Consider the following 57,671-nt stretch of genomic DNA (forward strand, 5'->3'; position numbering starts at 1 on the left):
CGTTGCACTATCGTTAACTGAATACATAGGTTAACGAGGCGAACCGGGGGAACTGAAACATCTAAGTACCCCGAGGAAAAGAAATCAACCGAGATTCCCCCAGTAGCGGCGAGCGAACGGGGAGCAGCCCGGAGTCTGAATCAGCTTGTGTGTTAGTGGAACGGTCTGGAAAGTCCGACGGTACAGGGTGATAGTCCCGTACACGAAAGCACACTTGCTGTGAACTCGAAGAGTAGGGCGGGACACGTGGTATCCTGTCTGAATATGGGGGGACCATCCTCCAAGGCTAAATACTCCTGACTGACCGATAGTGAACCAGTACCGTGAGGGAAAGGCGAAAAGAACCCCGGCGAGGGGAGTGAAAAAGAACCTGAAACCGTGTACGTACAAGCAGTGGGAGCCTCTTTATGGGGTGACTGCGTACCTTTTGTATAATGGGTCAGCGACTTATATTCTGTAGCAAGGTTAACCGTATAGGGGAGCCGAAGGGAAACCGAGTCTTAACTGGGCGTTAAGTTGCAGGGTATAGACCCGAAACCCGGTGATCTAGCCATGGGCAGGTTGAAGGTTGGGTAACACTAACTGGAGGACCGAACCGACTAATGTTGAAAAATTAGCGGATGACCTGTGGCTGGGGGTGAAAGGCCAATCAAACCGGGAGATAGCTGGTTCTCCCCGAAAGCTATTTAGGTAGCGCCTCGTGAACTCATCTTCGGGGGTAGAGCACTGTTTCGGCTAGGGGGCCATCCCGGCTTACCAACCCGATGCAAACTACGAATACCGAAGAATGTTATCACGGGAGACACACGGCGGGTGCTAACGTCCGTCGTGAAGAGGGAAACAACCCAGACCGCCAGCTAAGGTCCCAAAGTCATGGTTAAGTGGGAAACGATGTGGGAAGGCACAGACAGCCAGGATGTTGGCTTAGAAGCAGCCATCATTTAAAGAAAGCGTAATAGCTCACTGGTCGAGTCGGCCTGCGCGGAAGATGTAACGGGGCTAAACCATGCACCGAAGCTGCGGCAGCGACACTATGTGTTGTTGGGTAGGGGAGCGTTCTGTAAGCCGTTGAAGGTGTGCTGTGAGGCATGCTGGAGGTATCAGAAGTGCGAATGCTGACATAAGTAACGATAAAGCGGGTGAAAAGCCCGCTCGCCGGAAGACCAAGGGTTCCTGTCCAACGTTAATCGGGGCAGGGTGAGTCGACCCCTAAGGCGAGGCCGAAAGGCGTAGTCGATGGGAAACAGGTTAATATTCCTGTACTTGGTGTTACTGCGAAGGGGGGACGGAGAAGGCTATGTCAGCCGGGCGACGGTTGTCCCGGTTTAAGCATGTAGGCGGAGGTTCCAGGTAAATCCGGTACCTTTTAACGCTGAGGTGTGATGACGAGGCACTACGGTGCTGAAGTGATAAATGCCCTGCTTCCAGGAAAAGCCTCTAAGCATCAGGTAACACGAAATCGTACCCCAAACCGACACAGGTGGTCAGGTAGAGAATACCAAGGCGCTTGAGAGAACTCGGGTGAAGGAACTAGGCAAAATGGTGCCGTAACTTCGGGAGAAGGCACGCTGATGTGTAGGTGAAGCCCCTGCGGGCGGAGCTGAAATCAGTCGAAGATACCAGCTGGCTGCAACTGTTTATTAAAAACACAGCACTGTGCAAACACGAAAGTGGACGTATACGGTGTGACGCCTGCCCGGTGCCGGAAGGTTAATTGATGGGGTTAGCGGCAACGCGAAGCTCTTGATCGAAGCCCCGGTAAACGGCGGCCGTAACTATAACGGTCCTAAGGTAGCGAAATTCCTTGTCGGGTAAGTTCCGACCTGCACGAATGGCGTAATGATGGCCAGGCTGTCTCCACCCGAGACTCAGTGAAATTGAACTCGCTGTGAAGATGCAGTGTACCCGCGGCAAGACGGAAAGACCCCGTGAACCTTTACTATAGCTTGACACTGAACACTGGTCCTTGATGTGTAGGATAGGTGGGAGGCTTTGAAGCGTGGACGCCAGTCTGCGTGGAGCCAACCTTGAAATACCACCCTTTAATGGCTGGTGTTCTAACGTAGACCCGTAATCCGGGTTGCGGACAGTGTCTGGTGGGTAGTTTGACTGGGGCGGTCTCCTCCCAAAGAGTAACGGAGGAGCACGAAGGTTGGCTAATCCTGGTCGGACATCAGGAGGTTAGTGCAATGGCATAAGCCAGCTTGACTGCGAGCGTGACGGCGCGAGCAGGTGCGAAAGCAGGTCATAGTGATCCGGTGGTTCTGAATGGAAGGGCCATCGCTCAACGGATAAAAGGTACTCCGGGGATAACAGGCTGATACCGCCCAAGAGTTCATATCGACGGCGGTGTTTGGCACCTCGATGTCGGCTCATCACATCCTGGGGCTGAAGTAGGTCCCAAGGGTATGGCTGTTCGCCATTTAAAGTGGTACGCGAGCTGGGTTTAGAACGTCGTGAGACAGTTCGGTCCCTATCTGCCGTGGGCGCTGGAGAATTGAGGGGGGCTGCTCCTAGTACGAGAGGACCGGAGTGGACGCATCACTGGTGTTCGGGTTGTCATGCCAATGGCACTGCCCGGTAGCTAAATGCGGAAGAGATAAGTGCTGAAAGCATCTAAGCACGAAACTTGCCCCGAGATGAGTTCTCCCTGAGACTTTAAGTCTCCTGAAGGAACGTTGAAGACGACGACGTTGATAGGTCGGGTGTGTAAGCGCAGCGATGCGTTGAGCTAACCGATACTAATGAACCGTGAGGCTTAACCTTACAACGCCGAAGGTGTTTTGGCGGTGAGAGAGACAGATTTTCAGCCTGATACAGATTAACAGTATTTGCCTGGCGGCTTTAGCGCGGTGGTCCCACCTGACCCCATGCCGAACTCAGAAGTGAAACGCCGTAGCGCCGATGGTAGTGTGGGGTCTCCCCATGTGAGAGTAGGGAACTGCCAGGCATCAATCAAGAAGAACCCCGTACCGTAAGGTGCGGGGTTTTTTGCTTTGTACGTTCTGAAAAGTCGGGTGGTGGCCCAGCTTTACCCGCCCTACATGCTCTCCCTCCTTGAAACTTTCTCACCTTTCGCTTGCAGACTCGACATTAACCCCGTTTCTGGGTATCGTTAGCTGTCTGGATGTCTAAACGTTTATACGTATGCTGTGAGGATTTAAGGTTATGCCGATTCGGGTGCAGGACGAGCTACCAGCCGTCAATTTCTTGCGTGAAGAGAATGTCTTCGTAATGACAACTTCGCGTGCTTCTGGTCAGGAAATTCGCCCGCTGAAGGTGCTGATCCTTAATCTGATGCCAAAGAAGATCGAAACGGAGAACCAGTTCCTGCGTTTGCTCTCCAACTCTCCGCTTCAGGTTGATATCCAGCTGCTGCGCATTGACGCGCGTGAGTCACGCAACACGCCTGCTGAGCATCTGAATAACTTCTACTGTAATTTTGAAGATATTCGCGATGAGAATTTCGATGGACTGATCGTCACCGGCGCACCGCTGGGTCTGGTGGAATTTAATGACGTTGCCTACTGGCCACAGATCAGGCAGGTGCTGGAGTGGGCAAAAGATCACGTCACGTCCACCTTGTTTGTCTGTTGGGCGGTACAGGCCGCGCTGAATATCCTCTATGGCATTCCCAAGCAAACCCGCAGCGACAAACTTTCTGGCGTATACGAACACCACATTCTTCACCCGCATGCGCTGCTGACGCGTGGTTTCGATGACACTTTCCTGGCCCCGCATTCTCGCTACGCCGATTTTCCGGCACAGCTGATCCGCGATTACACCGACCTGGAAATCCTGGCCGAAACGGAAGACGGCGATGCCTACCTGTTCGCCAGTAAAGACAAACGCATCGCGTTCGTTACCGGCCATCCTGAGTACGATCCGCATACCCTCGCCTCAGAGTATTTTCGTGACGTTGAAGCGGGTCTGAATCCGGATGTCCCGTACAACTATTTCCCGAAAAATGATCCGCAAAACACGCCTCGGGCAACCTGGCGTAGCCACGGAAATTTGCTGTTTACCAACTGGCTCAACTATTACGTCTACCAGATTACACCGTACGATCTGCGCCACATGAATCCGACGCTGGAGTAATCGTCTGCATTAAACGATCCTAAAGCGTTTCAGCTATTCAGATCAGGCACCTTCGGGTGCCTTTTTTATTTCCGAAATCCAACTCAACATCGAAGAAAACTTTAATTCCATATTAATCATACAGTTGTGATTAGATATAAATTAAAATGGAAATTGTTTTTGATTTTGGGAAAATTATAGATAGTCTTAATTCTGCTGAGCGAAAACTACACAACGATCTTTCGCTCGCGTCGGGGGCGTGATTTTGGATCTTTGATGAGGAGCAGAACGATGACTCAACAGGCAACAACGGTCGATGAACTGACCTTTACCCAGCCGAATGGTGAACAAGAACAGCAAGTTTTGACGGCAGAAGCGGTAGAGTTTCTGACTGAACTGGTGACTCGCTTTACGCCACAGCGTAATAAACTGCTGGCGGCGCGCATTCATCAACAGCAGGAGATCGATAACGGCAAGTTGCCAGGGTTTATTTCGGAAACCGCTTCCATTCGTCATGGTGAATGGAAAATTCGCGGAATCCCTGAAGATTTACAGGATCGTCGCGTAGAGATCACCGGTCCGGTAGAGCGCAAAATGGTGATCAACGCCATGAATGCCAACGTCAAAGTATTTATGGCGGACTTCGAAGATTCCCTCGCGCCGGACTGGCAGAAAGTTATCGACGGGCAGATCAACCTGCGCGACGCCGTCAACGGCACCATCAGCTATACCAACGAAGCCGGTAAAATTTACCAGCTCAAACCGAATCCGGCGGTGCTGATCTGCCGCGTACGCGGTCTGCATTTGCCAGAAAAACACGTCACCTGGCGCGGAGAAGCGATTCCGGGCAGCCTGTTCGACTTTGCGCTGTACTTCTTTCACAACTATAAAAACCTGCTGGCGAAAGGTAGCGGCCCCTATTTCTATCTGCCGAAAACCCAGTCCTGGCAGGAAGCGGCGTGGTGGAGTGAAGTCTTCAGCTACGCAGAAGACCGCTTTGGCCTGCCGCGCGGCACCATTAAGGCCACGCTGCTGATTGAAACCCTGCCTGCCGTATTCCAGATGCATGAAATCCTCCATGCGCTGCGTGACCATATTGTGGGCCTGAACTGCGGCCGTTGGGATTACATCTTCAGCTACATCAAAACCCTGAAAAACCATGCCGACCGGGTATTGCCGGATCGTCAGGTTGTCACCATGGATAAACCGTTCCTCAGCGCCTACTCGCGCCTGCTGATTAAGACCTGCCACAAACGCGGCGCCTTTGCGATGGGCGGTATGGCGGCGTTTATCCCGAGCAAAGATGCAGAGCGTAACAATCAGGTGCTCAACAAGGTGAAAGCCGATAAAGAGCTGGAAGCCCGTAATGGCCACGACGGGACGTGGATTGCCCATCCTGGTCTGGCCGATACGGCGATGGAAGTCTTTAACCGCGTACTCGGCGACAACAAAAACCAGCTGTTTGTCACCCGTGAAGACGATGCGCCAATCGCAGAAGAACAGTTGCTGGCGCCGTGTGCGGGCGAACGCACGGAAGAGGGGATGCGCGCCAACATTCGCGTCGCCGTGCAGTACATCGAGGCATGGATCTCAGGCAACGGCTGCGTGCCTATCTACGGCCTGATGGAAGATGCCGCCACGGCGGAAATTTCACGTACCTCCATCTGGCAGTGGATCCATCATCAAAAAACGCTCAGCAACGGCAAACCGGTAACCAAAGCCCTGTTCCGTCAGATGCTGGCCGAAGAGATGCGGGTCATCCAGGACGAACTGGGCGAGCACCGCTTCAGCAGTGGGCGTTTTGACGATGCCGCACGTCTGATGGAGCAAATCACCACCTCTGATGACTTAATCGACTTCCTGACCCTGCCGGGCTACCGCTTCCTGGCGTAATTCACCACATAACAATATGGAGCATCTGCACATGAAAACCCGTACCCAACAGATCGAAGAGTTACAAAAAGAGTGGACCCAACCGCGCTGGGAAGGCATTCGCCGTCCGTACAGCGCAGAGGAAGTGGTGAAGTTACGCGGCTCGGTTAACCCGGAATGTACGCTGGCGCAGAACGGCGCGGCGAAAATGTGGGATCTGCTGCATGGGGGGTCTAAAAAAGGCTATATCAACAGCCTCGGCGCGCTGACCGGCGGTCAGGCATTGCAGCAGGCGAAGGCCGGCATTGAGGCTATCTATCTTTCCGGCTGGCAGGTCGCGGCGGATGCTAACCTTGCCTCCAGCATGTATCCGGATCAATCTCTTTATCCGGCGAACTCGGTGCCGTCAGTGGTGGATCGGATCAACAATACCTTCCGCCGTGCGGATCAGATCCAGTGGGCCGCGGGTATCGAACCCCACGATCCGCGTTTTATCGACTATTTCCTGCCGATCGTCGCCGATGCGGAAGCCGGTTTCGGCGGCGTGCTGAACGCCTTTGAGCTGATGAAATCCATGATTGAGGCCGGTGCAGCGGCCGTTCACTTTGAAGATCAGCTGGCGTCGGTGAAGAAGTGCGGGCATATGGGCGGGAAAGTGCTGGTGCCAACCCAGGAAGCGATCCAGAAGCTGGTTGCCGCGCGTCTGGCTGCTGACGTGCTCGGCGTGCCGACGCTGGTGATTGCCCGTACCGATGCTGACGCGGCGGACCTGATCACCTCTGACTGCGACCCGTATGACAGCGAATTCATTACCGGCGAACGTACCAGCGAAGGGTTCTATCGCACACATGCCGGTATTGAACAGGCGATCAGCCGCGGCCTGGCGTATGCCCCTTACGCCGACCTGGTCTGGTGTGAAACCTCCACGCCGGATCTGGCGCTGGCGAAGCGCTTTGCCGATGCGATTCATGCGAAGTATCCGGGCAAGCTGCTGGCCTATAACTGTTCGCCGTCCTTCAACTGGCAAAAGAATCTGGACGATACGACCATCGCCAGCTTCCAGCAGCAATTGTCAGATATGGGCTACAAGTACCAGTTCATCACCCTGGCGGGTATCCACAGCATGTGGTTCAACATGTTCGACCTGGCGCACGCCTACGCGCAGGGCGAAGGCATGAAGCACTACGTTGAGAAGGTACAGCAGCCAGAATTTGCGGCGGGCAAAGAGGGATATACCTTCGTTTCGCACCAGCAGGAAGTGGGGACCGGCTACTTCGATAATGTGACCACGATTATTCAGGGCGGGACCTCCTCCGTCACGGCATTAACGGGCTCAACGGAAGAAGCACAGTTCTAATCTTTTCCCCCTCTCCCCCCTCGGGGAGAGGGTTGGGGTGAGGGGGAATTTATGTCGCGTGGTCTGGAATTACTGATTGCCCAAACTATTTTGCAGGGCTTCGATGCCCAGTATGGCCGCTTTCTGGAAGTCACCTCCGGCGCGCAACAGCGTTTTGAGCACGCCGACTGGCATGCGGTTCAGCAGGCCATGAAGCAGCGTATCCATCTTTATGATCACCACGTAGGTCTGGTGGTGGAGCAACTGCGCTGTATCACCGACGGTAAAAGCCCGGATGCGGAATTTTTACTGCGCGTGAAAGAGCATTACACCCATCTGTTACCCGACTACCCGCGCTTCGAGATTGCGGAGAGCTTTTTCAACTCCGTCTATTGCCGGTTATTTGACCATCGCTCATTATCTCCTGAGCGGTTATTTATCTTCAGCTCCCAGCCGGAGCGCCGCTTCCGTACCATTCCGCGTCCGCTGGCGAAAGATTTCTTTCCCGATCGCGGCTGGGAAAAGCTCCTGCACCGCGTCTTAACGGATTTGCCGCTGCGCCTGCCGTGGGAGAATAAACCCCGGGATATCGGCTATATCCACGCATATCTCAGTGAAACCTTCGGCGAGGCGGTGCTCAGCCGCAGCCATTTGCAGGTTGCCAACGAGCTTTTCTACCGGAATAAGGCCGCCTGGCTGGTGGGCAAACTGGTTACGCCGACAGCTATCGTGCCGTTTCTGCTACCCATTCACCGTACCGACGACGGGGAACTGTTTGTCGATACCTGCCTGACTACCAGCGCTGAGGCCAGTATCGTATTTGGCTTCGCCCGTTCCTATTTCATGGTCTATGCCCCACTGCCTGCCGCCTTGGTGGAGTGGCTGCGCGAGATCCTGCCGGGCAAAACCACCGCCGAGCTGTATATGGCGATTGGCTGTCAGAAGCATGCCAAAACGGAAAGTTATCGGGAATACCTGCGTTATGTCACCACGGCTGATGAGCAGTTTATCGAAGCGCCGGGGATCCGCGGCATGGTGATGCTGGTTTTCACACTGCCGGGCTTCGACCGCGTGTTTAAGGTGATTAAGGATAAATTTGCCCCGCAGAAAGAGATGACCGCCGCTCACGTCCGCGCCTGCTATCAGCTGGTTAAAGAGCACGATCGCGTCGGGCGAATGGCCGATACCCAGGAGTTTGAAAACTTTGTGCTGGATAAGCAGCAGATCGATCCGGCGCTGATGTCGCTGCTAATGCAGGAAGCGCCGACGAAAATTACCGATCTTGGCGATAAGATTGCGATTAGCCATCTCTACATCGAACGCCGGATGGTGCCGCTAAATATCTGGCTGGAGCAATCCGAAGGCCAGGCTTTACGAGACGCCATTGAAGAGTACGGCAATGCGATTCGCCAGCTCGCCGCCGCCAATATTTTCCCCGGCGACATGCTGTTTAAAAACTTCGGCGTCACCCGTCACGGGCGGGTGGTGTTCTACGATTACGATGAAATTTGCTACATGACCGAGGTGAACTTCCGCGATATCCCGCCGCCGCGCTACCCGGAAGATGAACTGTCCAGCGAGCCGTGGTACAGCGTATCGCCGGGCGATGTGTTTCCGGAGGAGTTTCGCCACTGGCTTTGTGCCGACCCGCGCATCGGGCCGCTATTCGAAGAGATGCATGCCGATCTGTTCCGCGCCAGCTACTGGCGCGGGCTGCAAACGCGGATCAAAAATGGGCACGTGGAAGATGTCTACGCTTACCGCCGCAAGCAGCGGTTTTGCATCCGCTTTTCTCCCTCTCCCTGTGGGAGAGGGCCGGGGTGAGGGCATCAGGCGGCAATGCACGTTTAACGAATCCCACCATACGCCAGCGTCACCTCTTTCGCGGCCTTAATCACCATCGCGCCCAGCTCGGTGACGCGGTCGTCGGTCATACGTGAAATCGGCCCGGAGATGGAGATGGCGGCAAACGGCTCGCGGTGCTCGTCAAAAATACAGGATGCCAGGCAGCGCAGGCCCAGCGCATGCTCCTCATCATCAAACGAATAGCCGCGCTTGCGGGTTAAAGCCAGATCTTCTTTCAGATGCACCGGCGACACCAGCGTGGCGTGAGTATAGGCGTGCAGCCCTTTACGGTGCAGCAGCCCCGTTACCTGCTCTTCGCTCAGCTGCGAGAGAAACGCTTTCCCTGCGCCAGAGGCGTGCATCGGCAGCTTGCCGCCAATCGGTGCGGACATGCGCATCAGCTGCGTACACTGCACCTGGTCGATGATAATCGCCTGGTGATCGCTCTGATCCAGCACGGCCAGGTTTACCGTCTCGCCGGACTCCTCCATCAGCTTGCGCAGAATCGGGTGGACAATCGCCAGCAGGTTGCGGCTTTGCAGGAAGCTGCTGCCGACAATAAACGCATGCGCCCCCACCGCCCAGTGTCCCAGCTCGCCCACCTGACGCACGAAGCCCAGCTGCTGCATGGTGGTCAGCAGACGGTGCGTGGTGGAGTTCGGCAGGCCAGCCTGCTGCGCCAGCTCCGTCAGGGCCACGCTACCATGCGATTCGGCTATCCATTCCAGCAGCTTCAGGCCGCGCGTCAGGGATTGAACCTGTCCGCCTGGTTGTGCAGCGGTGGTTGCAGCAGGTTTTCTGCCGCGTTTAGCGGGAACGGTCGTAACCATGACGAACTCCTTTTTCTGTATCGTGGAAATCATTTTCGTTTTATTTGGTGGTTTTGCAACCGCTTTCCTGACTGATCGGAGGAGTGATAGTGAACATGTCTCATGTTACCGCTGTGTGACTTTTCGACCCTGCGAGATTATGCCAGTATGGAACGCAGCCTTTTGGCCTTGTTGAGCGTTGTCGGGAGCAAGTGTGAGCAGCAAAGTAGAGCAACTGCGTGCGCAGTTAAATGAACGAATTCTGGTGCTGGACGGCGGCATGGGCACCATGATCCAGGGCTATCGTCTGAGTGAAGACGATTTCCGCGGCGAGCGCTTTGCCGACTGGCCTTGTGACCTGAAAGGGAACAATGACCTGCTGGTGTTAAGCAAACCGTCTGTTATCAGGGATATCCACAACGCTTACTTCGAAGCGGGTGCGGATATTGTTGAAACCAACACCTTCAACTCGACAACCATCGCCATGGCGGATTACCAGATGGAATCCCTGTCGGCGGAGATCAACTTTGAAGCGGCGAAGCTGGCGCGCGCCTGCGCCGACGAATGGACGGCCCGTACGCCGGACAAGCCGCGCTACGTAGCCGGGGTGCTGGGCCCAACCAACCGCACCGCGTCGATTTCTCCGGACGTCAACGACCCGGCGTTTCGGAACATCACCTTTGACCAGCTGGTGGCCGCGTATCGTGAGTCCACTAAAGCGCTGGTGGAAGGCGGCTCCGACCTGATCCTGATTGAAACCGTATTCGACACCCTCAACGCCAAAGCGGCAATTTACGCGGTGAAAGAGGAGTTCGAGGCGCTGGGCGTCGACCTGCCGATCATGATTTCCGGCACCATCACCGACGCCTCGGGGCGCACACTTTCCGGCCAGACAACCGAAGCGTTTTATAACTCCCTGCGCCACGCCGAAGCGCTCTCCTTTGGCCTCAACTGTGCGCTGGGGCCGGACGAGCTGCGCCAGTACGTGCAGGAGCTTTCGCGCATCGCAGAGTGCTACGTCACCGCCCACCCGAACGCCGGTCTGCCGAACGCGTTTGGTGAGTACGATCTGGATGCCGACACCATGGCGGCGCAAATCCGCGAATGGGCCGAATCTGGTTTCCTCAACATCGTCGGCGGCTGCTGCGGCACCACGCCGGAGCATATCGCCGCCATGAGCCGCGCCGTCGCCGGGCTTCCACCGCGCAAGCTACCCGAGCTTCCGGTAGCCTGTCGTCTGTCCGGCCTGGAGCCGTTGACCATCGGCGACGACAGCCTGTTTGTGAACGTGGGTGAACGTACTAACGTTACCGGTTCTGCGAAGTTCAAGCGCCTGATCAAAGAAGAGAAGTACAGCGAAGCGCTGGACGTTGCTCGCCAGCAGGTAGAAAGCGGGGCGCAGATCATCGATATCAACATGGATGAGGGGATGCTCGATGCCGAAGCGGCAATGGTGCGTTTCCTCAACCTGATTGCCGGTGAGCCGGATATCGCCCGCGTGCCGATCATGATTGACTCCTCCAAGTGGGAGGTCATCGAAAAAGGGCTGAAGTGCATTCAGGGCAAAGGCATCGTTAACTCCATCTCGATGAAAGAGGGCGTCGATACCTTTATCCACCACGCGAAGCTGGTCCGTCGCTACGGAGCCGCCGTGGTGGTGATGGCCTTCGATGAAGTGGGCCAGGCCGATACCCGCGAACGCAAAATTGAGATTTGCCGCCGCGCGTACAAAATTTTGACCGAAGAGGTGGGTTTCCCGCCGGAAGACATCATCTTCGACCCGAACATCTTCGCCGTCGCGACCGGCATCGAAGAGCACAACAACTACGCTCAGGACTTCATCGGCGCGTGTGAAGACATTAAACGCGAGCTACCGCATGCGCTGATCTCCGGCGGCGTGTCGAACGTGTCGTTCTCGTTCCGCGGCAACGACCCGGTGCGTGAGGCGATCCACGCCGTGTTCCTTTACTACGCCATCCGCAACGGGATGGACATGGGGATCGTCAACGCTGGCCAGCTGGCAATTTACGACGATCTGCCAGCCGAGCTGCGCGACGCCGTAGAAGACGTGATCCTCAATCGTCGTGACGACGCCACCGAACGCATGCTGGATCTGGCGGAAAAATACCGCGGCAGTAAATCTGACGAATCAGCCAACGTTCAACAGGCCGAATGGCGCTCCTGGGATGTGAATAAGCGTCTGGAATACTCGCTGGTAAAAGGCATTACCGAGTTTATCGAGCAGGATACCGAGGAAGCGCGTCAGCAGGCCGCCCGTCCGATTGAAGTGATCGAAGGGCCGCTGATGGACGGCATGAACGTGGTCGGCGATCTGTTCGGCGAGGGCAAAATGTTCCTGCCGCAGGTGGTGAAATCCGCCCGCGTCATGAAGCAGGCGGTGGCGTATCTGGAACCCTTTATCGAAGCCAGCAAAGAGAAGGGCTCCAGTAACGGTAAAATGGTCATCGCCACCGTGAAGGGCGACGTACACGACATCGGCAAAAACATCGTTGGCGTGGTGTTGCAGTGTAATAACTACGAAATTATCGATCTTGGCGTGATGGTCCCGGCGGATAAAATCCTCAGGACCGCGCGCGAAGTGAATGCGGATCTGATTGGTCTTTCCGGGCTGATTACGCCTTCGCTTGACGAAATGGTCAACGTGGCAAAAGAGATGGAGCGCCAGGGCTTTACCATTCCACTGCTGATTGGCGGGGCAACCACCTCGAAAGCCCACACGGCGGTGAAAATCGAGCAGAACTACAGTGGGCCGACGGTGTATGTTCAAAACGCCTCGCGCACTGTGGGCGTGGTCTCCGCGCTGCTGTCCGACACCCAGCGCGATGACTTTGTCGCCCGCACCCGCAAAGAGTATGAAACCGTCCGCATTCAGCATGGACGTAAGAAACCGCGCACGCCGCCGGTTTCGCTTCAGGCGGCGCGCGATAACGATCTGGCGTTCGACTGGTCCAGCTATACGCCGCCGGTCGCACACCGTCTGGGCGTGCAGGACGTGACGGCCAGCATCGAAACGCTGCGTAACTACATCGACTGGACGCCGTTCTTCATGACCTGGTCGCTGGCGGGCAAATATCCGCGCATTCTTGAAGATGAGGTGGTGGGCGAAGAGGCGAAGCGCCTGTTTAAAGATGCTAACGACATGCTCGACAGGCTGAGCGCAGAGAAAGCCCTCAACCCGCGCGGCGTGGTGGGGCTGTTCCCGGCGAACCGCGTGGGCGACGACGTGGAAATCTACCGCGATGAAACCCGCACCCACGTGCTGGCCGTGAGCCACCACCTGCGCCAGCAAACCGAGAAAGTGGGCTTTGCCAACTACTGCCTGGCGGATTTCGTCGCACCGAAACTCTCCGGTAAAGCCGACTATATCGGCGCCTTTGCCGTAACCGGTGGTCTGGAAGAAGACGCGCTGGCGGATGCGTACGACGCGCAGCACGATGATTACAACAAAATCATGGTGAAAGCGATCGCCGACCGTCTGGCGGAAGCCTTCGCTGAATATCTGCATGAACGCGTACGTAAGGTGCACTGGGGCTACGCGGCGAATGAGAATCTCAGCAACGAGGAGCTGATCCGCGAAAATTACCAGGGCATTCGTCCGGCGCCGGGGTATCCGGCCTGCCCGGAACACACAGAAAAGGGCACTATCTGGAAGTTGCTGGACGTCGAAGCGCATACCGGCATGAAGCTCACCGAGTCGTTCGCCATGTGGCCGGGCGCGTCCGTTTCCGGCTGGTACTTCAGCCATCCGGACAGCAAGTACTTCGCCGTGGCACAGCTTCAGCGCGATCAGATTGAGGATTACGCTCTGCGTAAAGGCATGAGCGTGTCAGAGGTGGAACGCTGGCTGGCGCCGAATTTGGGCTACGACGCAGACTAACGTCACTTTTCCTTACAACAAACAGGGCACCGCTATGGTGCCTTGTCTCTTTCTTACGTTTAAACCCTTATACTGAACCTCAGGAAAACGAATAACGATAAGGAGGAATACCTACCGTGTTGACGTTGTTACACCTGCTCTCCGCAGTCGCACTGCTGGTATGGGGCACCCATATCGTTCGTACCGGCGTGATGCGCGTGTTTGGCGCACGTTTACGTACCGTTCTCAGCGGCAGCGTTGAGAAGAAGCCGCTCGCCTTCTGCGCGGGTATTGGCGTCACGGCGCTGGTGCAAAGCAGCAACGCTACTACCATGCTCGTCACCTCGTTCGTGGCGCAGGATCTGGTGGCGCTCGCCCCGGCGCTGGTGATTGTCCTTGGCGCCGACGTCGGTACCGCGCTGATGGCGCGTATCCTGACATTCGATCTCTCCTGGCTGTCGCCACTACTGATTTTTATCGGCGTCATTTTTTTCCTCGGCCGTAAGCAAAGCCGTGCCGGGCAGCTTGGCCGCGTCGGTATTGGCCTCGGGCTGATCCTGCTGGCGCTGGAGCTGATTGTGCAGGCTGTCACGCCGATCACCCAGGCCAACGGTGTGCAGGTCATCTTCGCCTCGTTAACCGGCGATATTATGCTGGATGCGCTGATCGGCGCGGTATTCGCCATCGTCAGCTACTCCAGCCTGGCAGCGGTCCTGCTGACGGCGACCTTAACCGCCGCAGGGGTAATTTCCTTCCCGGTGGCGCTGTGCCTGGTGATCGGTGCCAACCTCGGCTCTGGCCTGCTGGCGATGCTCAACAACAGCGCCGCCAACGCTGCCGCCCGCCGGGTGGCGCTGGGGAGTTTACTGTTTAAGCTGGTGGGTAGCCTGATCATTCTGCCGTTTGTGCACCCGCTGGCGAACCTGATGGATAATCTCTCTCTGCCGAAAGCGGAGCTGGTGATCTACTTCCACGTCTTCTACAACCTGGTGCGCTGTCTGGCGATGGTGCCGTTTGCCGCGCCGATGGCCCGCTTCTGCGAGCGGCTTATTCGTGATGAACCGGAGCTGGACGCGCGCCTTAAACCGAAGCATCTGGACACCTCGGTGCTGGATACTCCTGCGCTGGCAATCGCCAATGCCGCCCGCGAAACGCTGCGCATGGGCGACGCGATGGAAACCATGCTGGAAGGGCTGCAAAAGGTGATGCACGGCGAGCCGCGCGAAGAAAAAGAGCTGCGCAGGCTGGCGGACGATATCAACGTGCTGTATACCGCCATCAAGCTCTATCTGGCGCGGATCCCCCAGGACGAGCTGGCGGAAGAGGAGTCGCGCCGCTGGGCGGAAATCATCGAGATGTCGCTTAACCTGGAGCAGGCTTCGGATATTGTCGAGCGTATGGGCAGTGAAATCGCAGACAAATCCCTGGCCGCACGCCGGGCGTTTTCTGTTGAAGGGCTGAAAGAGCTGGAAGCGCTGCACGAACAGCTGGTCAGCAACCTGAAGCTGGCGATGTCGGTCTTCTTCTCCAGCGACGTGCCGAGTGCGCGCCGCCTGCGCCGCAACAAGCATCGTTTCCGCATCCTTAATCGCCGCTACTCACACGCCCACGTTGAGCGTCTGCACCAGCAGAACGTGCAGAGTATCGAGACCAGCTCACTCCACCTGGGGCTGCTGGGGGATATGAAGCGTCTCAACTCGTTGTTCTGTGCGGTGGCCTATAGCGTGATGGAGCAGCCGGATGAAGACGATGAGCGGGATGAGTATTAATCTCTGAAAGCGCCTCGCAAAACCCTTTTGTGAGGCGTGACACCTTCTAAAGAGCAATTCATTCTTAAGGCCTTACATTTTTAAGGGAATAGAAAATGCTCGTTTATTACGCTACACTTCGCCAATTCATGCGCATTCCAATGGGGGTTATCATGCGCACTACTAATGGCATTAAAAAATCAGTCAATGTTTCGTTAGCACCAGAAATTCTTGAAGAAGCGCGACGTCTTAAGCTCAATCTCTCTGCTGTACTCACGGCCGCTCTACAGGAGCAGTTTCGTGCGCATCAGCGCGCAGAGTGGTTAGCAGAAAATAAAGCGTCTATAGAGGCCATTAACCAGTGGGTTGATGAAAACGGCTCCTTTAGTGACTTTCAGAGGTCATTCTGATGGAGCAATATTTTGCTTATGCGAATGAAGGTAATGGGAAAAAAGCATATCCATGGCTTATTAATATGCAGCACCCTGTTGCTAATGTGATGAAACATGTACTGGTTGCTCCCGCCGTTGAATTAAGCCAGTTGGGCGGCATTCGTCCGCCTGCGAAAGTGTGCCCTGTCGTTGAAATCGCGGGTAAGTCCTGCGTTGTCATGATGCATATGCTGTCAGGCATCTCTTCAAAAGAGTTAGGTGAACGCGTTGCCGATCTTACTAACAGCAGTGCTTCATTGCGGGATGCACTCGATTTTCTGATCAGCGGTTACTAGGACTTTTTTGTCAGGCGCAAGGTAAGGTATATTTCGCCCTTCACAGGAGAAACTATGCTGCCAACTCAATCAACCCGATTAAACAAATACATTAGCGAGAGCGGGATCTGCTCACGTCGCGAGGCTGACCGTTACATTGAACAAGGTAACGTGTTTCTTAACGGCAAGCGCGCCACCATCGGTGACCAGGTGGTGCCTGGCGATGTGGTGAAAGTGAATGGTCAGGTCATCGAACCGCGTGATGCCGAAGACCTGGTGTTTATCGCGTTGAACAAGCCGGTTGGGATTGTCAGCACTACGGAAGATGGCGAGCGGGACAACATTGTTGATTTCGTGAACCACAGCAGCCGTATCTTCCCGATTGGTCGCCTGGATAAGGACTCTCAGGGGTTAATCTTCCTGACTAATCACGGCGATCTGGTGAACAAAATTCTGCGTGCCGGTAACGACCATGAGAAAGAGTACATTGTTACGGTGAACAAGCCGGTCACGGACGAGTTCATCCGGGGAATGGGCGCAGGCGTGCCGATTCTGGGCACCGTGACGAAGAAGTGTAAAGTCAGAAAAGAGGCGCCTTTTGCGTTTCGTATCACGCTGGTGCAGGGCCTGAACCGCCAGATCCGCCGCATGTGCGAGTACTTCGGTTATGAAGTGACGAAGCTGGAACGCACGCGCATCATGAACGTCAGCCTGTCCGGGATCCCGCTGGGCGAGTGGCGTGACTTAACGGATGACGAGCTGATCGAGCTGTTCAAACTTATCGAGAACTCCTCGTCCGAAGCGAAGCCGAAAGCTAAAGCCAAACCGAAAACGCAGGCGATTAAGCGTCCGGTGGTGAAGGCACCGCAGGCGGAAGAGAAAGGGCGGGGCAAGCCGGGCAACGGAAAACGCTTTACCCAGCCGGGGCGCAAAAAGAAAGGGCGCTGATTAGCGCCTTCCACGGGTTGATGTGCTGGCGGACCAGGAAAAAGTCGCCTCTGCATCGGGTTTATAAGCCTGCTCTTTTTTCAGCTTGCGGGCTTTTTTCGCCGCGGCATCACGTTGCGCCATCAGTTTATCGATGTACTCTTTTTTAACCTGATTGGTTTCGGCGTTCGTCAGCGTGCGGCCATGCGCGATACGGGCGCGGTCGAGTAGCGTTTTCAGTTCGCGCTGCTCGGCTTCGGTCATGTCTTTCTGGGTCAAACGTGGTGTAGCCATTGCTGAAGCCTCCTGATGGGGAGGCTTCAGTGTAAAGCAAGCCGGGTCAATTAACCCTGTTTCACCGCATCTTTTTTCGGTTGGTCATCAATCGGCTTACCGGACCAGTATCCAGCTAACAGCGAACCGGACAGGTTGTGCCAGACAGAGAACAGCGCCCCCGGTAGCGCTGCCAGCGGTGAGAAGTAAATTTTACCCAGCGCCGCTGCCAGGCCGGAGTTCTGCATCCCCACTTCGATCGCCAGCGTGCGGCAGGTGGATTCGTCAAAGCCAAACAGCTTTCCGCCCCAGTAACCGCCCAGCAGACCAATAGTGTTATGCAGCACAACCGCGACGATCACCACAAAGCCCACCGAAGCAATGTGCGATGCGGAACCGGCTACCACGGCGCTGATAATGGCCAGAATGCAGACCATCGAAAACGCGGGCAGATACGGCTCAACCGCTTTCACCACCCGCGGGAAGAGATGGTGGATCACCAGCCCCAGCGCAATCGGGATCACCACGATTTGCAGGATGCTGAGCAGCATGCCCATCACGTCCACCTGGATATGCGCGTCGACGTACAGGCGGGTTAACAGAGGCGTGGCAATCACGCCCACCAGCGTGGAAACGGACGAGATGGTGACGGAAAGCGCCACGTCGCCTTTCGCCAGATAGATCATGACGTTAGATGCCGTACCGCTGGCGACGCTCCCCACCAGCACCATCCCGGCGGAAAGGTCGGGCGGCATCTTAAAGGCCATCGCCAGCAGCCATGCCGCGAGCGGCATCACCAGGTAGTGCAGGAAAATCCCTGCGGCAACCGGCGCCGGGCGAGACAGCACGCGTTTGAAATCGTCAATTTTCAGATGCACGCCCATGCCGAACATAATCAGCATCAGCAGCGTGGTGACCCACGGACCAATGCCCGTGAACGTGGCAGGAGTGTAATACGCGAGTACAGAGAGCAGCAGCGCCCATAACGGGAACAGCCGGGTGATAGCGGAGAGCATAGTGAATTCCTTGCAGTATTGTCGTGTTGTTTTGTTATAAAAAAGCCGGGTCTGTGCCCGGCTTATTGATATTGTTTATCGTGCTAACGAATTTTATTCAAACAAATTCTGATGAAGTTTCTGCACGACCTGCTCGGCCTGATCGGCAGGGACCAGGAAGCAGAGGTTGTAGCTGGACGCGCCGTAGCAAATCATGCGGATATTGAACGGGTCGAGCACGCCGAACACCTCTTTGCCCACGCCGCATGCGCGCGACAGCTTATTACCGATGATGGCCACCAGCGCCAGATCTTCTTCCACCTCCACGCGGCACAACTCGGAAAGCTCAATCAGCAGCGACTGCGTCAGCAGGGTGTCGCCGGTAGAGGTGGAGCCGGTGGTGTCGAGCGTCAGCGCGATGCTGACTTCTGACGTGGTGATCAGGTCCACGGAGATATTGTGGCGCGCCAGGATGCCAAACACTTCCGCCAGAAATCCACGGGAGTGCAGCATATTATGGCTGTGCAGGGTAACCAGCGTCTGCTTACGACGCAGGGCCAGCGCGCGGAACAGCGGCGGGTTCTCGGTTTTCTTGCAGACCAGCGTCCCGCCCGCCTTTGGATCTTTACTGGAGCCAACGAAGACCGGAATGTCGCTGCGCACGGCGGGCAGCAGCGTGGCCGGGTGCAGCACTTTCGCGCCGAAAGTCGCCATTTCAGCCGCTTCTTCAAAGGCGATCACGTCAATACGTTTTGCCGCAGAGACCACGCGCGGGTCGGTAGTGTAGATACCCGGCACGTCCGTCCAGATATCCACGCGGGTGGCGTGCAGGGCTTCACCCAGCAGGGCGGCGGTGTAGTCGCTACCGCCACGGCCCAGCGTGGTTGTGCGCCCTTTGGCTTCGCTGCCGATAAAGCCCTGGGTGATCACTATGCCTTCATCCAGGCGCGGGGCAAGCTGCTGGTTAGTCAGCTCAGCCAGGACTTCCACGTCCGGCTCGGCGCGGCCAAAGCGGTCGCTGGTGCGCATCACTTTACGCACGTCGAACCACTGCGCCTGAATATTGCGCTCGCGCATGATCTCAACGAACAGCAGTGTGGACATCAGTTCGCCGTGGCTGACCAGTTCATCGGTCAGTGCGCTGGAGGTGGCCAGCGACGCGGCTTCTGCCAGGGTGGTGATATTTTCCAGCAGGCGTTCCACTTCCTCACGAATGACGTTCGGGTTTTGCAGACGCTCGAGAATGTCGAACTGAATTTTGCGCAGTGCATCCAGCTTCACGAAACGCTCGGTCGCTTCCAGTCCTTCAGACAGGGAAACCAGCAGGTTCGTCACGCCGGCTGAGGCGGAAAGCACCACCAGGCGGGTATTCGGATCGGCCAGCACCACATCGGCGCTGCGGTTCATGGCATCGTAGTCTGCCACACTGGTGCCGCCAAACTTGGCGACCACAAAACTCGTCATAACAACCTCGTGTCAGGGAATGAATAGAGCGACCTTGGCACAAGAATGAAGCGAGAACAGGTGCAGGCGCAAAATACGGCCCTATAAATAAAATGCGGGGGAGGTCCTGTCAATGCTGGGATTATGCGGATTTTTCATGGGGGGGTACCCCTCAGAAACAGGACTTATAACAGGCCCATATTTTATGCTCCTTTTTCCCCCTTTTTGACCAACATTTCGCCACGCCGGAAGGGCGCGACAGCAGCTATACTTTTCGGGTCTTTTCACCTGCGTTTGATGCAGACCAGGGCAATGGCATAAAAACCATCACAATTTTTATTTGCAGGCGCTACAATCGACCGCAGTCACAATTCTCAAATCAGAAGAGTATTGCTATGAAAAACATCAACCCAACGCAGACCGCTGCATGGCAGGCACTACAGAAACATTTTGATGAAATGAAAGACGTCACTATCGCGGATCTGTTCGCGAAAGATGCCGATCGTTTCAGCAAGTTTTCCGCCACCTTCGATGACCTGATGCTGGTGGATTTCTCCAAGAACCGTATCACCGAAGAGACGCTGGCGAAGCTGCAAGATCTGGCGAAAGAGACTGAGCTGGCAGATGCCATCAAATCCATGTTCTCCGGTGAGAAAATCAACCGCACCGAAGACCGTGCCGTCCTGCACGTGGCCCTGCGTAACCGTAGCAATACGCCAATTATCGTAGACGGCAAAGATGTGATGCCGGAAGTGAACGCGGTGCTGGAAAAGATGAAAACCTTCTCTGAAGCGATCATCTCAGGTAGCTGGAAAGGCTACACCGGCAAAGCGATCACCGACGTCGTAAACATCGGTATCGGCGGCTCTGACCTCGGCCCGTTCATGGTGACCGAGGCGCTGCGCCCGTACAAAAACCACCTCAACATGCACTTCGTGTCCAACGTCGATGGGACTCACATCGCTGAAGTGCTGAAAAAGGTGAACCCGGAAACCACGCTGTTCCTGGTGGCGTCTAAAACCTTCACCACTCAGGAAACCATGACCAACGCCCACAGCGCGCGCGACTGGTTCCTGAAAACCGCGGGCGACGAAAAGCACGTGGCGAAACACTTTGCGGCGCTGTCCACCAACGGTAAAGCGGTGGGTGAGTTCGGTATTGATACCGCGAACATGTTTGAGTTCTGGGACTGGGTGGGCGGCCGCTACTCACTGTGGTCTGCGATCGGTCTGTCCATCATCCTGTCCGTGGGCTTCGACAACTTCGTTGAACTGCTCTCCGGCGCGCACGCGATGGACAAACACTTCTCCACCACCGCGCCTGAGAAAAACCTGCCGGTACTGCTGGCGCTGATCGGGATCTGGTACAACAACTTCTTCGGCGCTGAAACCGAAGCGATTCTGCCGTACGACCAGTACATGCACCGCTTTGCGGCCTACTTCCAGCAGGGCAACATGGAATCCAACGGCAAGTACGTTGACCGTAACGGCAACGCGGTGGATTACCAGACTGGCCCAATCATCTGGGGCGAGCCGGGCACCAACGGCCAGCACGCGTTCTACCAGCTGATCCACCAGGGTACCAAAATGGTACCGTGCGATTTCATCGCCCCGGCGATTACGCACAACCCACTGTCCGACCACCATCCGAAGCTGCTGTCTAACTTCTTCGCCCAGACCGAAGCGCTGGCGTTCGGTAAATCCCGCGAGGTGGTTGAGCAGGAATACCGTGACCAGGGTAAAGATCCGGCTACGCTGGAGCACGTTGTGCCGTTTAAAGTGTTCGAAGGCAACCGTCCAACTAACTCCATTCTGCTGCGCGAAATCACGCCGTTCAGCCTGGGTGCGCTGATTGCCCTCTACGAGCACAAAATCTTCACTCAGGGCGCTATTCTGAACATCTTCACCTTTGACCAGTGGGGCGTTGAGCTGGGCAAACAGCTGGCAAACCGCATTCTGCCAGAGCTGGGTGACGATAAAGCGATCGACAGCCACGACAGCTCCACCAATGGTCTGATTAACCGTTATAAAGCCTGGCGTGCGTAATAAATATGTCATGAACAATGCCGGCGATATGCCGGCATTTTTTTATCGGATAATTCCTGATGTCTGTTAGTTATCTCAAATTCTGAATCTGAGTTTAATCCGAAAAAGACGGTAACCCCGTTAATTGCTGAGGTTTATTTTAAGAAAATACGGAGTGATATTTTAATGTTATTATATTATAAATTGTTGATTTATAGTGATTATATATTTCCTTGATTCTTTTTTTCTTCCATTTTTAACCATTAGTCTGAAAACCTCATCCCTATTTACCCCCACGGTAAACCCACTGCTTTAGTTGTGTATACTCGAATCCGCCTGAATTTCTTTTCGGGCAAATCTCCATTCATTCATTGAAGGGAAATTGTTATGAAGAAAGTACTGTATGGCATTTTTGCCATATCTGCGCTTGCGGCGACGTCTGTCTATGCAGCTCCGGTCCAGGTCGGGGAAGCAGCAGGGTCGGCAGCGACGTCTGCGTCTGCGGGGAGTTCTACCGCAGCCAGCACCAGCGCCGTAAGTTCAGCCGTGGGTGTCGCGCTGGCGGCAACCGGTGGCGGTGATGGCTCCAATACCGGAACCACGACCACTACGACGACCAGCACCCAGTAATAACGGGTGTTTTAATCATAACCACACTTCGGTGTGGTTATTTCGCCCCTTCGGAGAAGAGTCGTGAAGCGACCTGCAATCATCCTGATTTGCCTGCTGTTGCAGGCGTGCTCAGCTACCACCAAAGGGCTGGGCCACTCACTGTGGGACAGCATGTTCGGCACGCCGGGCGTGCATCTGACCGATGACGAACTTCAGAACATGCCGTATGCCAGCCAGTACATGCAGCTAAACGATGGTCCGCAACTGTTTGTGGTGCTCGCTTTCGATGAAAACGGGCAGCAGAAATGGGTGACGCAGGATCAGGCCACCATCGTGACGCAGCATTCCCGCATCGTGAAAACGTTGCTCGGCGGCGACAACCTGCTTGAGGTGAACAACCTGGCTGAAGATCCGCTCATCAAGCCGAATCAGATCGTCGATGGCGCAAGCTGGACGCGCACGATGGGCTGGACCGAGCATAAACAGGTGCGCTACGCCACGGCCCGCTCCACCTTCCGCTGGGACGGTACGGACAGTGTCAAAGTGGGCAGCGACGAAACGCAGGTGCGCGTGCTGGATGAAGAAGTGACAACCGATCAAGCCACCTGGCATAACCGCTTCTGGGTGGACGAAGAGGGGCAAATCCGCCAGTCCTTACAGTATCTCGGTGCCGGTTTCTTCCCGGTGAAGACCACCCTGATCAAGGCGGCGAAATCATGAAAATGTTCATCCACATTGCGCTTCTCGCCAGCCTGACCTCGCCGCTGGCGTGGTCTGCGGGAACGGTACAGGTCTACACCCCGGACAGCGAAAAACCTAAAACCTTAACCAATGCCGGGCATCTGCTCGATCTGGTGGGGCAGCCGAGGCTGGCGAAAAGCTGGTGGACCGGGGCGGTGATCAGCGAGCGTCAGGCGACGATCGTAGCGGAACAAAAACATCAGGCGCTGCTCGCCCGACTGAGCGGGCTGGCACAACAGGAAGATACCGACGATGCCGCGGCCATTACTAGCCTGCGTCAACAGCTTCAGGCGGTTAAGGTGACGGGGCGCCAGAAGGTGAATCTGGATCCGGATGAGGTGCGCGTTGCGGAAAACGGCAATCCGTCGCTGGAAGGGGACTATACCCTGTGGCTTCCGGCTCAGCCTTCCACCGTCACCGTGATGGGGCTTCTCAGCAGCCCTGGCAAAAAGCCGTTTACGCCGGGCCGGGACGTGGCGAGCTATCTCGACGAGCAAAGTCTGCTCAGCGGAGCGGATAACAGCTATGCCTGGGTGGTCTATCCGGACGGGCATACGCAGAAAGCGCCGGTGGCTTACTGGAATAAACGCCATATCGAACCTATGCCAGGCAGCATCATTTTTGTCGGTTTTGCCGACCATTTCTGGACGAAAGCGTATGACGGGCTTAATGCCGATATCCTTCGCTCCCTGATACAGCGGATACCGGAATAATGAAAAAAACCTATCTCTACAGCATGCTTGCACTGTGCGTGAGTGCCGCCTGTCATGCAGAAACGTATCCGGCACCCATCGGCCCGTCGCAGTCCGATTTTGGCGGCGTGGGCTTACTGCAAACCCCAACCGCGCGTATGGCCCGCGAGGGGGAAATCAGCCTTAACTATCGTGATAACGATCAGTACCGTTACTACTCTGCGTCCGTGCAGCTGTTCCCCTGGCTGGAGACCACGCTGCGCTACACCGACGTGCGTACAAAACAGTACAGCAGCGTGGATGCCTTCTCCGGCGACCAGACTTATAAAGACAAAGCTTTCGACGTGAAGCTGCGCCTGTGGGAAGAGAGCTACTGGATGCCGCAGGTCTCCGTTGGTGCGAAGGATATCGGCGGGACCGGCCTGTTTGACGCGGAATACATCGTGGCCAGCAAAGCCTGGGGACCGTTTGATTTCTCACTCGGTCTGGGATGGGGCTATCTCGGCACCAGCGGCAACGTCAAAAATCCGTTCTGTACCTACAGCGATAAATACTGCTACCGCGATAACAGCTACCAGAAAGCGGGCTCCATCAACGGGGACCAGATGTTCCACGGCCCGGCCTCGCTGTTTGGCGGCGTGGAGTATCAAACACCGTGGCAGCCGTTACGTCTGAAGCTGGAGTACGAAGGAAACGACTACTCGCAGGACTTCGCCGGGAAAATTGAGCAAAAGAGCAAGTTTAACGTCGGCGCCATTTACCGCGTCACCGACTGGGCCGACGTTAACCTCAGCTATGAGCGCGGTAATACCCTGATGTTTGGCTTTACCCTGCGCACTAACTTTAACGACATGCGGCCGCACTACAATGATAACCCGCGGCCAAAATATCAGCCGGAGCCGCAGGATGCGATCATTCAGCACTCCGTGGTAGCGAATCAGCTGACGCTGCTGAAATATAACGCGGGCCTGGCGGATCCAAAGATCCAGACCAAAGGCGATACGCTGTACGTCACCGGCGAGCAGGTAAAATACCGCGACTCCCGCGAAGGGATCGAGCGCGCCAACCGGATCGTCATGAACGATCTGCCGGAGGGGATCCGCACGATCCGCGTGACGGAGAACCGCCTCAACCTGCCGCAGGTCACAACCGAAACCGATGTTGCCAGCCTTAAGCGTCATCTTGAAGGCGAACCGCTGGGACATGAAACCGAGCTGGTACAAAAACGCGTTGAGCCGGTGGTGCCAGAGAGCACCGAGCAGGGCTGGTATATCGATAAATCCCGCTTCGATTTCCATATCGATCCGGTGCTGAACCAGTCCGTGGGTGGGCCGGAAAACTTCTACATGTATCAGCTGGGGGCGATGGCGACGGCGGATCTGTGGGTGACCGACCACCTGTTGACCACCGGTAGTCTGTTCGGCAACATTGCTAACAACTACGACAAATTTAACTACACCAACCCGCCGAACGATTCAAAACTGCCGCGCGTGCGTACCCGCGTTCGCGAATATGTGCAGAACGATATCTACGTGAATAACCTCCAGGCCAACTACTTCCAGTACTTCGGCAACGGCTTCTACGGCCAGGTTTACGGTGGCTATCTGGAAACCATGTTCGGCGGCGCCGGGGCAGAAGTGCTTTATCGTCCTGTCGACAGCAACTGGGCGTTTGGGGTTGATGCCAACTACGTGAAACAGCGTGACTGGCGCAGCGCGCAGGACATGATGAAGTTCACCGACTACAGCGTCAAAACCGGCCACCTGACCGCCTACTGGACGCCGTCGTTCGCGCAGGACGTGCTGGTGAAAGCCAGCGTCGGCCAGTATCTGGCGGGTGATAAGGGCGGCACGCTGGATATCTCCAAACACTTCGACAGCGGCGTCGTGGTGGGCGGCTATGCCACCCTCACCAACGTTTCGCCAGACGAGTACGGGGAAGGGGACTTCACCAAAGGGGTGTACGTGTCGATTCCGCTGGATCTGTTCTCATCAGGCCCAACCCGCAGCCGTGCGGCAGTGGGCTGGACGCCGCTGACGCGCGACGGCGGCCAGCAGCTTGGACGTAAATTCCAGCTGTATGATATGACCAGCGATAAGAACATTAACTTCCGCTGATGCTTATTTGCCCGGTGGCGCTGCGCTTACCGGGCCTACGAGAGTGTTTTTGTAGGCCGGGCAAACGCAGTGCCGCCCGGCAAGAATGTTCATCTGGACAAAACATAAACAAAAAATATAGATCCCCGTCACATTTTTGCGTTATACAGGAACCTCGCCCTGGAGAATGAGGTGCTGTATGACATCCCTGACGCGTCCGCGCGTTGAGTTTATCTCAACGATACTCCAGACCGTGCTGAACCTCGGTCTGCTGAGCCTTGGCCTGATCCTGGTCGTTTTTCTGGGTAAAGAGACGGTGCATCTGGCGGATGTGCTGTTCGCCCCTGAGCAAACCAGCAAATACGCGCTGGTGGAAGGCCTGGTGGTCTACTTTCTCTACTTTGAATTTATCGCCCTGATTGTGAAGTACTTTCAGTCCGGCTTTCACTTCCCGCTGCGCTATTTTGTCTACATTGGCATCACCGCCATTGTGCGGCTGATCATCGTCGATCATAAATCCCCGCTCGACGTGCTGATCTACTCGGCGGCGATCCTGCTGCTGGTGATCACCCTCTGGCTGTGCAACTCGAAGCGGCTGAAACGCGAATAAAAAAAATGGCGGCCCGGAGGCCGCCGAATAACAGTCACAAGTTGGTTCAATACAATACGTCTAAAGTTGAGGGTTGCAGTGGCATAACAAATGAAACTTAACCTTTCACACCGCCCGCCGTCAGGCCGTTGACCAGCCAGCGCTGGGCCAGCAGGAACACCACGGTAATCGGGATGGCAGAGAGGACGGCCGCCGCGGCAAAGTCGCCCCACAGGTAGTTTTGCGGGTTGAGGTACTGCTGCATACCGACGGCAAGGGTGTAGCTGTTCACATCGCGCAGTAGCAGTGAGGCGACCGGGACTTCGGTGATGGCGGCGATAAACGACAGGATAAACACCACCGCCAGAATCGGCACCGACAGCGGCAGCAGCACCAGACGGAACGCCTGCCACGGTGTCGCCCCATCCAGCGCCGCCGCTTCTTCCAGCGAACCGTCGATGGTTTCGAAATAGCCTTTGATGGTCCACACGTGCAGGGCGATGCCGCCAAGATAGGCGAAGATCACGCCGCCGTGAGTGTTCAGGCCGATGAACGGCACATACTGCCCAAGACGGTCAAACAAGGCATACAACGCCACCAGCGACAGCACGGCCGGGAACATCTGGAAAATCAGCATCCCTTTCAGCAGCGTCGCTTTGCCCGGGAAACGCATACGGGCGAAGGCGTAAGCGCAGGTGGTGGAGAGCGTCACGATGCCGATCGCAGTGATGGTCGCCACCTTCACCGAGTTCCATAGCCACAGCAGCACCGGGAACGGCGGCGGCGTGACGCGGCCATCCGCATGTTCCACGCTGAAGCCCAGCGCGAGCTTCCAGTGCTCCCAAGAGATTTCGTCCGGGATCAGGCTCCCGGTGGCGAAGTTCCCCGAGCGCAGGGAGATGGCGATAACCATCAGCAGCGGGAACATGATCGCCGCGATGAAAATCAGCAGGCCTAAGTGCGTCGCGAGGAGGCGCAGTTTCTGAGATTTGGGTTGTACCATTGCCATGTTCAGTGCCCTCCTTAGTCAAATTTCATACGTGTGGCTTTCAGGTTCACAATCGCCAGGGCGCCCACCAGCAGGAAGATCAGGGTGGCAATCGCCGCCGCCAGGCCGAAGTCCTGACCGCCGCCGCCCTCGAAGGCGATGCGGTAGGTGTAGCTCACGAGCAGGTCGGTATAGCCTGCCGGCGTGGTGGTGCCGAGACGGTCCGGGCCACCGTTGGTCAACAGCTGAATCAGCACAAAGTTGTTAAAGTTAAAGGCGAAGCTGGCGATCATCAGCGGCGTCAGCGGCTTAATGAGCAGCGGCAGGGTAATTTTGAAGAAGTTCTGGAACGGACCCGCGCCGTCCATCGCCGAGGCTTCGTACAGATCGTCCGGGATAGCCTTCAGCAGCCCCATGCACAGGATCATCATGTACGGATAACCGAGCCAGGTGTTCACGATGATAATCATCGAGCGGGCGGTGGTTGGGTCGCTGAACCAGGCCGGTTTGATACCGAACAGCGCGCTCAGCATCATGTTGATTTCACCGAAGCTCTGGTTAAATAGCCCTTTGAAAATCAGAATCGAGATAAACGACGGCACGGCGTAGGGCAGAATCAGCAGCACGCGGTAAATCGCTTTGCCTTTCAGGGACTCCCACTGCACGAGGCAGGCCAGCACCATGCCCACGGCCACGGTCAGGATCACGGTCAGCACCGAGAAGACCACCGTCCAGACGAAGATGGCGAAGAACGGTTTCTGGATGCCTTCGTCGGTAAATACGCGGGTGAAGTTGTCCCAGCCGATGGTGACGGTATAGCCCGGGCTGAGTTTGTCGTCGCCCCAGCTGCCGTCGGCATTCACCGACTGATAGAAACCGATATCGTTGTTCGGACGGTACTTCACGCCGCTCTGGTTGTTGGTCAGCGTGCCGTCATCCGCCAGAGTATAAAGCGGCTGCGTGCCGGAGAACTGGCGCAGCGAGCTCATGGTCACTTTGCTTTCGTCTGGCAGCACGGCGGTGAGCTGGGTCAGCGCCTGACGATTCTGGGTAATGATACGCAGGTTGGCACGTTCACCTTCCGGCAGGGCCGCAGCCTCTTTTAAGGCCAGCTTCTGCTCGCCGCCAAATTTGAACGCGTCGGAAAGATAGGTTTTGCCGCTCTCACCGTCAGTGAGCGCTAACTTCCACTCGTCACCCGTGGGATACAGGCCGAAGTTAAAGGTTTTACCCGCCTGGTAAGAACGATCCAGAAGCACCTGGGTGGCACGCTCCTGCGCGAGCTGGTTGGTGCTGCTGTAGTTGGTAAAGGCAATCGCGATGGTGCAGATCAGCGGAAAGAGGACAAACAGCCCCATCCCGGCAACGCCCGGGTAGACATAGCGCCAGGCGTACGCTTTACGGTTGGCGAAAATATACAGGCCAACCGAGCTTAAAATCAGCGTCATGATGGCAAACAGGTATTCCCCTTGCACGTACATTAAAACAACAAGGTAACCCACCAGCAGACACAGCAGACCTATCACTGACCACTTCAGTGCGTCGCTTTGCCACCAGTGTTTCTTTTTAATGACATCCATGGGGTTCTTCCTCTACAACGGTGGAAACTTATCGTCAGGTGGCGCTGCGCTTACCTGACCTACGGATCGTGCCGTAGTCGTAGGGCGGGTAAGCGCACGCGCCACCCGCCGTTTTTCAGACTTACTTAGTAATACGGCCCTGAGCATCTTTCAGTGCGGCATCGACAGTCTGGCGACCGCTTGCAGCGTTGATGACCGCGGTACGGGTGGCGTACCAAAACGCAGCCATCTGTGGGATGTTCGGCATGATTTCGCCTTTCTGGGCGTTATCCATGGTGGCCGCAATACGCGGATCTTTCGCCAGCTGATCCTGGAAGGATTTCAGCGCAACGGCGCCCAGCGGCTTGTCCTTGTTCACTTCATCCAGACCCTGATCGGTCAGCAGGTAGTTTTCGAGGAACTCTTTCGCCAGCTCTTTGTTCGGGCTGGCGGCGTTGATACCTGCGCTCAGCACGCCCACGAACGGTTTAGACGGCTTGCCGTTGAAGGTTGGCAGCAGGGTCACGCCGTAGTTGATTTTGCTCTTGTCGATGTTGGTCCAGGCCCACGGACCATTGATGGTCATCGCGGTTTCGCCTTTGTTGAACGCCGCTTCCGCGATGGAGTAGTCGGTATCCGCATTCATGTGTTTGTTCTTGATGAGGTCAACCAGGAAGGTCAGACCCGCTTTCGCACCTGCGTTGTCCACGCCCACGTCTTTCACGTCATATTTGCCGTTTTCAAACTTGAACGCGTAACCGCCGTCGGCAGCAATCAGCGGCCAGGTGAAGTACGGCTCTTGCAGGTTGAACATCAGGGCGGATTTACCTTTCGCCTTCAGCTCTTTATCCAGAGCAGGGATCTCTTCCCAGGTTTTCGGCGGGTTTGGCACCAGGTCTTTGTTGTAAATCAGTGACAGCGCTTCAACCGCGATTGGGTAAGCGATCAGCTTGCCGTTATAGCGAACGGCGTCCCAGGTGAACGGGAACAGTTTGTCCTGGAAGGCTTTGTCTGGCGTAACTTCTGCCAGCAGGCCAGACTGCGCGTAGCCCCCGAAACGGTCATGCGCCCAGAAGATAATGTCCGGACCATCGCCAGTTGCCGCAACCTGCGGGAACTTCTCTTCCAGTTTGTCCGGGTGTTCTACGGTGACTTTGATACCGGTGTCTTTCTCGAATTTTTTGCCCACTTCGGCCAGACCGTTATAGCCCTTGTCGCCGTTAATCCAGATAACCAGCTTACCTTCTTCAATTTTGGCGAGAGCCGGTGCGGAAATCATCATTGCTGCGAGGGCGGACAATGCGAAAACGCGTGCGCCAGTCTTGATCTTCATATCTGCCATCCTTTATTGGTGATGTGCTCGTGGATACATAAGGTGGTTCAACGTGACTCAGTCTCCTTATTTGACATCCTCTTTCCATCCTCCCAGTCCCTACGCCCCACCCCCTGTTTGTGTGATCCCTGTAACATAAATTTAAGTTATGAGTGCTGGCGCACATAAAAACCCACTGAATTTTGCAGGCCGCTTCACGATTTTCGCCTCAGCCCCTCCGCTGCGGTCGCAGAGCCTGCTCTCTCATCCTCCCGCCTCCTCCCCCATAAAAAAGCCGGGGGGTGGAGGATTCACGAAAGTAATGGAACACGCATAGTGAACTTATCTTGAATGTTTCTGTCGGTGACAGGTTGTAACGAAGGGAGAAGGGCATGGCGAGCGTACAGCTGCGTAATGTAACGAAAGCCTGGGGCGACGTAGTGGTGTCAAAAGACATCAATCTGGACATCCACGAAGGTGAGTTTGTGGTGTTCGTGGGTCCATCAGGCTGTGGTAAATCGACTCTGCTGCGTATGATTGCCGGTCTTGAAACCATCACCAGTGGCGATTTATTTATTGGTGATACCCGAATGAACGACATCCCGCCAGCTGAACGCGGCGTGGGCATGGTGTTCCAGTCTTATGCCCTTTATCCGCATCTTTCCGTTGCCGAGAACATGTCCTTTGGCCTGAAGCTGGCCGGCGCGAAAAAAGAGACCATTAACCAGCGCGTCACCCAGGTGGCGGAAGTGCTCCAGCTGGCACATCTGCTGGAGCGTAAACCGAAGGCGCTCTCCGGTGGTCAGCGTCAGCGTGTGGCCATTGGCCGTACGCTGGTGGCCGAGCCGCGCGTGTTCCTGCTCGATGAACCGCTTTCTAACCTGGATGCCGCCCTGCGCGTCCAGATGCGTATCGAAATCTCCCGTCTGCACAAACGCCTTGGACGCACGATGATTTACGTCACCCACGATCAGGTCGAAGCGATGACGCTGGCCGACAAAATCGTGGTGCTGGACGCCGGTCGCGTGGCGCAGGTGGGCAAACCGCTGGAGCTGTATCACTACCCGGCAGACCGCTTTGTTGCGGGCTTCATTGGCTCGCCAAAGATGAACTTCCTGCCCGTAAAAGTGACCGCGACGGCAATCGAACAGGTACAGGTGGAGCTGCCAAACCGTCAGCAAGTCTGGCTGCCGGTCGACAGCGCCAACGTACAGGTGGGGGCCAATATGTCCCTCGGTATCCGCCCTGAGCATTTACTGCCGAGCCACATCGCTGATGTGACGCTGGAAGGTGAAGTTCAGGTCGTCGAACAGCTTGGTCACGAAACACAGATTCATATCCAGATCCCCGCCATCCGTCAGAACCTGGTCTACCGCCAGAATGACGTGGTGTTGGTAGAAGAGGGTGCCACATTCGCTATCGGTTTGCCGCCAGAGCGTTGCCATCTGTTCCGTGAGGATGGCACTGCATGTCGTCGGTTGCACAAAGAGCCAGGCGTTTAAGCATTCCAATTACAAAGAAAAGCAATGATCTCAGGAGATAGAATAATGATTACTCTGCGCAAAGTCCCTCTGGCTGTCGCCATTGCGGCAGGCATCCTGTCTGCCCAGGCGGGCGCCGTAGACTTTAAAGGTTATGCTCGTTCCGGCATTGGCTGGACCGGAAGTGGCGGTGAACAACAATGTTTCCAGGCAACAGGCGCACAAAGTAAATACCGTCTCGGTAACGAATGTGAAACCTACGCCGAACTGAAACTGGGCCAGGAAGTGTGGAAAGAAGGCGACAAGAGCTTCTATTTCGACACCAACGTAGCGTACTCCGTTTCTCAACAGAATGACTGGGAATCCACCAGCCCGGCCTTCCGTGAAGCTAACGTGCAGGGTAAAAACCTGATTGAATGGCTGCCAGGCTCTACCATCTGGGCCGGTAAACGCTTCTATCAGCGTCATGACGTACACATGATCGACTTCTACTACTGGGATATCTCTGGTCCTGGTGCCGGTATTGAAAACATCGATCTGGGCTTTGGTAAACTCTCTCTGGCAGCGACCCGTTCTTCTGAGTCCGGCGGTTCTGCAACCTTCGCCGATCGTGATGCGAACGGCGACCGTATTTATGACAACGTGGTACCAAACGATGTCTTCGACGTCCGTTTAGCCGGTCTGGAAACCAACCCGGGCGGTACGCTGGAGCTGGGCGTTGACTACGGTCATACCAACATTCCTGACGACTACTACCTGCAACCTGGCGCCTCTAAAGATGGCTGGCTGTTCACCGCTGAACACACCCAGAGCATGATGAAAGGCTTCAACAAGTTCGTACTGCAATACGGTACGGATTCCATGACCTCTAACGGTAAAGGTATTCCACAGGGCGGCAGCATCGATAACGACGGCTCTATGTGGCGCGTGCTGGACCACGGTGCAATCACCCTGGCAGACCGTTGGGACCTGATGTACGTCGGTATGTACCAGAACATCGATCGTGACAACAACAACGGTACCGAGTGGTGGACCGTGGGTGTTCGTCCAATGTTCAAATGGACGCCGATCATGAGCACCTTGCTGGAAGTGGGCTACGACAACGTCAAATCTCAGAAAACTGACGACAAAAACAGCCAGTACAAAATCACCCTGGCACAGCAATGGCAGGCAGGCGACAGCATCTGGTCCCGTCCGGCTATCCGCGTCTTCGCAACCTACGCGAAGTGGGATGAGAAATGGGGCTATGCAAACAACGACTCAGGTGCAGGTTACACCTCTGGCGTAGCGTATAGCGACACCTCCGCGAAAACCTTCAGCCGTGGCGACAACGATGAGTGGACCTTCGGCGCCCAGATGGAAATCTGGTGGTAATTCGTCAAGCCTGACGTAATGACCTGAAAAGAGGGGCGCAAGCCCCTCTCTCCTTAGGGTGCTGCGCGCTATTGCCTGGCCACCGCAGTGCTCACGCTATCAGAGGTAATAACAATGAAAATGAAGAAAAGTCTCGTCGCGCTGTGCCTCTCTGCGGGGCTGTTGGCCTGTGCGCCTGCGGTCACCTTTGCAGATGTGAATTTTGTTCCTCAAAATACTAGCGCTGCGCCAGCTATTCCGGCTGCGGCACTACAGCAACTGGTGTGGACGCCAGTTGATCAATCGAAAACACAAACTACCCAGCTTTCAGCGGGGGGCCAGTCACTGAACGTGCCGGGTATCAGCGGTCCGGTCGCGGCTTTCAGCGTGCCGGCGAATATCGGCGAGCTGACCCTGACATTGACCAGTGAAGTCAATAAACAGACCAGCGTCTTCGCGCCTAACGTGCTGATCCTCGATCAGAACATGACGCCATCCGCGTTCTTCCCAAGCGACTATTTCAGCTATCAGGAGCCTGGCGTCATGAGTGCCGATCGGCTGGAAGGCGTTATGCGCCTGACGCCAGCCCTGGGTCAGCAGAAGATTTATGTCCTGGTGTTCACGACTGAAAAAGATCTGCAACAGACAACGAAGCTTGTTGACCCGGCAAAAGCCTATGCGAAAGGCACGGGGAACTCTGTCCCGGATATTCCGGACCCGCTTGCCCGTCATACCACCGATGGTCTGATCAAGCTGAAAGTCTCCACCAACAGCGCCTCCAGCGTACTCGTAGGCCCGCTGTTTGGCTCATCTGGCCCGGGTCCGGTAACGGTGGGTAATACTGCCGCGCCTGTGTACGCCGCGCCAGCCGCAGCACCGGCCGCAGCCCCGGCCCCGGCGAAAAAAGCCGAGCCCGTGCTTAACGATACTGAAACTTACTTTAACAACGCCATCAAGCAGGCGGTTAAAAACGGCGATGTCGATAAAGCGCTGAAACTGCTTGATGAAGCCGAGCGTTTAGGTTCAACCACTGCCCGTTCCACCTTTATCAGCAGTGTAAAAGGCAAGGGGTAACCGTCTCCCCACAGTGCTGATTTTGTTAGTCGTTTAGTGCGCCTGAGTGGGCGCACTTTTTTTGGCTAAGTTGCACCATTGTTGCGATAGTGATCGCTAAATTTGGTTTGTCCGTCCTCATTTTGCCAATCTGCGATACAATGCCTTTACGTTATGTATCGGAGAGTCTGGCATGTCACACCCCGCGCTAACGCAGCTGCGTGCGCTACGCTATTTCGACCAAATACCCGCGCTTGACCCGGAGCAACTGGACTGGCTGCTGCTGGAAGATTCCATGACAAAACGTTTTGAGCAACAGGGTAAAACGGTCACGGTGACGATGATTCAGGAAGGGTTTGTCTCGCCTGCGGAGATTGCCAGCGAGCTGCCGCTGCTGCCGCAAGAAGAACGCTACTGGCTGCGTGAAATTTTACTGTGTGCAGATGGCGAGCCGTGGCTTGCCGGGCGGACGGTGGTTCCTGAGTCTACACTTTCCGGGCCGGAGCTGGCATTGCAACGCCTCGGCAAAACGCCCCTGGGGCGCTATCTGTTCACCTCGTCTGAACTGACCCGTGATTTTATTGAAATTGGTTGCGATGCCGATTTGTGGGGGCGCCGTTCCCGCCTTCGTTTGAGTGGCAAGCCGTTAATACTGACGGAACTCTTTTTGCCTGCATCGCCGTTGTACTAAGAGGGAGAAAAAATGGAGTGGAGTCTGACGCAGAATAAGCTGCTGGCCTATCACCGCCTGATGCGTACTGATAAACCCATTGGCGCGCTGCTGCTGCTGTGGCCGACCTTATGGGCGCTGTGGGTTGCCACGCCGGGCGTGCCGCCGCTGTGGATCCTGGCGGTGTTTGTGGCGGGCGTCTGGCTGATGCGCGCTGCGGGCTGTGTGGTTAACGACTATGCTGACCGGAAATTTGATGGACATGTTAAGCGCACCGCGAATCGTCCTCTGCCGAGCGGTCAGGTGACCGGGAAAGAGGCGCGCATTCTGTTTGTGGTGCTGGTGCTTCTCTCTTTTATGCTGGTGTTAACCCTTAACACCATGACCATTCTGCTGTCCGTTGCTGCTCTGGCGCTGGCCTGGGTTTACCCGTTCATGAAGCGATACACCCATCTGCCGCAGGTGGTATTGGGTGCGGCATTTGGCTGGTCGATTCCCATGGCGTTTGCCGCGGTCAGCGAGTCCGTTCCGCTCAGCTGCTGGCTGATGTTCCTGGCGAATATTCTCTGGGCCGTTGCGTACGATACCCAATACGCGATGGTCGATCGCGATGACGATCTCAAGATTGGCATCAAATCGACGGCGATCCTGTTTGGTCGTCACGACAAACTTATCATCGGCATATTGCAGGTGGCGGTGCTGGCGCTGATGGTGGCGATTGGTCGCCTGAACGGGCTGAACTGGGAGTTTTACTGGTCCGTACTGGTGGCGGGGCTGCTGTTTGCGTATCAGCAGAAGCTGATCGCGAAGCGCGAGCGTGAAGCCTGCTTTAAAGCGTTTCTGAATAATAACTACGTCGGGCTGGTGCTGTTTCTGGGCCTGGCGATGAGTTACTGGTGATAAAAAAGCCGGGTGGCGGCTTCGCCTTACCCGGCCTACGATTTAGCGGAACATATAGGCCGGGTAAGCGTTAGCGCCACCCGGCTTTAGCATCATTCGCCCTGCGTCGAACTCTCAATCGTCAAACGCACATCCGCGGTAATCAGCTCTGCCAGCATCTGGTAAACCTTCATCGTCTCTTCCGGCTCGGCATCGCCCGTATCGCTAATGTACCCTTCGTCGCGCAGCGTCAGCACCAGGGAGCTGAATACCGCTTTGTCGAAGAATTCCGGGGCGTTAATGCCATGCAGAACGGAAAGGCGCTGGGCCAGCGTCCGGCTCTCTTTTTCCAGCGTACCGCGGTTGATGGACGGATTTGCACTCAGCAACCAGAAGGTAATGGCGTAGCGCTGCAACGTCTCACGCGCACCGGAAGCCAGAAGCTGCAAGGTACGGGAACGTGACGGATTGATATGCAGTTCATCATCACTGATGGTAATCAGCCCCTGACGATGCATCTCTGCCATCATTTTATCGAGCTCTGCCGCCAGTTCATCCTTACTCCAGCGCAGGAACAGCTCCGCTTTCAGCATTGGGTAGATGGCCTGAATATGGCGCAGCAGCTCCTGACGCGAAATACGGCGGTGCTGGGTAATAATGGCCGCCATCAGCGACGGCAGCATCAGCATGTGCGTGATGTTATTGCGGTAGTAGGTCATCAGCACGGCCTGCTCGCGCGGCAGAATGATGATGTCACCAATCGTATCTTTCTCGACTTCGAACTTGTTCATCTGCAACGCGTGATCGATCAGCTCGCTGGCGGTGGCAGACGGCACGGTCGAATCCACGGAATACGGCACGTTGCGCATGATATCCAGGTAGCAATCAATCTGCTCGGTCAGCTGCTCACGGGTCAGTGAACGCTGGCGAGAGGCCAGAAGCGCAGTACAACACAGGTTCATGGCGTTTGCCGCACCAGCATTGTTGATGCGTACCATCAGCTCGGATGCAATGCCGTTGACCGTTGGCGTCAGCCAGGCCGGACGTACCGCTTCGATAGGATCGATAGACTCGCGCCACTCCGGAACATGATGGTTCAGATATGTCATCAGCGGCAGGGGCTCGCCAAAGTTCACGTAGCCCTGGCCGAGGTTGCGCAGTTTACTCAGTCCACGCAGCATCTGCGGCAGACTCTCTTTCTCTTTGGTCGCACCGCGCAGCTCTTTCGCGTAGGTGCCCACCTCCATCACGTGTTCATAACCGATGTAAATAGGCACCAGCGTGATAGGACGCGTACCGCCACGCAGCATGGCCTGAATGGTCATCGACAGCGTGCCGGTCTTCGGATCGAGCAGACGACCGGTACGCGAGCGACCGCCTTCAACAAAGTACTCCACGGAATAACCGCGGCTGAACAGCTCGCCCAGATACTCCCTGAAGACGGTGGAGTAAAGCTTGTTACCCTTGAAGGTACGACGAATAAAGAACGCACCCAGACGGCGGAAAATCGGGCCTGCTGGCCAGAAGTTCAGGTTGATACCGGCAGCAATATGCGGCGGCACCAGCCCCTGGTGATAGAGCACGTAAGAGAGCAACAGGTAGTCCATGTGGCTGCGGTGGCAGGGCACATAGACAATCTCGTGGCCGTCGTGCGCTAACTGACGTACGCGCTCGGCGTTGTGGACGTTAATCCCCTGATAGAGGCGGTTCCACGTGAAGCCAAGGATACGGTCAGAGAGGCGAATCATCTCGTAGGAGAAATTCGCGGCGATCTCTTCCATCAGCGCTATCGCGTTCTGCTGCGCTTTCTCGTGCGAAATTTTCTTGCTGCGCGCTTCGTCTTCTACGGCACGGGCAATCGCTTTGGAAGCCAGCAGCTTGTTGAACAGATCCTGACGTGCCGGGAGACGTGGTCCAACGGCCGCCAGACGCTGACGTGCAAAGTGCATACGCGCAACGCGCGCCAGCTTTTGCGCAATGATTTTGTCAGTGCCGTGTTCATCCGCCATGCGGCGCAGTGAAACGGAAGGTGAGAAGCGGACAAAGCTGTCGCGTCCCAGCCAGGAGACGGCGAAGAACTTCTGAATGCCGTTGAGCATACGCAGCGGCGGGTTCTCTTCCCCTTTTTCGCGCCCCGGACGACGGCCAAACATCACCGACACCGGCACCATCTGCACGTCCAGATCGGGGTTGCTGCGGTGCAGATCGAGGTAATCATGGAACAGCTTAATGGACTCTTCTTTCGGCGTGTAATAGGTGAACACGCGCGGCCCGCCATGGATGAACACGTAGCGCGGCAGCAGCGTACCGTCGACTTCCAGCGGTTCAAGCGGGTCAGGTAAATCGTGCGCCAGACATTGAGCGCGAAGCGTCAGCAGGTCTGCCTTCGAGTTATAAGGCAAAACGTACATAATAGGGCGCGACGTATCGAGCCCTAATTCCAGCGCAGGTTCTGCTGGGATAGACTTACTTTTTACCAGGACGCTTAATGGTAAATTAAGTAATTTGTAGTAAATTCGTGGCCAGCCGGACATAAACGATGTAAAGCCTCTGGTTAATAATGCAATTGCGGCGCAAGGATAACAGAAAGCGCGCAAAATTTCTGTTGTTACCCGTCATACTTCAGGTTGCAGCAAAACGCGCTGCGGCTTTAGTTACAGACGCTATTTATCATAAAAGGTTCTTTTAATGGCCAATAATACCACTGGGTTAACTCGAATCATTAAAGCTGCCGGTTATTCATGGAAAGGTTTCCGCGCGGCATGGGTTAATGAAGCCGCTTTCCGCCAGGAAGCGGTTGCCGCAATCGTTGCCGTTGTCATCGCCTGCTTCCTTGATGTTGATGCTATCACCCGCGTACTGCTCATCGGATCTGTCGTTCTGGTGATGATAGTGGAAATTCTGAATAGCGCTATTGAGGCCGTTGTTGACCGAATCGGGTCGGAATTCCATGAACTGTCTGGCCGGGCGAAAGACATGGGTTCCGCTGCCGTACTGCTGGCGATTATCACTGCGGCGATCACCTGGGTCACGCTGCTTTGGTCGCATTTCCGATGAGCCTCGAGGAATAATTAAGTCCCTGGTTTTTTGTGCAGTTTTTGGTTCCAAAATCGCCTTTGACTGTATATACTCACAGCATAACTGTATATACACCCAGGGGGCGGTATGAAAGCGTTAACGACCAGGCAGCAAGAGGTGTTTGATCTCATTCGGGATCATATCGGCCAGACGGGTATGCCACCCACGCGTGCAGAAATTGCGCAGCGTCTGGGCTTCCGTTCTCCTAATGCTGCCGAAGAGCACCTTAAAGCGCTGGCGCGTAAGGGCGTGATTGAGATTGTTTCCGGCGCCTCACGCGGCATTCGTCTGCTTGTGGAAGAAGAGAGCGGTATTCCACTGGTGGGCCGCGTTGCCGCAGGTGAACCTCTGCTGGCGCAGCAGCACATCGAAGGGCACTATCAGGTTGACCCAGGCATGTTCAAGCCGAGCGCCGATTTCCTGCTGCGCGTTAGCGGAATGTCCATGAAAGATATCGGTATTCTGGATGGCGATCTGCTGGCGGTACACAAAACGCAGGATGTGCGTAACGGGCAAGTCGTGGTGGCGCGCATTGATGATGAAGTGACGGTTAAGCGCCTGAAAAAACAAGGCAATACCGTGCAGCTTCTGCCTGAAAACAATGAATTCTCCCCGATTGTGGTAGATCTCCGCGAGCAGAGCTTCTCTATTGAAGGGCTGGCGGTCGGCGTTATCCGCAACGGTGAATGGCTGTAATCTCTTCCTGACAGGCTGTAGTTCCTCTACAGCCTGGCCTGTTTTCTGATTCCGGTAATTTCCATGGCATTGCTAACTTCTGCCGATAAGGCGTTGTGGCGTCTTGCGCTACCGATGATTTTTTCCAATATTACCGTTCCTCTGCTGGGGCTGGTGGATACGGCGGTTATCGGGCATCTCGATTCGCCGATTTATCTTGGCGGCGTCGCGATCGGCGCAACGGCGACCAGCTTCCTCTTTATGCTGCTGCTTTTTCTGCGCATGAGTACGACAGGCCTGACGGCCCAGGCGTATGGTGCAAAAGATCCCCTGCGTCTGGCGCGTGCGCTGGTTCAGCCGCTCATTCTGGCATTCGGTGCCGGCGCGTTAATCGTTCTGTTGCGTACGCCGCTGATTGATCTTGCGCTCCATATTGTAGGCGGCAGCGATGCCGTACTGGAACAGGCCCGGCGGTTCCTCGAAATTCGCTGGCTCAGCGCGCCCGCTTCACTGGCAAACCTGGTCCTGCTGGGCTGGCTGCTGGGCGTGCAGTACGCCCGCGCGCCGGTGATCCTGCTGGTGGTGGGCAACCTGCTTAACATTGTGCTCGATCTCTGGCTGGTGATGGGGCTGCACATGAACGTCCGGGGCGCGGCGCTGGCCACGGCGATTGCCGAGTACGGTACGCTGCTGATCGGTTTGGGGATGGTCTGGCGCGTGCTGGCGATGCGCGGTATCACCCTGGATCTGCTGAAATCGGCCTGGCGCGGCAACATTCGAAAGCTGCTGGCGCTTAATCGCGACATCATGCTCCGTTCGCTTCTGCTGCAACTCTGCTTTGGTGCATTAACCGTTTTTGGTGCGCGTCTTGGGCCTGAGATCGTTGCCGTCAACGCAGTGCTTATGACATTACTGACCTTTACCGCTTACGCGCTGGATGGTTTTGCTTACGCCGTGGAGGCGCATTCAGGGCAGGCCTATGGCGCGCGTGAAAGCGGCCAGTTACGTGAAGTCTGGCGTGCTGCCTGTCGTCAGGCGGGCCTGGTGGCGCTGGTCTTTGCTCTGGTATACGCCTGTTTTGGTGGGCATATTGTCGCGTTACTCACCTCGTTGCCCGCGCTACGTGAGCTGGCAGATCGCTACATCCTCTGGCAGGTAGTATTACCGGTGGTGGGCGTGTGGTGCTATTTGCTGGACGGCATGTTTATTGGTGCGACGCGAGGGGCGGAGATGCGCAACAGCATGGCCGTCGCGGCGGCGGGGTTCGGCCTGACGCTGCTAACCCTGCCGTATCTCGGCAATCATGGCCTGTGGCTGGCGCTGGCGGTGTTTCTCTCACTGCGTGGCCTTTCGCTGGCCGTTATCTGGCATCGTCACTGGCGAAACAATACCTGGTTTCCAGCCCCGCACGATATATCGTAACGGTTAAAGATTCCGAATATAAAAACAACTGCCGAATCCTTAACTACAATAATAATCACGTCCAGCAGAAAAGAACGAAGCGGACGATACTCATAGACGCTTAACACGAGGACACGATTATGAATAAAGACGAAATCGGCGGCAACTGGAAGCAATTCAAAGGTAAAGCGAAAGAACAGTGGGGTAAGCTGACAGATGACGATATGACCGTCATTGAAGGTAAGCGCGATCAGCTGGTAGGCAAAATCCAGGAGCGCTACGGTTACGAAAAAGATCAGGCGGAAAATGAAGTCAAAGACTGGGAAACCCGTAACGACTACCGCTGGTAACCGGCACTATCCCCAAGGGCGGCCCTGAGCCGCCTTTTTCTTTGGCTTTAACGCGGCTTTTTCTTCACCAGGATAGAGTGATCGTGCTGACAGGCATCCTGATGGCTGCATGACTCCACCTCCACGCAGGCAGAACATAAGCCGTGGGCTTCAATCACGTTATGGCGCAGCGCAAAGCCCATTCTGGCTGCCAGCGTATGCATAATATCTTCCACACCTTCCGCACACTCTTCCTTCACCACACCACAGCGATCGCAGATAAACATGGCGGACGTGTGAGTTGGCTGGTCAAAAAGATGGCACAGCACATAGCTGTTTGTTGATTCCACTTTATGCACAAACCCTTGCTCCAGCAGAAAATCCAGCGCCCGATAAACGGTCGGCGGTTTTGCCTGCGGCTCGCTTTCACGCAGCAGATCGAGCAGATCGTAGGCGCTGATGGCGCCCTGTTGCAGGCTCATCAGACGCAGTACCTCAAGGCGCTGCGGGGTCAGGCGCACATTGCGTTGCGCGCACAGCTTTTCAGCTTGCGCTAACAGCTCTTTTGTGGACTTGTCCATCGGGCACCTCGGATATGGTAAGGGGTGAAAACATTCACTTTATCATGTTCTGCTAAAAACACCGAGATCCGCCAGGCTGTGCTATACCTGACGCATCGCAAATCAGGAGATCGCAAAATGAAAAGACCTGACTGTATTCGGCACTGGCGGGACGTGGAAGGCGCCGATGACGCAACGTATCCTGACAGTAACGAACGTTTTTCTGTTGGCGCGCCGCTGGCCCGCAGGCTGGGTCTCGGCCGCATTGGTATTCACCATGAACGGCTGCCACCCGGACGCCGTACGTCTTATCCGCATGCGGAAAGCGACGAAGAGGAGTTTGTTTACGTTCTGGAGGGTTACCCTGAGGCCTGGATCAATGGCTATTTATGGAAGCTCGAACCCGGAGACAGCGTGGGATTTCCAGCCGGGACGGGCGTGTGTCACACCTTTATCAACAATACCGATGAAGAGGTGCGCTTACTGGTGGTGGGTGAGGCCAATAAAAAACATAACCGCATCTACTATCCGCTCAATCCGGTGTATGCCGCGACGCGCGAAGACCGCTGGGTCGACCATCCGCCTCAGTTTTTTGGGCCGCACGATGGAAAACCTGGGCGAAAATAATTTCCTCTTCTATAAATATTGATGGTCGTCACATATTACAACAGGCCGGGATGGAATTTAACTTAAGGAAATAGCGGGTCTTTTTGCACTTATTCACAGCAATAGTTCGTTCCTGTTTGGGTGATAACAGACAGGGTTAACTAATAACAAACTATTTACGAGCACACTGTGAAAAAACATTTTAAATTTTCGATGGTTAGCATCGCTGTCTCCTTTTTTATGGCAAATCAGGCGGGAGCAGCCAATACCTGGACGGAAGCGCGTAGCGACGCAATGGGCGGAACGGGTGTCGCGGCAGGGAGCTATGGCAGCGGGGCGTTAATCAACCCCGCGTTACTGGCAAAATCTAAGCCAGAGGATGATGTGACGGTCATTTTGCCGTCCGTTGGCGTGCAGGTGACCGATGAAGACAATCTTCAGGACGAGATTGATACCATTAACGACAAAATCAATCATTACAAGGATGTGGTTGATAGTCTGACCCCCATTGAAGTTATCACCAATCCATTAGGTTCGATCAATCAGTTCCAGGGCGCAGCGAAAGATCTCGCTGATGAACTGGACTACCTGAAAGGCAAGACCGCACACGCCACCGCAGGGGCGGGGATTGCCGTCAGTATCCCTAACGATGTTCTTTCCGTGGCCTTTATGGCAAAAGGCTATGCCCATGGCCGGGTCAGCTCTTCAATCGATCAGCAGGACATTGATTATCTGCGCGGTATACAACGAAGCGATGCGGTGGCTGCCGGTGTGGCGCTGGATGCCGCGCTAAACGGTACCGATCAGATCACCAAAAACCTTAACTCTACGGCGTCTGGTCGGGCGGCGATTGTGTCCGTCTACGGTATTGCGGTGGCCCGTCAGTTCGATCTTGGCGGCGTTCCGGTTTCCGTTGGCGTCACGCCGAAGCTGCAAAAAACCTGGCTCTATAACTACACCACTTCAATCTACGATTACGACAGTAATAAGTGGAACGACAGCCGCTACCGTACCGACGACACTGGCTTCAACGTCGATGCCGGTATTGCTGCTGATTTCGGTGAAAACTGGACGGTCGGCGTGAGCGGGCAAAACCTGATGTCGCGCGATATCGATACCAAAGATATCCGCATCCGCAACGGGCGTACGGGAGAGGTGGTGAGTTATAAAGACACTTATCAGATCCGTCCGCTGGTCACTGCCGGGGCCGCCTGGCACAACGATCTGGTCACGCTGACCGCAGATGGCGATCTGACCGAAACCAAGGGCTTTAAAAGCGAAGACACCTCCCAGTACGTTGGCGTTGGTGCCGAAGTCACGCCGCTGAGCTGGCTGGCAGTACGCGCCGGTTATCGTGCGGATATGAAAGGGAACGACAGCAACGTCTTTACCGGCGGTGTCGGTTTCGCGCCGTTCAACTCCGTCCACGTTGACCTGATGGGGCTTTATGGCGAAGACGAGACCTGGGGCGCAGGGGCACAGTTGAGCATGACGTTCTAAAGTACACCGGAGGCGCTGCGCCTCCGGCTTTTCTTTGTGCTATAGTAGCGCCCCTTTTCCACCAGATGCTTAAAACTTCGCCATGTCGTCAGAACTCCAGACCGCTTTCCCTGCACACCGTTTCTCCATTGCGCCAATGCTCGACTGGACGGACAGACACTGCCGCTATTTCCTGCGTCAGCTCTCCCGCCATACGCTGCTGTACACCGAAATGGTCACTACCGGCGCAATTATTCACGGCAAGGGCGATTATCTGGCGTACAGCGAAGAGGAGCATCCGGTTGCGCTGCAACTGGGTGGCAGCGATCCGGCTGCGCTGGCGCAGTGCGCGAAGCTGGCTGAAGAACGCGGCTATGACGAGATTAACCTCAACGTCGGTTGCCCGTCCGACCGTGTGCAAAACGGTATGTTCGGCGCGTGTCTGATGGGTAATGCACATCTGGTGGCGGACTGTATCAAAGCGATGCGCGACGTCGTCTCTATCCCGGTCACGGTCAAAACTCGTATCGGCATAGACGACCAGGACAGCTACGAGTTCCTGTGTGATTTCATCAACACCGTATCAGGGAAGGGTGAATGCGAGATGTTTATCATCCACGCCCGTAAAGCCTGGCTCTCTGGCCTCAGCCCGAAAGAAAACCGCGAGATCCCGCCGCTGGACTACCCGCGCGTGTACCAGCTAAAACGCGACTTCCCGCACCTGACCATGTCGATCAACGGCGGTATTACGTCGCTGGACGAGGCCAAAGCGCATCTCGAACATATGGATGGCGTGATGGTCGGACGCGAGGCGTATCAGAATCCGGGCATTCTGGCGACGGTTGACCGGGAAATCTTTGGCGTTGACGGTGCTGACACCGATCCCGTGGCAGTAGTGCGCGCCATGTATCCGTACATTGAGCGCGAGCTGAGTCATGGTACGTATCTGGGCCACATTACCCGCCATATGCTTGGCCTGTTCCAGGGCATTCCTGGCGCGCGCCAGTGGCGTCGTTATCTCAGCGAAAACGCGCATAAGGCCGGTGCGGATATTGAGGTCCTTGAACACGCGCTGCGTCTGGTTGCGGATAAACGTTAAATTTCGCTAAAAGATGGTCAAATACGCCACGCCCTGCAACACATTGCGGGGCGTTTTGCTTTCAGAACAACGACTTATTTTTGGCATGTTTCTTGTAACGATCGCAGCATCATTCGGGAACTCGTGGGAGAGCACCATGCTGGAACTACTTTTTGTGATTGGCTTCTTTATCATGCTGATGGTCACGGGCGTATCGCTGCTCGGTATCCTGGCCGCGCTCGTCGTGGCCACGGTGGTGATGTTTGTTGGCGGTTTATTTGCCCTGACGATTAAACTCTTGCCGTGGTTACTTCTGGCGATTGCGGTGGTATGGGCGATACGGGCGATTAAATCACCAAAACTGCCCACTTATCAGCGTAATAACCGCTTCCGTTACTAAGGTATTGAGGTGTACGTCACATACCTGCAACTTTTCCGGCAGCAATCCTTAGAACAGAATAGGATTTACTTATCGAATCTGTCACTATGGCTGCCGCTAAAGAATTCATCGAGCTGTACCCTACATACAGCCGAACTAAAAAAAGAAAGGGCTTCCCACGGGAAGCCCAATTTCTTTTTATGGCTCAGGGAATTAACAGACTTGATCCCTGCGTTGCCCGGCTCTCCAGCACCTCATGCGCGCGCTGCGCATCGGTCAGCGGATATTTCTGCGCCTCTGCCACATCCACTTTAATTACCCCACTGGCGATCAGCGAGAACAGCTCGTTGCTGGCTTCCTCAAGTTCTTCCCGGTTGGTGATGTAACCTTGCAGGGAAGGGCGAGTGACGTATAGCGACCCTTTCTGATTCAGAATGCCCAGGTTGACGCCGGTGACTGCCCCGGAGGCATTTCCGAAGCTCACCATTAGCCCGCGACGTTGCAGGCAGTCCAGCGAAGATTCCCAGGTGTCTTTCCCCACCGAGTCATACACCACGCGGACCTTTTTGCCGCCAGTGATCTCTTTCAGCCGCTCAACGATGCTCTCTTCCCGGTAGTTGATCACCTGCCATGCGCCCGCGTCCAGCGCGCGCTGCGCTTTTTGCGCGCTGCCTGTGGTGCCGATCAGCTTCGCGCCCAGGGCTTTCGCCCACTGGCAGGCAATCAGCCCCACGCCACCTGCGGCTGCGTGAAACAGGAATTGCTCGTCAGGCTTAATTTCGTAGGTTTTGCGCAGCAGATAATAGACCGTCAGCCCTTTCAGGAATGAGGCGGCAGCCTGCTCGAAGCCGATCGCATTTGGCAGAAGCGCCGCTTTCTCGGCCGGAACGTTATGGATGGAGCTGTAAGCGCCCAGCGCCGACTGTGCGTACACCACGCGATCGCCTTCCTTAATGTGCTTAACCGCGCTGCCCACTTTGCTGACGATACCGGCCGCCTCGGTGCCCAGTCCGCTTGGCATCGACGGAGGCGGATAGAGGCCGCCGCGAATATAGGTATCGATGTAGTTAATGCCGATCGCTTTGTTTTCCACCTGGATTTCGTTCTCGCCAGGCGCAGCGGGGGTAAATTCCACCGCTTTGAGTACGTCAGGGCCACCATGCTTGTGAAATTCAATACGTGTTGCCATGCTTCCTCCAGAATGTGGTAATCTTTCGACCCACTCTTTATCTCGGTAACTCCATTCACTATGGCAGGAAACAAACCCTTCAACAAACAGACTGAACCTCGTGAGCGTGATTATCAGGTCGCCGGGTTAAAAGTCCCGCCGCACTCGATTGAAGCGGAACAGTCGGTGTTGGGCGGTTTAATGCTGGATAACGAACGCTGGGACGACGTCGCCGAGCGCGTTGTCGCGGAAGACTTCTATACCCGCCCGCACCGCCACATCTTTACGGAAATGGCGCGTTTGCAGGAGTCGGGCAGCCCTATCGACCTGATTACGCTCGCAGAATCGCTGGAGCGTCTGGGACAGCTCGACAGCGTCGGCGGATTTGCCTATCTGGCAGAACTGTCAAAAAACACGCCAAGTGCCGCGAACATCAGCGCTTACGCTGATATCGTTCGTGAACGTGCCGTTGTCCGCGAGATGATCTCGGTGGCGAATGAGATCGCCGAGGCCGGTTTCGATCCCCAGGGGCGCACCAGCGAAGATCTGCTCGACCTGGCGGAATCCCGCGTCTTTAAAATCGCCGAAAGCCGTGCGAACAAAGACGAAGGCCCAAAAAATATCGCCGATGTGCTCGACGCCACGGTTGCGCGTATTGAGCAGCTTTTCCAGCAGCCGCACGATGGCGTGACGGGGGTGAACACCGGTTATGACGATCTCAACAAGAAAACGGCAGGTCTTCAGCCATCGGATTTGATTATCGTCGCGGCGCGTCCGTCGATGGGTAAAACGACATTTGCGATGAACCTCGTCGAAAACGCGGCGATGTTGCAGGATAAGCCGGTGCTTATCTTCAGTCTTGAGATGCCCTCTGAACAGATCATGATGCGTTCTCTGGCGTCCCTGTCGCGCGTGGATCAGACCCGCATCCGTACCGGCCAGCTGGACGATGAGGACTGGGCGCGCATCTCGGGAACCATGGGGATTTTGCTGGAAAAACGGAACATCTATATCGATGACTCCTCCGGCCTGACGCCGACGGAAGTGCGCTCCCGCGCGCGCCGTATCGCCCGTGAACACGGTGGTATCGGCCTCATCATGATCGACTACCTTCAGCTGATGCGCGTTCCGTCGCTTTCCGACAACCGTACGCTGGAGATTGCCGAGATTTCCCGCTCGCTCAAGGCGTTAGCCAAAGAGCTGCACGTGCCGGTGGTGGCGCTATCGCAGCTTAACCGCTCTCTGGAACAACGTGCAGACAAGCGCCCGGTCAACTCCGACCTGCGTGAATCCGGCTCCATCGAGCAGGATGCCGACTTAATCATGTTCATCTACCGTGATGAGGTTTATCACGAGAACAGCGATCTGAAAGGGATCGCCGAAATTATTATTGGTAAGCAACGTAACGGCCCCATCGGTACGGTACGTCTGACCTTTAACGGCCAGTGGTCGCGTTTCGACAACTATGCCGGTCCTCAATATGATGATGAGTAATTTCTAAGGAATTCAAATGCAAGCGGCAACTGTTGTTATTAACCGCCGCGCTCTGCGACACAACCTGCAACGTCTGCGAGAACTGGCGCCCGCCAGTAAGCTCGTTGCAGTCGTGAAAGCGAACGCTTACGGACACGGTCTTCTTGAGACCGCGCGAACGCTCCCCGATGCCGACGCTTTTGGCGTCGCCCGTCTCGAAGAAGCTCTCCGCCTGCGCGCAGGTGGAATTACGCAACCGATACTGCTCCTGGAAGGCTTTTTTGAAGCCTCGGACCTGCCGACCATTGCCGATCAGCACCTGCACACGGCGGTGCATAACGAAGAACAGCTGGCCGCGCTGGAAACGGCTGAACTGAGCGAGCCGGTCACCGTCTGGATGAAGCTCGACACGGGCATGCACCGTCTGGGCGTGCGGCCGGAAAGCGCGGAGGCGTTTTATCAGCGTCTGAGTCAGTGCAAAAATGTGCGTCAGCCAGTGAATATCGTCAGCCACTTTGCCCGCGCCGATGAGCCTGAATGCGGCGCAACGGAACAGCAGCTTGATATCTTCAACACCTTCTGCGAAGGCAAACCGGGGATGCGCTCCATTGCGGCGTCCGGCGGGATCCTGCTATGGCCGCAGTCGCACTTCGACTGGGCGCGTCCGGGCATCATTCTTTATGGCGTTTCGCCGCTGGAGAACAAACCCTGGGGTCCGGACTTTGGCTTTAAGCCGGTTATGTCGCTGGTTTCAAAGCTGATTGCCGTGCGTGAGCACAAAGCGGGAGAGCCGGTGGGTTACGGCGGCACCTGGACCAGCGAGCACGACACGCGTATTGGCGTGGTGGCGATGGGCTACGGCGACGGCTATCCCCGCGCCGCGCCAACGGGGACGCCGGTGCTGGTCAATGGACGCGAAGTCAAGATTGTCGGTCGCGTGGCGATGGACATGATTTGTGTTGATCTTGGGCCCGACGCGCAGGATAAAGCGGGGGACGATGCGGTGATGTGGGGTGAAGGCCTGCCGGTAGAGCGTATTGCTGAAATAACAAAAGTGAGTGCTTACGAACTTATCACGCGCCTTACTTCAAGGGTCGCAATGAAATACGTCGACTAAGCATGAGCGGGATGCGATGCATCCCGCTTCTGTTAACATCCCCTCGATCTTCTTCCGCTTCCGGTTTATTGTTGAATGCCCTGCCTCATAATAATCCGGAGAACATCGCGTGTTTCAGAAAGTAGACGCCTACGCCGGCGACCCTATCCTCTCCTTGATGGAGCGTTTCAAAGAAGATCCTCGCAGCGACAAAGTGAACCTCAGCATTGGTCTTTACTACAACGAAGACGGCATCATTCCTCAGTTGAAAGCCGTTGCCGAAGCTGAAGCGCGTCTGAACGCAACCCCGCACGGTGCTTCGCTTTATCTGCCGATGGAAGGATTAAACACCTACCGCAACACTATCGCGCCGCTGCTGTTTGGTGCGGACCACGCGGTGCTCGCGCAAAAGCGCGTGGCGACTATCCAGACGCTGGGTGGCTCGGGTGCGCTGAAGGTAGGCGCAGATTTCCTGAAAAAGTACTTCCCGGATTCCGGCGTATGGGTCAGCGACCCGACGTGGGAAAACCACGTTGCGATCTTCGAGGGCGCGGGCTTTAAGGTGGCGACCTATCCGTGGTTCGACAGCGAAACCAACGGCGTGCGCGTTGATGCGCTGCTGGAAAAACTGAACACCCTGCCGGAGCGCAGTATCGTATTGCTGCATCCGTGCTGTCATAATCCGACCGGTGCGGACCTCACCAATGCCCAGTGGGATGCGGTGATCGAGATACTGAAGGCGCGTAACCTGATCCCGTTCCTCGACATCGCCTATCAGGGCTTTGGCGCGGGCATGGAGGAAGACGCCTATGCCATTCGCGCGATTGCCAGCGCGGGGCTTCCCGCTCTGGTCAGCAACTCGTTCTCAAAAATCTTCTCCCTGTACGGCGAGCGCGTTGGCGGCCTGTCCGTGGTGTGTGAAGACGCCGAAGCCGCGGGACGCGTACTCGGTCAGCTGAAAGCGACGGTCCGCCGGATCTACTCCAGCCCGCCGAACTTTGGTGCACAGGTGGTGGCGACAGTTCTCGGTGACGAAACGCTGGAAGCGTCCTGGCTTGCGGAAGTCGAAGCGATGCGTAAGCGCATCCTGTCGATGCGTCAGGAGCTGGTTAACGTCCTGAAAGAGGCCGTGCCTGGGCATAACTTTGATTATCTTCTCAAGCAACGCGGGATGTTCAGCTACACCGGACTGAGCGCAGCGCAGGTCGATCGACTGCGCGAAGAGTTCGGTGTCTACCTGATCGCCAGCGGCCGTATGTGCGTGGCGGGTCTGAATGCCAGCAACGTCCAGCGCGTGGCGCAGGCGTTTGCATCCGTAATGTAAGCATTCACTTACTTGCATACTGTATGTAGGCCGGGTAAGGCGTAGCCGCCACCCGGCTTTTTTGTTCGCGCCGGTGCCAGTCATTGCCCGGTGGCGCTTCGCTTACCGGACCTACACGTTTCTTCTGCGCTTTGTGATCGTCTTCTTTTTATTCAGCCCCATAAGTAAAAACTCCTTTCCTTCCCCTACCGCTGGGGTTATGGTCGGATAGTTTTTTGACCATCCGCTCAAAATAAAAAGATAACAAACTGAATATTCAGGGGAAAATATGCGCAAGATCACACTGGCGCTCAGCGCCGCCTGCTTATTGTTCTCGCTTAATAGCGCCGTTGTTGCACGGGCTTCTGCACCCACGCCGCTTTACACCGGCACTACCGCCGCCATTCTTGCCGAACAGGCCCCCATTCACTGGGTTTCAGTGGCACAAATCGAAAATAGCCTGACGGGTCGCCCGCCGATAGCCGTGGGCTTCGATATTGACGATACCGTTCTCTTCTCCAGCCCCGGTTTCTGGCGCGGTAAAAAAACGTACTCCCCGGACAGCGAAGCCTATCTGAAAAACCCGGAATTCTGGGAAAAGATGAACAACGGCTGGGATGAGTTCAGTATCCCGAAAGAGGTTGCCCGCGCGCTGATCGCCATGCACGTAAAGCGCGGCGACAGCATTTACTTCGTGACCGGACGTAGCCAGACCAAAACCGAAACCGTCTCGAAAACGCTACAGGATGATTTCCTGATCCCGGCGGCCAGCATGAACCCGGTCATTTTTGCCGGGGACCAGGAAGGGCAAAACACCAAAACCCAGTGGCTGGAAAAGAAAAATATCAAAGTGTTCTACGGGGATTCAGATAACGACATCACCGCGGCGCAAGACGTGGGAGCCAGAGGCATCAGGGTGCTACGCGCCTCGAACTCCACCTACCGACCGCTGCCGATGGCCGGAAAATTTGGTGAAGAGGTGATCGTTAACTCTGAATACTGATGTATTAACGGCGGGGTGAATGCTTTTTTAAGCAAATCTCGCTGCGCGGGTTTTACCTTTCGCTTTCTTGCTGCACACTTAGAAAGATTCACCTTTCATAATGGAGCAGCACATGTGGTATCAACAGACCCTGACCTTAAGCGCAAAACCACGCGGATTTCACCTTGTGACGGACGAAGTCATCGGGCAAATCCGCGACCTGTCGCGCGTCAAAACGGGTTTGCTGCATCTGCTGCTTCAGCACACGTCTGCTTCTCTCACGCTCAATGAAAATTGCGATCCCACCGTCCGGTCCGACATGGAGCACCATTTTCTGAAGAGCGTCCCGGACAACGCGCCTTATGAGCATGACTATGAGGGGACGGACGATATGCCTTCGCACATCAAATCCTCTTTGCTGGGCGTCTCGCTGATGCTGCCGGTCCACAACGGACGGCTACAGCTGGGAACGTGGCAGGGGATCTGGCTGGGAGAACATCGCATTCACGGTGGTTCGCGTAAAATTATCGCAACGCTACAAGGGGAATAAAGATGACAATTTCGGAGATACTTCAGTACTGCATGAGCAAGCCGGGTGCGGAACAAAGCGTTCACAGCGACTGGAAAGCCACGCAGATCAAAGTGGGGGATGTGCTGTTCGCGATGGTGAAAGAGGTGGATGCGCGGCCTGCGGCATCACTGAAAACCAGTCCGGAACTGGCCGACTTACTGCGCCAGCAGCACGATGATGTCAGGCCAAGTAAGCATCTGAATAAAGCGCACTGGAGTACGGTGTTTCTCGACGGCTCGCTGCCAGATTCGCAAATTTACTACCTGGTGGATGCGTCGTATCTACAGGCGGTTGAACTGCTGCCGGAAACGATCCGACAGCAGCTCTCCGTGTGACGATTACAGCAACGGTTTGAGGAAGCGCGCGGTGTGCGAGGCTTCGCACTCTGCAACGGTCTCTGGCGTACCGGAGACGAGGATTTCACCGCCGCCGCTGCCGCCTTCCGGGCCGAGATCGACAATCCAGTCAGCGGTTTTAATCACGTCCAGGTTGTGCTCAATCACCACGATGGTGTTGCCCTGATCGCGCAGCTGGTGCAGCACGTCCAGCAGCTGCTGGATATCCGCAAAGTGCAGGCCGGTGGTCGGCTCATCCAGAATATACAGCGTCTGACCGGTACCGCGTTTGGACAGCTCACGCGCCAGCTTCACGCGCTGCGCTTCACCGCCGGACAGCGTTGTCGCTGACTGCCCCAGACGAATATAGGTCAGACCCACATCCATGAGGGTTTGCAGCTTACGCGCCAGCGCAGGGACGGCGTCAAAGAACTCGCGCGCCTCTTCGATGGTCATATCCAGCACTTCGTGGATGGTCTTGCCTTTGTACTTAATCTCCAGCGTTTCGCGGTTATAACGCTTACCTTTGCACTGGTCGCACGGCACGTAGATATCCGGCAGGAAGTGCATCTCAACCTTGATTACGCCGTCGCCCTGGCACGCTTCACAGCGGCCGCCGCGCACGTTAAAGCTGAAACGGCCTGGCGTATAGCCGCGTGAACGCGCTTCCGGCACGCCGGCAAAGAGTTCACGTACGGGCGTAAAGACGCCGGTATAGGTCGCCGGGTTGGAACGCGGCGTACGGCCAATCGGGCTCTGATCGATGTCGATAACCTTGTCGAAATGCTCCAGCCCCTGAATGTCGCGGTACGGCGCAGGCTCGGCCAGCGTCGCGCCGTTCAGCGCCGTCTGCGCAATCGGGAACAGCGTATCGTTGATCAGCGTCGATTTACCGGAACCGGACACGCCGGTGATGCAGGTAAACAGCCCGACAGGCAGCGTCAGGGTCACGTCCTTCAGGTTGTTGCCGCGCGCGCCGGTCAGCTTCAGCACTTTTTCCGGGTTCGCCGCCACGCGCTGTTTCGGCACTTCAATTTTGCGCTTGCCGCTCATGTACTGGCCGGTCAGCGATTCAGGCACCGCCATGATGTCTTTCAGCGTCCCTTCCGCGACCACCTGGCCGCCGTGTACGCCTGCGCCCGGGCCGATGTCGATCACGTGGTCCGCGGCGCGGATCGCATCTTCGTCGTGCTCGACCACGATTACCGTGTTGCCGAGGTTACGCAGGTGAACCAGCGTGCCGAGCAGGCGTTCGTTGTCGCGCTGGTGCAGGCCGATAGACGGCTCATCCAGCACGTACATCACGCCGACTAAGCCCGCGCCAATCTGGCTCGCCAGGCGGATACGCTGGGCTTCACCGCCGGACAGCGTTTCAGCCGAGCGGGAAAGCGTCAGGTAGTTCAGACCGACGTTCACGAGGAACTTGAGGCGATCGCCGATCTCTTTCAGCACTTTTTCAGCGATTTTCGCGCGCTGACCGGAGAGCTTCAGGTTGTTGAAGAAGTCCATCGCGTGGCCGATGCTCATGTCTGAGATGGTCGGCAGTGCCGTGTTTTCGACAAACACGTGACGCGCTTCGCGACGCAGACGTGTACCCTCGCAGGTGGCGCAGGAGCGGTTGCTGATGAACTTCGCCAGCTCCTCACGCACCGCGCTGGATTCGGTCTCTTTGTAGCGGCGCTCCATGTTGTGCAACACCCCTTCGAACGGGTGGCGACGCACGGAAGTGTCACCGCGATCGTTCATGTACTTGAACTCAATATTCTCTTTGCCGGAACCGAACAGGATCACTTTATGTACGTTCGCGCTCAGGCTGGCCCACGGGGCTTCAACGTCGAACTTATAGTGCTCAGCCAGCGATTTCAGCATCTGGAAGTAGTAAAAATTACGCTTATCCCAGCCGCGAATAGCGCCACCCGCCAGCGACAGTTCCGGGTTCTGAATCACGCGGTCCGGGTCGAAATACTGCTGAACGCCCAGGCCGTCACAGGTCGGGCACGCGCCCGCCGGGTTGTTGAACGAGAACAGGCGCGGTTCCAGCTCGCGCATGCTGTAGCCGCAAATCGGGCAGGCGAAGTTGGCGGAGAAGAGCAGCTCTTCCGCTTTTGCATCGTCCATGTCTGACACCACCGCCGTGCCGCCAGAGAGTTCCAGCGCCGTTTCAAAGGATTCCGCCAGACGCGTCGCCAGATCTTCACGTACCTTAAAGCGGTCAATCACCACTTCGATGGTGTGTTTCTTTTGCAGCTCCAGCTTTGGCGGATCGGACAGGTCACACACTTCACCGTCGATACGGGCGCGGATATAGCCCTGGCTTGCCAGGTTCTCCAGCGTTTTGGTGTGCTCGCCCTTACGCTCTTTAATGATCGGCGCCAGCAGCATCAGGCGTTTGCCTTCCGGCTGCGACAGCACGTTATCCACCATCTGGCTCACGGTTTGTGCCGCCAGCGGGACATCGTGATCCGGGCAGCGCGGCTCGCCCACGCGCGCATACAGCAGACGCAGGTAGTCATGGATTTCGGTAATGGTACCGACCGTGGAGCGCGGGTTATGCGATGTGGATTTCTGCTCAATGGAGATAGCAGGGGACAACCCTTCAATGTGGTCGACATCCGGTTTTTCCATCAGCGACAGGAACTGACGCGCGTACGCCGAGAGCGATTCAACGTAACGACGCTGTCCTTCGGCATACAAAGTGTCGAAAGCCAGTGAGGATTTGCCAGACCCCGAAAGCCCGGTCACGACGATGAGTTTGTCGCGAGGGATTATGAGGTTGATATTCTTGAGATTATGGGTGCGGGCGCCCCGAACTTCGATCTTATCCATTCACCTTTCCCGGTTGGAACACGGATTGCCTGATTTGTTTGAAGGACAAACGGCTGTCAGAAACGGCTAATTATGACACAAAATGACCTGTTTGAATATACAGTATTGGAATGCATTTTCTGATTCACTGTGTAACAATGTCGAGTTCGCGGGAGAACTCTGGAACGTGCTACGCAACTATCAAAGTGCAGCATGGAAATGGTACACTCGCGCGTTTACACTATTAAGAAACGTATTCAGGAGACACGAACATGGCCAGCAGAGGCGTAAACAAGGTGATTCTCGTCGGTAATCTGGGCCAGGACCCGGAAGTACGCTACATGCCGAGTGGTGGCGCAGTTGCCAACATTACGCTGGCTACTTCCGAATCCTGGCGTGATAAAGCGACCGGAGAAATGAAAGAGCAGACCGAATGGCACCGCGTTGTGCTGTTTGGCAAACTGGCCGAAGTGGCCGGTGAGTATCTGCGTAAAGGTTCTCAGGTCTATATCGAAGGCCAGCTGCGTACCCGCAAATGGACCGACCAATCCGGCGCTGAGAAGTACACCACGGAAGTGGTGGTGAATGTGGGCGGCACCATGCAAATGCTGGGTGGCCGTCAGGGCGGTGGCGCACCGGCAGGTGGCGGTCAGAATCAGCAGCAGGGTGGTTGGGGTCAGCCTCAGCAGCCTCAGGGCGGCAACCAGTTCAGCGGCGGCGCGCAGTCCCGTCCGCAGCAGCAGTCTGCTCCGGCACCGTCTAACGAACCGCCAATGGATTTCGACGACGATATCCCGTTCTGATATCCAGACGCGTGAAAAACAAAAAACCCAGACAATGTCTGGGTTTTTTTATAACAGGCTATCAGGTAATCACCATCGGCCAGTCTGGCGGAGTGTGGCTCATGGCTTCAACCATCACCCCTTTAATGTTTTCCCAGACGGCGGCAATGTCTACCAGCGTAATGCCAAGCAAACCTGTCGCGAACCAGCATGCGGCGCCCAACCCTAACAGGGTGCTAATCACAGCAAGACCTGCGTAGTCGGACTTTCGAAACTGAATGTTTAACGTGCTGGCCAGGAACATCAAAACCGCGCTCAACAACGGCCAGCGCAGGAGCACCATGCTGGTGGTAATGGTTGCCATAAAACCCATCCTCGACAAAACAGACGAACTGGAATGAAACAATGTTTCTCGTTACATAAGATGTGTGAACTATATCACATTTGCTGTTTTATTCGCCAGTATCCGCGTGAGGTAAAAGTGGGATTATTGCCGGGGAAAATATATCGTCGTCGCTCAGAACGACGTCTGGTCGGAATTTTTATTTTTATTTCATCCAGATAGTAAAACCTTTGCAAAACGCCATCGGCTGTATAGCGTTTACAGCAGTATATCTATGGATTATGCTTGTGTGGAACAATAAATGTACCCGCAAAAATAATTCATCGCATTGAATTAATTGACTTTTTTGGATTTTGTATTCTTTGTTTTACACTCGGCATGCTCTTTGATTTCGTGGTCTTATTCTTTTATTCAGATATGAATTATTGCGGTTGCTCTCTCGATTAATGACCTGCGAAAAGATAATGAAAGAAAAAAGACGCGAGATTATTAACGACAGCATGCAGGCGTTGCACGCCCTGGCGAAGCTGATGCCGCAACTCAACGCGCAGTGTTCGCCGGTTGAAATGCTGGAAATTATCAACAGCGCACTGGGGGCAAATCTCTCATGGGTCAGTGTCGAATCCGCAGACGGGCCGCGCGTGGTTTGTGCCGGCGACGTGACGTGTCACGCCTTTAACGTGGCGGATTTTCTTGCCAGCACCCTGTTGCAGCGGCATCACCGCGCCTGGCGGGTTATCTACTGGAAAGAGCATATTGGCCGGGCGGTATTTTCCCCTCAGCACCCAGGCTATGCGCGGCTGCAAAGCGGCGTGCTGTGTAAATTCTCAGCGCATGGCAGACAGTGCAGTGGTTATTTCTTTTTGGCTTTTAATGAAAAACTGACCTCGTTGCCGATATTGAAAAATATCGTGGTGGTATTGGTTGAGAAGCTAAAAGATTATTTTGATGACATCATCGTGCGGGAAAAAACGGCGCAGGAAATGCAGCGCGTCGTCACGCAATATAAAACCTTATTTGAGCGTGCTCCGGTATTAATGAACGCCTTTGACAGGCATAACCGGTGTGTATTGTGGAATGCCGAATGCGAAAAAGTCTTTGGCTGGAGTATGACTGAAATCGGCGAGCATCCCGATCCGCTGGCCCTGTTTTACCCGGATCCTGAGGAGCGACAGCGCGTGCAGGAGTCGGTTCGTTTCGCACCACTTAAGGATATGTACGAATGGCACCCGGTGCGTAAAGACGGGACGCAGTTAACCATTCTCTGGTCA

General features: G+C 55.7%; 48 protein-coding genes, 1 rRNA gene and 2 other annotated features (1 of these 51 only partly in view). Of the genes, 37 read left to right on the forward strand and 12 right to left on the reverse strand.

From position 1 onward, the window contains the following. Positions 1-92 precede the first annotated feature (92 nt). Positions 93-291: a sequence feature (23S ribosomal RNA rRNA prediction is too short), on the forward strand. A gap of 95 nt (positions 292-386) precedes the next feature. Then, positions 387-2,753, forward strand: a sequence feature (most likely nonfunctional fraction of RNA operon). Positions 2,754-2,834: 81 nt separating this feature from the next. From rrf to aceK, 5 genes are all read left to right on the forward strand, one after another. Continuing rightward, positions 2,835-2,950, forward strand: a 5S ribosomal RNA gene (rrf, locus tag SK50_RS03940). Between the two features lie 218 nt (positions 2,951-3,168). Beyond that, on the forward strand, positions 3,169-4,098 hold the full coding sequence (gene metA, locus SK50_RS03945) for a homoserine O-acetyltransferase MetA (protein ID WP_017382604.1): 930 nt from the start codon (positions 3,169-3,171) through the stop codon (positions 4,096-4,098). 270 nt (positions 4,099-4,368) lie between these two features. Then, positions 4,369-5,970 (forward strand): malate synthase A, encoded by a 1,602-nt coding sequence (aceB, locus tag SK50_RS03950; protein WP_023295752.1) that lies wholly within the window; start codon positions 4,369-4,371, stop codon positions 5,968-5,970. Positions 5,971-6,001: 31 nt separating this feature from the next. Next, on the forward strand, positions 6,002-7,306 hold the full coding sequence (gene aceA, locus SK50_RS03955) for an isocitrate lyase (protein ID WP_017694726.1): 1,305 nt from the start codon (positions 6,002-6,004) through the stop codon (positions 7,304-7,306). Positions 7,307-7,357: 51 nt separating this feature from the next. After that, positions 7,358-9,109, forward strand: coding sequence for a bifunctional isocitrate dehydrogenase kinase/phosphatase (gene aceK, locus SK50_RS03960; RefSeq protein ID WP_017382607.1), 1,752 nt, complete (start codon positions 7,358-7,360; stop codon positions 9,107-9,109). Between the two features lie 23 nt (positions 9,110-9,132). Here aceK and iclR read toward each other — a convergent pair whose 3' ends face one another. Next, complete coding sequence (gene iclR / locus SK50_RS03965; protein WP_003860353.1) at positions 9,133-9,960, reverse strand: glyoxylate bypass operon transcriptional repressor IclR; 828 nt, start codon at positions 9,958-9,960, stop codon at positions 9,133-9,135. A gap of 193 nt (positions 9,961-10,153) precedes the next feature. On the opposite strand from iclR, the gene metH reads away from it, so the two are divergent. From metH to rluF, 5 genes are all read left to right on the forward strand, one after another. Then, positions 10,154-13,837 (forward strand): methionine synthase, encoded by a 3,684-nt coding sequence (gene metH, locus SK50_RS03970; protein ID WP_045331964.1) that lies wholly within the window; start codon positions 10,154-10,156, stop codon positions 13,835-13,837. Between the two features lie 116 nt (positions 13,838-13,953). Then, a complete protein-coding gene (locus tag SK50_RS03975; protein WP_003860350.1) occupies positions 13,954-15,585 on the forward strand; it encodes a Na/Pi cotransporter family protein in 1,632 nt (543 codons plus the stop codon). Between the two features lie 95 nt (positions 15,586-15,680). After that, positions 15,681-15,974 (forward strand): type II toxin-antitoxin system CcdA family antitoxin, encoded by a 294-nt coding sequence (locus SK50_RS03980; protein WP_017382609.1) that lies wholly within the window; start codon positions 15,681-15,683, stop codon positions 15,972-15,974. Then, complete coding sequence (locus SK50_RS03985; RefSeq protein ID WP_017382610.1) at positions 15,974-16,291, forward strand: CcdB family protein; 318 nt, start codon at positions 15,974-15,976, stop codon at positions 16,289-16,291. Before SK50_RS03980 ends, SK50_RS03985 begins: the two co-directional genes overlap by 1 nt. Before the next feature lie 54 nt (positions 16,292-16,345). Beyond that, positions 16,346-17,218, forward strand: coding sequence for a 23S rRNA pseudouridine(2604) synthase RluF (gene rluF / locus SK50_RS03990; protein ID WP_003860347.1), 873 nt, complete (start codon positions 16,346-16,348; stop codon positions 17,216-17,218). On the opposite strand, the gene SK50_RS03995 is transcribed toward rluF, so the two are convergent. The 3 genes from SK50_RS03995 to lysC form a co-directional block, all read right to left on the reverse strand. After that, positions 17,219-17,491 (reverse strand): YjbD family protein, encoded by a 273-nt coding sequence (locus tag SK50_RS03995; protein WP_017382612.1) that lies wholly within the window; start codon positions 17,489-17,491, stop codon positions 17,219-17,221. Positions 17,492-17,541: 50 nt separating this feature from the next. Beyond that, positions 17,542-18,486 (reverse strand): ketopantoate/pantoate/pantothenate transporter PanS, encoded by a 945-nt coding sequence (panS, locus tag SK50_RS04000; RefSeq protein ID WP_015570166.1) that lies wholly within the window; start codon positions 18,484-18,486, stop codon positions 17,542-17,544. Between the two features lie 93 nt (positions 18,487-18,579). Then, the gene (gene lysC, locus SK50_RS04005; RefSeq protein ID WP_045344657.1) at positions 18,580-19,929 is read right to left on the reverse strand and encodes a lysine-sensitive aspartokinase 3; all 1,350 of its coding nucleotides are present in this window, start codon (positions 19,927-19,929) and stop codon (positions 18,580-18,582) included. Positions 19,930-20,303: 374 nt separating this feature from the next. Here lysC and pgi point away from each other — a divergent pair, with 374 nt between their 5' ends. The 6 genes from pgi (at position 20,304) to psiE (ending at position 26,683) form a co-directional block, all read left to right on the forward strand. Continuing rightward, on the forward strand, positions 20,304-21,953 hold the full coding sequence (gene pgi, locus SK50_RS04010) for a glucose-6-phosphate isomerase (RefSeq protein WP_003860343.1): 1,650 nt from the start codon (positions 20,304-20,306) through the stop codon (positions 21,951-21,953). 366 nt (positions 21,954-22,319) lie between these two features. Next, a complete protein-coding gene (gene yjbE / locus SK50_RS04015) occupies positions 22,320-22,562 on the forward strand; it encodes an exopolysaccharide production protein YjbE (protein ID WP_003860341.1) in 243 nt (80 codons plus the stop codon). A gap of 63 nt (positions 22,563-22,625) precedes the next feature. Then, entirely contained in the window at positions 22,626-23,264 is a 639-nt protein-coding gene (locus SK50_RS04020) for a YjbF family lipoprotein (protein ID WP_003860339.1), read from the forward strand. Continuing rightward, positions 23,261-23,998 carry a capsule biosynthesis GfcC family protein gene (locus tag SK50_RS04025; RefSeq protein ID WP_015570167.1) on the forward strand — a complete coding sequence of 246 codons (738 nt, stop codon included), beginning with the start codon at positions 23,261-23,263 and terminating at the stop codon, positions 23,996-23,998. Before SK50_RS04020 ends, SK50_RS04025 begins: the two co-directional genes overlap by 4 nt. Next, positions 23,998-26,094 carry a YjbH domain-containing protein gene (locus SK50_RS04030; protein ID WP_045344656.1) on the forward strand — a complete coding sequence of 699 codons (2,097 nt, stop codon included), beginning with the start codon at positions 23,998-24,000 and terminating at the stop codon, positions 26,092-26,094. The genes SK50_RS04025 and SK50_RS04030 overlap by 1 nt, the downstream gene beginning before the upstream one ends. Before the next feature lie 178 nt (positions 26,095-26,272). Next, positions 26,273-26,683, forward strand: coding sequence for a phosphate-starvation-inducible protein PsiE (psiE, locus tag SK50_RS04035; protein ID WP_000202963.1), 411 nt, complete (start codon positions 26,273-26,275; stop codon positions 26,681-26,683). Positions 26,684-26,780: 97 nt separating this feature from the next. Here the strand turns inward: psiE and malG are convergent, their stop codons facing one another. From malG to malE, 3 genes are all read right to left on the reverse strand, one after another. Beyond that, entirely contained in the window at positions 26,781-27,671 is an 891-nt protein-coding gene (gene malG / locus SK50_RS04040; protein ID WP_003860332.1) for a maltose ABC transporter permease MalG, read from the reverse strand. A gap of 14 nt (positions 27,672-27,685) precedes the next feature. Then, positions 27,686-29,230: a maltose ABC transporter permease MalF gene (gene malF / locus SK50_RS04045; RefSeq protein WP_017694723.1), complete on the reverse strand. Its 1,545-nt coding sequence runs from the start codon at positions 29,228-29,230 to the stop codon at positions 27,686-27,688. Positions 29,231-29,351: 121 nt separating this feature from the next. Further along, a complete protein-coding gene (gene malE / locus SK50_RS04050) occupies positions 29,352-30,542 on the reverse strand; it encodes a maltose/maltodextrin ABC transporter substrate-binding protein MalE (protein WP_017382618.1) in 1,191 nt (396 codons plus the stop codon). A gap of 371 nt (positions 30,543-30,913) precedes the next feature. Between malE and malK the strand changes: the two genes are divergently transcribed. From malK to ubiA, 5 genes are all read left to right on the forward strand, one after another. Next, positions 30,914-32,023, forward strand: a complete 1,110-nt coding sequence (gene malK, locus SK50_RS04055) for a maltose/maltodextrin ABC transporter ATP-binding protein MalK (protein WP_003860329.1) — start codon at positions 30,914-30,916, stop codon at positions 32,021-32,023. Between the two features lie 42 nt (positions 32,024-32,065). Continuing rightward, a complete protein-coding gene (locus SK50_RS04060) occupies positions 32,066-33,376 on the forward strand; it encodes a maltoporin (protein ID WP_026080558.1) in 1,311 nt (436 codons plus the stop codon). Between the two features lie 114 nt (positions 33,377-33,490). After that, on the forward strand, positions 33,491-34,429 hold the full coding sequence (gene malM, locus SK50_RS04065; protein WP_015570172.1) for a maltose operon protein MalM: 939 nt from the start codon (positions 33,491-33,493) through the stop codon (positions 34,427-34,429). Between the two features lie 172 nt (positions 34,430-34,601). After that, positions 34,602-35,099: a chorismate lyase gene (gene ubiC / locus SK50_RS04070; RefSeq protein WP_015570175.1), complete on the forward strand. Its 498-nt coding sequence runs from the start codon at positions 34,602-34,604 to the stop codon at positions 35,097-35,099. A gap of 12 nt (positions 35,100-35,111) precedes the next feature. Then, positions 35,112-35,978: a 4-hydroxybenzoate octaprenyltransferase gene (gene ubiA / locus SK50_RS04075; protein ID WP_015570176.1), complete on the forward strand. Its 867-nt coding sequence runs from the start codon at positions 35,112-35,114 to the stop codon at positions 35,976-35,978. A gap of 92 nt (positions 35,979-36,070) precedes the next feature. On the opposite strand, the gene plsB is transcribed toward ubiA, so the two are convergent. Then, complete coding sequence (gene plsB / locus SK50_RS04080) at positions 36,071-38,491, reverse strand: glycerol-3-phosphate 1-O-acyltransferase PlsB (protein WP_017694720.1); 2,421 nt, start codon at positions 38,489-38,491, stop codon at positions 36,071-36,073. Positions 38,492-38,645: 154 nt separating this feature from the next. Between plsB and SK50_RS04085 the strand changes: the two genes are divergently transcribed. From SK50_RS04085 to SK50_RS04100, 4 genes are all read left to right on the forward strand, one after another. Further along, positions 38,646-39,014 carry a diacylglycerol kinase gene (locus SK50_RS04085; protein WP_045344654.1) on the forward strand — a complete coding sequence of 123 codons (369 nt, stop codon included), beginning with the start codon at positions 38,646-38,648 and terminating at the stop codon, positions 39,012-39,014. 108 nt (positions 39,015-39,122) lie between these two features. Then, positions 39,123-39,731, forward strand: coding sequence for a transcriptional repressor LexA (gene lexA / locus SK50_RS04090; RefSeq protein WP_003860318.1), 609 nt, complete (start codon positions 39,123-39,125; stop codon positions 39,729-39,731). Positions 39,732-39,794: 63 nt separating this feature from the next. After that, positions 39,795-41,132 (forward strand): MATE family efflux transporter DinF, encoded by a 1,338-nt coding sequence (gene dinF / locus SK50_RS04095; RefSeq protein WP_023302925.1) that lies wholly within the window; start codon positions 39,795-39,797, stop codon positions 41,130-41,132. A gap of 119 nt (positions 41,133-41,251) precedes the next feature. Next, a complete protein-coding gene (locus SK50_RS04100) occupies positions 41,252-41,461 on the forward strand; it encodes a CsbD family protein (RefSeq protein ID WP_003860314.1) in 210 nt (69 codons plus the stop codon). A gap of 47 nt (positions 41,462-41,508) precedes the next feature. Here SK50_RS04100 and zur read toward each other — a convergent pair whose 3' ends face one another. Next, the gene (gene zur, locus SK50_RS04105) at positions 41,509-42,021 is read right to left on the reverse strand and encodes a zinc uptake transcriptional repressor Zur (RefSeq protein ID WP_032103677.1); all 513 of its coding nucleotides are present in this window, start codon (positions 42,019-42,021) and stop codon (positions 41,509-41,511) included. A gap of 117 nt (positions 42,022-42,138) precedes the next feature. On the opposite strand from zur, the gene SK50_RS04110 reads away from it, so the two are divergent. From SK50_RS04110 to pspG, 4 genes are all read left to right on the forward strand, one after another. Then, entirely contained in the window at positions 42,139-42,627 is a 489-nt protein-coding gene (locus SK50_RS04110; protein ID WP_017382621.1) for a cupin domain-containing protein, read from the forward strand. 192 nt (positions 42,628-42,819) lie between these two features. After that, positions 42,820-44,106 carry a conjugal transfer protein TraF gene (gene traF / locus SK50_RS04115; RefSeq protein WP_369799556.1) on the forward strand — a complete coding sequence of 429 codons (1,287 nt, stop codon included), beginning with the start codon at positions 42,820-42,822 and terminating at the stop codon, positions 44,104-44,106. Positions 44,107-44,188: 82 nt separating this feature from the next. Next, a complete protein-coding gene (gene dusA / locus SK50_RS04120; protein ID WP_023295762.1) occupies positions 44,189-45,184 on the forward strand; it encodes a tRNA dihydrouridine(20/20a) synthase DusA in 996 nt (331 codons plus the stop codon). Positions 45,185-45,320: 136 nt separating this feature from the next. Continuing rightward, positions 45,321-45,563: an envelope stress response protein PspG gene (gene pspG / locus SK50_RS04125; RefSeq protein ID WP_017382623.1), complete on the forward strand. Its 243-nt coding sequence runs from the start codon at positions 45,321-45,323 to the stop codon at positions 45,561-45,563. 184 nt (positions 45,564-45,747) lie between these two features. Here pspG and SK50_RS04130 read toward each other — a convergent pair whose 3' ends face one another. Beyond that, a complete protein-coding gene (locus tag SK50_RS04130; RefSeq protein WP_003860300.1) occupies positions 45,748-46,731 on the reverse strand; it encodes a quinone oxidoreductase in 984 nt (327 codons plus the stop codon). Positions 46,732-46,791: 60 nt separating this feature from the next. Between SK50_RS04130 and dnaB the strand changes: the two genes are divergently transcribed. From dnaB to SK50_RS04160, 6 genes are all read left to right on the forward strand, one after another. Beyond that, positions 46,792-48,204, forward strand: a complete 1,413-nt coding sequence (gene dnaB, locus SK50_RS04135) for a replicative DNA helicase (RefSeq protein WP_003860298.1) — start codon at positions 46,792-46,794, stop codon at positions 48,202-48,204. 16 nt (positions 48,205-48,220) lie between these two features. After that, positions 48,221-49,300 (forward strand): alanine racemase, encoded by a 1,080-nt coding sequence (gene alr, locus SK50_RS04140; RefSeq protein ID WP_045344652.1) that lies wholly within the window; start codon positions 48,221-48,223, stop codon positions 49,298-49,300. 109 nt (positions 49,301-49,409) lie between these two features. Continuing rightward, the gene (gene tyrB, locus SK50_RS04145; RefSeq protein WP_045344651.1) at positions 49,410-50,603 is read left to right on the forward strand and encodes an aromatic amino acid transaminase; all 1,194 of its coding nucleotides are present in this window, start codon (positions 49,410-49,412) and stop codon (positions 50,601-50,603) included. Positions 50,604-50,871: 268 nt separating this feature from the next. Continuing rightward, complete coding sequence (aphA, locus tag SK50_RS04150) at positions 50,872-51,585, forward strand: acid phosphatase AphA (protein ID WP_017382626.1); 714 nt, start codon at positions 50,872-50,874, stop codon at positions 51,583-51,585. Positions 51,586-51,697: 112 nt separating this feature from the next. Next, positions 51,698-52,114, forward strand: coding sequence for a secondary thiamine-phosphate synthase enzyme YjbQ (locus SK50_RS04155; protein ID WP_045344650.1), 417 nt, complete (start codon positions 51,698-51,700; stop codon positions 52,112-52,114). Between the two features lie 2 nt (positions 52,115-52,116). Further along, positions 52,117-52,470: an MmcQ/YjbR family DNA-binding protein gene (locus tag SK50_RS04160; RefSeq protein WP_017382628.1), complete on the forward strand. Its 354-nt coding sequence runs from the start codon at positions 52,117-52,119 to the stop codon at positions 52,468-52,470. Between the two features lie 3 nt (positions 52,471-52,473). On the opposite strand, the gene uvrA is transcribed toward SK50_RS04160, so the two are convergent. Next, entirely contained in the window at positions 52,474-55,296 is a 2,823-nt protein-coding gene (uvrA, locus tag SK50_RS04165; protein WP_003860287.1) for an excinuclease ABC subunit UvrA, read from the reverse strand. 251 nt (positions 55,297-55,547) lie between these two features. Between uvrA and ssb1 the strand changes: the two genes are divergently transcribed. Then, a complete protein-coding gene (gene ssb1, locus SK50_RS04170; protein WP_006177466.1) occupies positions 55,548-56,078 on the forward strand; it encodes a single-stranded DNA-binding protein SSB1 in 531 nt (176 codons plus the stop codon). Between the two features lie 61 nt (positions 56,079-56,139). Here ssb1 and SK50_RS04175 read toward each other — a convergent pair whose 3' ends face one another. Further along, complete coding sequence (locus SK50_RS04175) at positions 56,140-56,421, reverse strand: YjcB family protein (protein ID WP_048229107.1); 282 nt, start codon at positions 56,419-56,421, stop codon at positions 56,140-56,142. 443 nt (positions 56,422-56,864) lie between these two features. On the opposite strand from SK50_RS04175, the gene SK50_RS04180 reads away from it, so the two are divergent. Then, positions 56,865-57,671: the 5' portion of a sensor domain-containing diguanylate cyclase gene (locus tag SK50_RS04180; RefSeq protein WP_048229109.1), read on the forward strand. The gene runs 594 nt beyond the window's last position; 807 of the gene's 1,401 nt are visible here — the first part of the coding sequence; the start codon lies at positions 56,865-56,867; its stop codon lies beyond the right edge, outside the window.

Origin of the sequence: Enterobacter sp. BWH64 (assembly GCF_001037645.1) — a bacterium.
Classification (GTDB): domain Bacteria; phylum Pseudomonadota; class Gammaproteobacteria; order Enterobacterales; family Enterobacteriaceae; genus Enterobacter; species Enterobacter hormaechei_C.

Coding starts and splice junctions, on each gene's coding strand:
- metA (WP_017382604.1), top strand. CDS start 3,169: ATGCCGATTCGGGTGCAGGACGAGCTACCAGCCGTCAATTTCTTGCGT.
- aceB (WP_023295752.1), top strand. CDS start 4,369: ATGACTCAACAGGCAACAACGGTCGATGAACTGACCTTTACCCAGCCG.
- aceA (WP_017694726.1), top strand. CDS start 6,002: ATGAAAACCCGTACCCAACAGATCGAAGAGTTACAAAAAGAGTGGACC.
- aceK (WP_017382607.1), top strand. CDS start 7,358: ATGTCGCGTGGTCTGGAATTACTGATTGCCCAAACTATTTTGCAGGGC.
- iclR (WP_003860353.1), bottom strand. CDS start 9,960: ATGGTTACGACCGTTCCCGCTAAACGCGGCAGAAAACCTGCTGCAACC.
- SK50_RS03980 (WP_017382609.1), top strand. CDS start 15,681: ATGCTCGTTTATTACGCTACACTTCGCCAATTCATGCGCATTCCAATG.
- SK50_RS03985 (WP_017382610.1), top strand. CDS start 15,974: ATGGAGCAATATTTTGCTTATGCGAATGAAGGTAATGGGAAAAAAGCA.
- rluF (WP_003860347.1), top strand. CDS start 16,346: ATGCTGCCAACTCAATCAACCCGATTAAACAAATACATTAGCGAGAGC.
- SK50_RS03995 (WP_017382612.1), bottom strand. CDS start 17,491: ATGGCTACACCACGTTTGACCCAGAAAGACATGACCGAAGCCGAGCAG.
- panS (WP_015570166.1), bottom strand. CDS start 18,486: ATGCTCTCCGCTATCACCCGGCTGTTCCCGTTATGGGCGCTGCTGCTC.
- lysC (WP_045344657.1), bottom strand. CDS start 19,929: ATGACGAGTTTTGTGGTCGCCAAGTTTGGCGGCACCAGTGTGGCAGAC.
- pgi (WP_003860343.1), top strand. CDS start 20,304: ATGAAAAACATCAACCCAACGCAGACCGCTGCATGGCAGGCACTACAG.
- yjbE (WP_003860341.1), top strand. CDS start 22,320: ATGAAGAAAGTACTGTATGGCATTTTTGCCATATCTGCGCTTGCGGCG.
- SK50_RS04025 (WP_015570167.1), top strand. CDS start 23,261: ATGAAAATGTTCATCCACATTGCGCTTCTCGCCAGCCTGACCTCGCCG.
- SK50_RS04030 (WP_045344656.1), top strand. CDS start 23,998: ATGAAAAAAACCTATCTCTACAGCATGCTTGCACTGTGCGTGAGTGCC.
- psiE (WP_000202963.1), top strand. CDS start 26,273: ATGACATCCCTGACGCGTCCGCGCGTTGAGTTTATCTCAACGATACTC.
- malG (WP_003860332.1), bottom strand. CDS start 27,671: ATGGCAATGGTACAACCCAAATCTCAGAAACTGCGCCTCCTCGCGACG.
- malF (WP_017694723.1), bottom strand. CDS start 29,230: ATGGATGTCATTAAAAAGAAACACTGGTGGCAAAGCGACGCACTGAAG.
- malE (WP_017382618.1), bottom strand. CDS start 30,542: ATGAAGATCAAGACTGGCGCACGCGTTTTCGCATTGTCCGCCCTCGCA.
- malK (WP_003860329.1), top strand. CDS start 30,914: ATGGCGAGCGTACAGCTGCGTAATGTAACGAAAGCCTGGGGCGACGTA.
- malM (WP_015570172.1), top strand. CDS start 33,491: ATGAAAATGAAGAAAAGTCTCGTCGCGCTGTGCCTCTCTGCGGGGCTG.
- ubiC (WP_015570175.1), top strand. CDS start 34,602: ATGTCACACCCCGCGCTAACGCAGCTGCGTGCGCTACGCTATTTCGAC.
- ubiA (WP_015570176.1), top strand. CDS start 35,112: ATGGAGTGGAGTCTGACGCAGAATAAGCTGCTGGCCTATCACCGCCTG.
- plsB (WP_017694720.1), bottom strand. CDS start 38,491: ATGTCCGGCTGGCCACGAATTTACTACAAATTACTTAATTTACCATTA.
- SK50_RS04085 (WP_045344654.1), top strand. CDS start 38,646: ATGGCCAATAATACCACTGGGTTAACTCGAATCATTAAAGCTGCCGGT.
- lexA (WP_003860318.1), top strand. CDS start 39,123: ATGAAAGCGTTAACGACCAGGCAGCAAGAGGTGTTTGATCTCATTCGG.
- dinF (WP_023302925.1), top strand. CDS start 39,795: ATGGCATTGCTAACTTCTGCCGATAAGGCGTTGTGGCGTCTTGCGCTA.
- SK50_RS04100 (WP_003860314.1), top strand. CDS start 41,252: ATGAATAAAGACGAAATCGGCGGCAACTGGAAGCAATTCAAAGGTAAA.
- zur (WP_032103677.1), bottom strand. CDS start 42,021: ATGGACAAGTCCACAAAAGAGCTGTTAGCGCAAGCTGAAAAGCTGTGC.
- SK50_RS04110 (WP_017382621.1), top strand. CDS start 42,139: ATGAAAAGACCTGACTGTATTCGGCACTGGCGGGACGTGGAAGGCGCC.
- traF (WP_369799556.1), top strand. CDS start 42,820: ATGGTTAGCATCGCTGTCTCCTTTTTTATGGCAAATCAGGCGGGAGCA.
- dusA (WP_023295762.1), top strand. CDS start 44,189: ATGTCGTCAGAACTCCAGACCGCTTTCCCTGCACACCGTTTCTCCATT.
- pspG (WP_017382623.1), top strand. CDS start 45,321: ATGCTGGAACTACTTTTTGTGATTGGCTTCTTTATCATGCTGATGGTC.
- SK50_RS04130 (WP_003860300.1), bottom strand. CDS start 46,731: ATGGCAACACGTATTGAATTTCACAAGCATGGTGGCCCTGACGTACTC.
- dnaB (WP_003860298.1), top strand. CDS start 46,792: ATGGCAGGAAACAAACCCTTCAACAAACAGACTGAACCTCGTGAGCGT.
- alr (WP_045344652.1), top strand. CDS start 48,221: ATGCAAGCGGCAACTGTTGTTATTAACCGCCGCGCTCTGCGACACAAC.
- aphA (WP_017382626.1), top strand. CDS start 50,872: ATGCGCAAGATCACACTGGCGCTCAGCGCCGCCTGCTTATTGTTCTCG.
- SK50_RS04155 (WP_045344650.1), top strand. CDS start 51,698: ATGTGGTATCAACAGACCCTGACCTTAAGCGCAAAACCACGCGGATTT.
- SK50_RS04160 (WP_017382628.1), top strand. CDS start 52,117: ATGACAATTTCGGAGATACTTCAGTACTGCATGAGCAAGCCGGGTGCG.
- uvrA (WP_003860287.1), bottom strand. CDS start 55,296: ATGGATAAGATCGAAGTTCGGGGCGCCCGCACCCATAATCTCAAGAAT.
- ssb1 (WP_006177466.1), top strand. CDS start 55,548: ATGGCCAGCAGAGGCGTAAACAAGGTGATTCTCGTCGGTAATCTGGGC.
- SK50_RS04175 (WP_048229107.1), bottom strand. CDS start 56,421: ATGGCAACCATTACCACCAGCATGGTGCTCCTGCGCTGGCCGTTGTTG.